Source organism: Dickeya sp. CFBP 2040, from assembly GCF_012273755.1.
Taxonomy (GTDB): domain Bacteria; phylum Pseudomonadota; class Gammaproteobacteria; order Enterobacterales; family Enterobacteriaceae; genus Dickeya; species Dickeya poaceiphila.
On record NZ_JAAVXH010000030.1, the window covers coordinates 57672 to 114663 of the forward strand.

Below are 56992 nucleotides of genomic sequence, written 5' to 3' on the forward strand. Positions count from 1 at the left end.
CCGTCGTCGCCGGAGAAGTACGTAGTCTGGCACAAAAAAGTGCGAACGCCGCCAAAGAGATCAAAACGTTGATTGAAGGCACGGTAGAGAAAATCACCGATGGCTCCCGTCATGCCGATACCGCCAGTCAGGCCATGGAAGAGATCGTCAGCGCGGTCAGCAAGGTCACCGATATCGTGGCGGAAATTTCGATGGCGTCCAACGAACAGCATCAGGGGATCAAGGAAATCAGCGTTGCTATCGAGCAGATGGACCGGGTAACCCAACAGAACGCTGCGCTGGTTGAGCAAGCCGCCACCGCCGCTCAGTCGATGACGGAACAGAGCGAGCAGTTGCGCGATTCCGTCCGCTTCTTCCACCTGGAAGCCCAGCAGCCGTCCGCATTACGCCTTAACTGATCCAACTTACCGGGCCGTCACACGACGGCCCGCTTGCTGTTTACCTCGCACGTCTTACCTCTCACTGCTGGCCCCTCACGTCTTACCTCGCCTTTCCGTTCCCTTCGCAGCAACGTCCCGCTATGGATGAGATTCACGCTTCGTCGGGCAGGGTTTTCAGTGCCTGAGAGAGCGTTTGAGCGGTCTGACGCAGCGGCGTCAACAACGTGTCCTCATCAATTTGGCGCAGCTTGGCCGAAGAAAGCGACAACGAAATAGCGTATTTCACGCGCTGATGCGCATCGAATACTGGCGCTGCCATGCAGGATACACCGACTTCGTGCTCTTCACGATCAAACGCCACCCCACGCTGACGCACATCTTCCAGTTCTCGCGCCATCTGTATCGGATCGGTAATGGTATACGGGGTCAGTTTGCGAATGTGCGGTTGATGATGACTCCAGTAGGAAAAAAATGCGTCTTTGGTGTCGTCTGCCAGAAACAGTTTCCCCATTGCCGAGCTGAACAAGGTCATCTGCTGCCCCAGATAAGCACGCGTGCGCAACATACCGATGGTGGGTTCCAGCTTGTGGATCAGGATACAGTAATCACCGTCACGTCTGGAAAAATTGACGGTTTCCCCGGTAGCGGCGTTCAATGCCTGCAACGGCGGCGCAAGCAGCCGGAGAACCTCTGGCGGTGCCAGCGATGTCTGCCCAACGCGAATAAATTTCGTCGTCAAACGGTAACTGCCCGCCGCTGGCGCCGGAGTGACATACCCACATGCCTGCAACCCTTGCAGCAAGCGATGTACCGTGCTTTTGTTGAGCTGAGCCAGCTCAGCCAGATGCGCCAACGGACAACCATTCGGGTAATTACTTAAAATTTCAAGCAGCAGAAACCCTCGCACCAGGCTTTGATTGCCTATGGGTTTATCATGACCATGCGCCAGCGTTCTCATGCATCATCCCCCTCTGACTGAGCAGTTTCATTTATCGATATCATGATTCGACACGCTATGACATGATGCCACCCCAGCGGTCTGGTGTTATATAAACAGAAAAAAGCCGCAGGGTAACCCATCGTCAGGTCAGCCAGGGATGCCAGGCACTAAAACGCGCGCGAACCTGCGGGTCTGGCTGAGTCGGGTCGCCGCTCACTTCTCCAGCCAGCTTGGCAAGAAAATCCACCAGCCAGGAGGCATTGGCTTCGGCGATGCGTTTGCCTTCAGCCGTATTCATGGTTTCCGGCAGGCGTATCAGTTTAACGCGGAAGTGATCCAGCGTGTAGAGACGATCATCCAGCTCACGCTCGCAGGCAAACATATCCTGCGGATCGAACAACGGACGCCCCATCATGCCCGCTACATAAAACACCCGCGCCAACCCCAGTGCACCGAGCGAATCCAACCGGTCGGCATCCTGCACGATTTTGGCCTCCAGCGTTTGTGCCATAATACCCGCGCTAAAACTGTGTGCTTCGACTGCATGGAACAGCGCCGGATATAACGCGTGGGGAAAATCAGGGAAATCCCGTGACAGAATGCGTACGGCCTCTTCCGCCGCCATGCGGGACGCGTGGCGGCGATCAGGATGATTCTTCGGCACCAGCACAATGTCATGCAGATAAGCGGCGGCAATTATCACCCGCAGATCACCGCCTTCCAGCCGCTGGATATGCCGGGCGCTATTTGCTACACGCACCAAATGATGGTGATCATGTGCGCTATCCACAGAGTCCGCCAGATGACGGGCGACATATTGACTTATTGCCTGTTCAAACGCGAGTAAATCCATGTCTTTCTCCTGCGCCAATTCATATATCCCCGTCATACTTCAAGTTGCAGGTGCGTTGGCTGGTCAAATTCGTTCCCGACGAATTTGTCACTCGGTTACCGCGTTACAAGGCTCATATGAGCCTTGCCCTAACGGGCCAACGCGTTGCGTTGTTCAACGCGCGAGCGCGTTGTCCTGCAACTCGAATTATTTAGGGTATAAATCATCACACAATAACCAAAAACTCATGACAACAACATGACTGATGTACTCAACGCTGATCTTCACTATTGATAATAAGCGGTAAAATTATTCTAAATAAAAAATACTTATTCCCTATTTTGTCAATAAATAAATATTTACTTTCCTGATAACACATTATTATATTTAGCCACTTATACGATGTCGTAACGCTTATTTTTTCATTTTCGTTATGTCATTTTTTTAATTTACAAAACATAACCTGAAGTCTGTCGGGTAATGCAATCAAGGGTATTTATCCCATGAATCCGGTTTTACTCTTTTTTCTCGCCTTAGTGTTTATCGCTGATGGCCTGATGGTGTTCCTGATTCCGGTACTGGTTTATGCTGAAACCCAAAGCCTGGTTTATTCCGGTTTGTCTTACTCAATAGGGTGGCTGCCGCGTATTGTGTTAACCCCGGTGCTGGGTGTGTTGATTGACCGCATGGGCGTCCGCCCTGTCTCCATCGCCTCTGATGCAACCAAGGCGTTCGGCTGCCTGCTGCTTTGTCTGGTGTTGAATTTCGCCGAACAACCGCTGATATTGGCGTTAGCCTGTGGGTTGCTGGGTGCTGGAGTCTCCATCGGCAATGCACAAACCATCACCGCAGTGGAAAAGCTGATCGCCGCCCACAGCCGCGACATTGATAGGGATGCTAATCTGCTCACCCGGCTGGATTTACTCGGCATGGTACTGGGACCGGTGATGGGCATGTTACTATACGAATATGGTTTTCTGACACTATTGTATATCGCCGCCACCCTCTATTTATGCAACGCTTATTATTTTCTCACCTCTCGCCTGTTTTCTTCCACATCGGAACTTTCGCCAAAAAATAAAATCAAGGCACCACACTCAGCTCCGAAAAAACGATTTCCGTTACTCATTATAATCCGCAATCCATTTATTATTCTGATGATCGTGCTGGCAGCAGGAAATAATATGTTTGATGGGCTGGTGGAATCCAGCGGTGCGGCATTGATTAAAAATCAGATGGAACTGCCGGTGAAATATTTCGGTTTCATCGATATCTGCGCCGGTGCGGCGGGATTTCTATCCACGCTGGTTTACGGTGCGGCGCTCAATCGCCTGAGCCGGGAGGCACTGCTGGCGACAGGGCTTGGCCTGATTGTCATCGCTTCGCTGCTACTGACCACCACGCTCGACCAATTAGGAGCATTCCTGACATTTTACGCGCTGGCCATCGTCGGCAAGGTTTTTACCGGCAATATCATGCGCACGCTGCGCCTGACGCTGATCCCCTACGAGCGGCTGGCCAGTACCTCATCACTGATACTAATGTTGAACCAGTCGGTATTGCCGCTGATGGGGGGATTTCTGTTTTTGTCCGAACACTATAGCTGGCCGCTGACCCGGTTTATGTATATCGCTATCGTGCTTTCACTGCTGGCAGGTATCGGGTTGTTGATTGGCCTGCGGCGTAAATCGGCAAACACACCACTGCCTTCACCCCAGCCAGACCATTTGGCGTAACGTATCAACATATGTCCAACGGTATGAATATTTTATAAAAGTGAATCCGATTTCGTTGCTGGTTTTTTTTCATCATCAGCGAATGCCGGGCAAAAAACAGCGGCAAAGCGCGTGTAGTCGGGGCTGTTGTGCCGCTGGATAACGTTAATTCATACAGTCACACTCAGAAATCATCGCACAAAATGCAAAAAATAATGTACGTCTGGTTACGAATCCGTAACCACCAGATCCCCCATCCTTCCATATTATGCACTTAAGATAGTCATGCGTTACTTGCCATGTGCGCTGCCGACAACGGTAGCAATAACAAGGCCGATAGGCGACTTTGCCTTCTTATAACTTTCTTTACAACCATCTGGAGACAATATGCTACGGACAATGTGTCTGGCAGCCTGCCTGATAAGCACCAGTGCGCTGGCCGCGGAAAGCACCGATCTGGCATCACTGGTTAGCCAACGCCTTAGCTACATGAAAGATGTTGCAGGCTACAAAGCGGCTCATCATCTGGCGATTGAGGATCTGCAACAGGAGGACAATGTACTGAAAGCCAGCCGACAGCAGGCAACACAGTACGGGCTGGACGCCGATTCGGTGACACCATTTATTCAGGCACAGATGGATGCCGCCAAGGCAATTCAGTATCGCTATCGCGCCGACTGGCTGGCTGTGCCGGAAAAAAACTGGCAACCACGCTCGCTGGATGAAGTGCGTGCTCAGATAGCCAAACTAAACGGTATGCTGCTCCAGCAACTCGCCGATACGCTGCGCAAGCAGGGCGGCAGCCTGAGCCATCTGAATCACACCGCGTTTATGCACACGGTTATCCAGAAAAACCTCAGCGAGTACGACAAAGCGCGGCTGTTCAACACCCTGAAACAGGCAAAATTACAGCATTAACCGCCCTGGCGGCACGCAGATTCATCGTGCCAGCTTCCTGCAACGATGAAAGCTGCATGGGGTAACCAAGAGCAAGGTGACCCCATGCAGCATCTCCCCTGCGTTGCAGGTGCTGAAGGCGCTATGAACACGGAGAAGGGTCGGCGCATTAGCCAATACCGAACACTGCCACGGTGCTGTTGCAGCACCCGTGTTACTGACGTGCTCCGATAGCCAGCCGATTGAAGGCGCTCATCAGGGCGATGGCAAAGCAAAGATCGGCGATCTCCGCCTCGGTGAAGTGGTCACGCAGCGGTGCAAAGTGCTCGTCCGGCGCATGGGTCTGCGCCACATCCACCAGCGACTCCGTCCACGCCAGCGCGGCCTGCTCACGTGGGTTGTACAACGAACACACCCGCCACCCAGCCAGACTATCTACTTTTTCATTGCTGACGCCTGCGCGCCGCAACCATCCTGCGTGCATGTTTAAACAAAAGGCACAGCCGTTGATTTGCGAAATGCGTAAATAAACCAGTTCGATCAGTTCAAGACCGAGCGTGCTTTTCTCCAGCGCTTTTTTGGTCATCAACAGCCCCTGGTAGGCTTCCGGCGACAGCGTGGCATACGGCAAACGTAATGTACTCATCGTGTTTCTCCACTGTGGATCGGCGCGTTAAAACGTAGGGCTCGCGCCAACAGCCCCTGACGAAAATAGAAACGGTGAGCTAACGCATTGGATAACGCAGAATCCAACACCAGCTGGGCACACTGTTCGCGTGTCGCTTCCTGATACATTGCCTGCATCAGCCGATCGCCAATGCCCTGCCCGCGCACCTCGTCCCGGCATACCAGGTCATCAACGTACAGAAAGCGCCCATACACCAGATTTTCCTGCACCCGGTACCCAGCGAGCCCAAGCGCAACATCGGCCTGCCAGGCGACCAGCAACTGGTAGCCATGCTGTGCCTGCCGTTGCACCTGACGAACAAATTGCTCGCTGTCGGTTAAATGCGGTCGCAAGGTCTGCATCAGACTAAAACACGCCAGTTGTTCCGCCTGACTACTGGCCCATGCCAGATGAATGTCAGCCATCATTTCGATCCTTACGCGATGAAGAGGGTTGCAATGCGGGCTACTGTAAGCCAACAATGCCCCATTCAATAGGGGCAAGAAATGTCGCTTTGATAAGGACATAGTGATGGATTTTCTGACCAGACCGTTTTCGCCAGCGCCGTCCACACCTCTCAATCAACAGCTTTACCAGCGTATTCGGGATGCCATCGCCAGCGGGCAATTACGCCCCGGCGAGCGAGTTCCCTCGGTACGCAGCCTGGCCAGCGAACTGAATCTGGCGCGCGGCACGGTAGAAGCCGCCTATCAGCGGCTGACAAGCGAAGGTTATCTGCTGCCGCGTGGACCAGCCGGCACCATTGTTTCACCTGGGCTGGCAAACCTGACGCCCTCCCATGCGCCCGTCGCTCCGGCGTCATCACGCCCACCGCCAGAACCGGACAGCCCGGCTACTTTGCCTTTTCAGTTGGGACTACCGGCTCTGGATGCTTTTCCACGCACAACCTGGAACCGGCTGGTTGGGCAACGCCTGAGAACGTTGGCTGGTAATGCGCTGGCCTACCCGGACCCACAGGGATACCTGCCGTTACGCCGCGCGATTGCCGCCTATCTCGGCGTCTCTCGTGGTATCGCCTGCTCAGAGCAACAGATTTTTATTACTGCGGGTTACCACTGCTCGCTGGATTTGATCTGTCGGACACTGTTCAAACCCGACGATCTCGGTTGGTATGAAGACCCCGGTTATCCGCTGGCACGCCGTTTTCTGCTGCACGCCGGTATGCAACTGGCCCCGGTATCGGTGGATGAAGACGGTCTCGATGTGGCCGCAGGCGAGCAATACGCGGGGCACGCCCGCTTCGCCGTCGTGACCCCCACCCATCAGAGTCCGCTTGGCGTCGCGCTATCGTTACCACGGCGTCTGGCGTTGCTGGCGTGGGCGGCTCGCCGGGAGGCGTGGGTTATCGAAGATGATTACGACAGTGAATTCCGCTATCACGGTCGGCCCTTGCCTGCGTTAAAAAGTCTGGATAACGACGAACGGGTTATCTATACCGGCACATTCAGTAAGGTGTTTTTCCCCGGCCTCAGGCTGGCTTATCTGGTGGTGCCACAGGCACAGATCCCGGTATTTCAGCAGACGGCGCAAATTCTGCACAGTAACGGGTTCATACTGGCGCAAGCCACCACCGCCGACTTTATGGAGCAGGGGCATTTCGCCCGACATATCAGAAAAATGCGCACACTCTACGCTGAGCGCCGCCGTTACCTGCAAGAGGCGATCACCGCACTGGCAGGTAACCGGGTAAACCTTCATGCCAGCGCAGGCGGAATGCATCTGCTGGCCAGACTAGCGCTGGAAGGCCAGCATGACAGGGATATCGCCGCGCAAGCCATTACCGCTGGGTTGTCGGTGCAAGCGCTCAGCCAGTGGCGGCAACGGGCAAACAGCGCTGGGGGATTACTGCTGGGATTCACCAATCTGGTGAGCGCTGAGCAGGCACATCAACTGACTCAACGCCTCTGCGCGTTGCCGTCGTTTCAGCGCCTGCCCACCATCAGGCAACAACCTGACTAGTCCGTTTTCAGACGCGAAATCCGCTGGCCGCTAACCACGGAGGCCAATGTGGCGAAAGTACCTGCGGCTACCAACGATGCATGGGTGCCTTGCCCGCCGAACAGGTTGAACATCAGCGCCACCAGCGCCGCACCGGTGGTCTGCCCCACCAGTCGGGCGGTGCCCAGCATACCGCTGGCACCGCCGCTGCGATGACGGGGTGCCGCGCTGATGATGGTGTGATTATTCGGCGACTGAAACAACCCGAAACCCACGCCGCACAGCACCATGCGCAGTCCAATGTCCAGATAGCCTGGCGACGTCGGCAACCAGGCCAGCGAGAATAGCCCCAGCGCAAACAACGACAATCCAATGGTGCACAATACCCCGGCATTGATGCGCTCAAGCAAACGCCCTGCAACTGGAGCTACCGCCATGATCGCCAACGGCCAGGGGGTAAGCAGCAAGCCGGTTTCGATTTCATTCATCCCCAGCACGCTCTGGAAATAGAACGGCAGCGACACCATCGCCAGCATCTGCGCACAGAACGAACTGACCGACGTGCCCATCGACAGCGCAAATATCGGAATACGCAGCAGATCCACCGGCAACAACGGATAGGGCTGGTTGAGCTGACGGCGGAAAAAATAGCCCCCCACCAGCAGGGTCAGCAACAATTCGCCCAACACCAGCCAGCCGTTCTGCTGGTGAGCAAAGCCACCCAGCGCGATGAAAAATAGCCCGAAGGTCAGTGCGTTCAGCAGCGCGCCGGAGGCATCAAAGCGCTGCGCCTTCATCCCGTCGTTACGCGGCAAAAAACGCCAACCCAATAGCATCGCAACCATGCCGAACGGCACATTAATCGCAAACAGCCACTGCCACGACGCCACGCCTAAAATCCCTGCGGCAATGGTCGGCCCGGCAGCGGTAGACACCGCCACCACCAGCGAGTTGATCGCCATACCTCGTCCCAATCGGGTTTTAGGGTAGATAAGCCGGATCAACGCGGTGTTGACACTCATCAGCGCAGCAGCTGCCAGCCCCTGCAGAATGCGCGCCAGCGTCAGCGTCGTCAGCGAATCCGACAACGCACAGACAAACGACATCAGCGTAAACAGCACCAACCCGACCAGATAGACCCGGCGGTAGCCCACGATATCCCCCAGCGACGACAGCGACAGCAACGTCATGGTGACCGCCAGTTGATACGCATTGACGATCCAGATAGACGACGCCGGGCTAATGTTAAAATCGGCGGCGATGGTGGGTAACGCCACGTTGGCGATAGCGCCGTCCAGCACCGCCATAGCAATGCCAAACGCAATAGCGAAAATGGCGCCAAGACGCGCCGGCATCGGTAATCCGTCAGCGACGGAATCCGTACCCGAAGAAGTGACTGCTGCGTTCAAAATGATGTCCGAAAATAAAAGGCGTGAAGTGCGCGGCAAGGCCTCCCGCCGCACGTTTTTTGTACCCATCACCCTACTGGGTTTGGCAGGAAGTCGCAATTGATTCACGAAGCAATTTGTGCGTCATCCTGTTGATGAAGCGCATGATTTTTTTGATGCCGCCTGGCATAGTTAGCGCATCGACTAACACGATACGTTAACTTGCAGGAACATGCATGGCCGCCTCCACGCTCTGGACGCGTAACCAATTACTGGTTGCGTTTACCTTGTACAGCCAATTACCGTTCGGCAAGCTCCACTCCCGCAACCCTGAGATTATCCGCTACGCCGGGCTGATTGGCAGAACCCCTTCTGCGCTGGCGATGAAACTGGTAAATATCGCCAGTCTTGACCCGGTAATCACCGATTCTGGGCGTAGCGGATTACGTCAAGCCTCTAAAGCCGACCGGGAGCTGTGGCAAGAACTGGATCGTGACCCGGAAACCTTCGAGCAACAATGCCAACAGGCGATAGCGGCGCTGGCAGCGCCGGATGAAACCCCCTCTCATGCACAGGAAGACAATCCGCCCGACTATTACGGCCACGAACGTCTGGTCACCACCACAGCACGCGTCGGCCAGAAACAGTTTCGCAAGCGGGTGTTAAAAGCCTACGATGAACGCTGCTGTATTACCGGGTTGGAAGAACCGATCTTATTGATCGCCAGCCATATTCGGCCATGGAAAGACATTGCCGAACACCGTTTAGACCCTAGCAACGGGTTGTGTTTGTCTGCGCTGCACGACAAAGCCTTTGACCAAGGCTTGATCGGGTTTAATGATCATCTGGAGTTATTGCTCTCGCCACGCCTCAAAATGCTGAGCAGCGAGATGGTGCAAAACCAGTTTGAGCAATATGAAGGCAAGCCGTTGCGCTTGCCGAAAGAGCAAAATCACGCGCCTAACCTTGCGCATATTCAGCACCATCGTGAGCATCTTTTCGGGAAACATTAACTGCTCGATCTATTAGTCCGCCTAATTACAGATTAAATCTATTCATTGGCCTTATCGCCGGAATGTATCCATTATCCACACCGAGCAACAGGCTGGCGGTATCACCGCACAACTCGTTGTTATTATTTGCATTATTCAATTCACCTGTAATTTCAATTCATCTGTAACTAAAGAGAAATCATGCCGTTACCTGTATTTATTACCGGTTTTATGACCGGTGCCGGTTTGATCGTCGCAATTGGCGCGCAGAATTCATTCGTATTGCGTCAGGGGATGCGCCGGGAGCATGTGTTTTGGGTCAGTTCGGTGTGCTTTTTATGCGATCTGGTACTGATGACGCTCGGCGTGCTGGGTCTGGGGAAAATCATTAACGACAGTAAACCGGCGATCACCGCGCTGACGCTGGCCGGGGCGCTGTTTCTGCTGTGGTATGGTTATAACACGCTGAAAAGCGCCTGGCGCGGCAACAACCAGCTGACGATCACCTCACAGGCGGATGGTTTGCGCCGACGCACGGTGATCAGCGCCAGTCTGGCGGTCAGCCTGCTAAACCCGCATGTTTATCTGGATACGGTGGTGATTATCGGCGGCATTTCCTCCGGCATCGCCCCCGATCTGAAGCTGTGTTATCTGGCCGGGACCGTCAGCGCCTCGCTGCTCTGGTTCTACACCATCGGCTACATGGCCGCCGCCTGTTCGCGTTATTTTGCCAACCCGACCACCTGGCGCGTCATCGACAGCCTGATAGGCTGCTACATGATTTTTATGGCGTTGCAGCTGTGTCGTTTGCTGTATCAGTGATAACGCTATCTGATGCGGACGCGCCGCCGCGCAGCCATTCTATTTCCTTTGTCGGCCAGGCGTGCAGCCGCGCCAGCGCGTCGGCGTAGAGCGGCATGGCATTGGCCGCCCCTTCCCGTTCAACACATACTGCGGCGTAAGCAGACGCAAACAACGCCGCCTCGGCCAGCGCTTCCCCCGCCGCCAGCCGGGCTGCCAGTGCGCCATTGAAGGCATCCCCAGCACCGGTGGTGTCTTTCGGCTGTGCCGGGAAAACCGGGATGCGTGCCAGACTATCGCCAGTGGACAGCAAAGCCCCCTGCATACCCAGCGTGATCACCAGTTTCGCCACCCCTTTATCGTGCAGCACCTCGGCGGCACGTTCGGCACTCTCCCAGTCATTAACGGCAACGCCGGTAAGTTGGGCCGCCTCGGTGCTATTGGGCGTGAGCAAATCGACGTGACGCAAAAACGCATTGCTGACCTTCTGCCACGGTGCCGGGTTGACGATGACGTAGGTGTCCGCCTCACGAGCGGTGTCCATCATGCGTTGGATGGCGCTCAGATTATTCTCCAGTTGCATCAGCAGGATATCAGCCGCCGCCACTGTTGGCCGACAGCGGGCGACTTCAGCAGCGGTGACGGTGAGATTAGCGCCGGGGTAGACTGAAATCATGTTTTCGGCATCATCCCCCGCCACGTAAATCAGTGCGTTGCCGGTCGGCTTTTCCTTGCAGGTAAACAGGGTGATAGCATCAAACCCACTGTGTTCCAGATGGCGACGGGCGTAAGAGCCGAAATCATCCCGCCCAACCTTGCCGATATAGTGCACCCGCGCCCCGGCACGCATCGCCGCCATCGCCTGATTGGCGCCCTTGCCGCCGGGTCCCATCATGCTGTGCTGGGCAATCAGCGACTCGCCAGGCGCCGGAAAGCGCTGCATATGCGAGACGATATCCAGATTGAACGAGCCAAACACGCACACCTTGCCTTTCATACCGGTTCTCCCTCAACGAGGTTCTCATTCCAATAACGTCATCGCGTCATCGTCCCCAATAGCGTTATCTCCCGAAATAACGCTCCGCTGCCAGACAAGCGCCACGGCACCCAGTGTGATCGGTCGCGGCACTGACCACCAGTTTCAACCCGCGTCGGGTTACCGGTGGGCGCAAATGGCGCTCCAGCCGCGACTGAAACTGTTGCAGCGGAAAATCCGCCATTGCCGGCACCCCGCCCCCCAAAATCAGGTATTCCGGGTCCAGAATATTCATTTCTGCCGCAATGGTTTTCGCCAGCCGGTCAATAAACGCGCACAGGTCCGGGTGGTCGCGCTGGGTCGAAAACAGTGTTGCAAGCGGCTGCTCCGGGCAGTGCCGCTGCGCCCACTGGCTCAACCAATGGCCGCTGGTGACGGTTTCCACGCAGCCTTCGTTGCCGCACGGACAGGGGCGCGGATTGTCCGGCCACGGAATGTGCCCCAACTCGCCGGAGCCGCCGTGCTGGCCGTGGTAAAACTGGCCGTTGATCCACAGGCTGTTGCCCAAACCGGTGCCGAGATACACCCCCACCGCGTGCTGCGGCAGACGCTTCAGTTGCAGCAAATCCCACAACATCAGGTGGTTGACGTCTTTATCCATCGCTACCGGCACGCCTATCCGTTCCGCCAGTTGACGCGCCAACGGCTGGTCATCCAACACGGGGATAAACGGCAGCGACACCACCTGCTGGCGGTCATGACTGAGGATACCCGGCAACCCCAGCATCACGCCGCCGATGGCGCAGTCCGCCGTCGCCAGCGCCGGGCGCAACACCTCAGCCAGCGCGCCCAGCGCATCCGGCTCCCGCGCCCAACTGGCGGTCGGCACTTTGTGAAACCCCGACCAGTGGTGTTGTGCATCCATCACCAGCAACCGGGTGCTGGTGCCGCCGATATCCACCCCCAACCAGCCGGTCATCACACAGACTCGCTTAGCGCGCCCTTCGCCTGCGCGATGTGTCCTTGCATCAAATCCCATGCCTGCTCCAGCCGGTCATGCAGGCCGAACAAGCCGGATGTACCGACGATCAGCACCTCAGCACCCGCCGCCAGCAGCGTACCGTAGGTTCGCTGGTTGCAGGAACCGTCCACCTCTATCAGGTACTGGTAGCCGTGCCGGGCTTTCAGGCTGCGCAGTTCCTCGATTTTGCGCACCATTTCCGGAATAAATGGCTGACCGGCGTAACCGGGGTCCACCGTCATCACGGTTATCTTGTCCAGCAGGTGGATGTAGTGATGGATATACGATACCGGCGTCGCCGGGTTAAGCACCACGCCCACCCGGCGATTCAGCGCGCGAATCTGATTAATGACCCGGAACGCGTCACGGTTGATGGTTTCGGCGTGCGGGCAGATAACGTCCGCCCCGGCTTTTGCCACCGCATCGATAAAATCGGTCGGCGCTTCCACCATCAGATGCACGTCGATAGCCACGCGAGTAAATGGCCGAATCTGTTCAATGAAAAACGGCGACAGGGTGATGTTCTTGACGTAGTGCCCGTCCATGATGTCCACGTGCAGAAAATCGGCCCGCGAGTCCAGCACCGCCAGTTGCTGCTTAATCTCCATGAGATTCATACACATCAGCGAGGGGGAAAGTTGAGTACGCATCAGACGTCCTTTTTATCGTTTAACGATGACTGGCGGGCCAGCTGCACGCTGCGGCGCACGGCCCGGTAATGGATGTATTGGTTTTTAAAGAATTTGAGCGACAGCACCACGATCAGCACCGCGCCCCACATCGCCAGACTGAAATGCTGGCTGATGTTCAGCAGGTTGAAACCGGTGGAGAGGATCTGTAACGCCACCAGCGCCAGCACCACGCCGGTGACCCGGCCAAAACCGCCGTTAGGGTCAGCGCCGCCAAGAATGATCGCCAGTACTGTCAGCAGCAGGTAAGAGTCGCCGTAGCCGATGCGTGCCGAGTTAAAACGCGCCATCATCACCAGCCCGGCCAGCACGCACAACAAACTGGAAATGACATACACCAGCACCAACATGCGGTGGGTGTTGATGCCGCTAAACCAGGTGGCGTTGATGTTGCTGCCGCCCATGTAAATGCACTTGCCGGCACGGGTTTTGCCAAGAAATAGCGCCATCGCCGCAGCCGCCAGCAGGAACAGATAGAGCGGTAGCGGCACGCCGAGCAGCGTACCGGAACCGAGTGTGCGCACCACCTCCGGCATACCGCTCACCGCCGCGCCGCGTGTCAGCCAGATACCGATGCCGTTGACCGTCATCATGGTGGCGAGTGTCACCAGAATCGGGTGCGCGCCCACTTTGGTTACCATCAGCCCGGTAATCACCCCAATCAGCACCGCGATCGCCACCGCCCCCAGCACCCCGATGCCCAGCCACAGCAATTGCAGTGCCGTACCGGCGCCGGACGGCAAATAACTCAGCAACACCCAGGCGATAAATAAGCTGGTGAGATTAGCCGTGGCGATGATGCACAGATTCAGGCCGCCGCTCAGGATGGCGACGAACATCGCCAGCGTGAATAGCCCTAATTCCGGCAACTGAAACGCCATGCTCATAAAGGTAGAGCCTGTGAAGAACCGCCCCGGCAGCGCCAGCGTAAAGGCGGCTACCGCGATGGCTATCAGCAGCAGCAGGCCGGGATGCGCACCACCCGCCCGACGGACAGCGATACGTAACCGGGCAATCGAGTTCATGGCGGAATACGCCTGTCGTTCAGGTAAAACTGACATCGGTTTCCTTCCGTTTTTTGTAGTGGGTAACGGTTATCGCCAGCATGATCACCGCGCCGATGACGATGTTCATGAAATAGCTGGAGACGCCAATCAGGTTGAGGCCGTTCTTGAGGATGGCTATCAGAAACACGCCCATCAGCGTGCCGGTGACGGTGCCTTTGCCGCCCATCAGGCTGGCACCGCCGAGCACGGTGGCGGCCAGCACGTCCAGTTCGCCGCCCACCAGCGCATTCGGCACCACTTCGCCGACACGGTAGACCTGCACCAGCCCGCCGACTGCCGCCATCACGCCGAGGTAGCCGTAAGCCAGCAGGTGGATCAACCCGACGCGAATCCCGATGCGCCTTGCCGATTCCTGATCGCCGCCGGTGGCGTATAACTGGCGGCCAAGGTGGGTTTTGTTGAGCAGGACCCAGGTGAACAGCGCGATCACCAGCATCAGCGTCAGCGGCAGGCCGACCTGATAACTCTGGCCGTTGACGGTAAACGGCAGCACGCTGCGCAGCGTCACCCACCATTCCGGCAAGCTGTACAGGCTGTGGCCATTGGTCAGCCACATCAGCAAGCCAAACAGCAGCGATTGCATACTGATGGTGATGATGATCGACACAATACGCAGCGAGTAGATCAACACGGCGTTGATCATGCCGAGCAGCGCACCGCACAGCACCGCCAGCCCGATGCTGACCACCGGATTATCAAGACCAACATTCACGAACAGTGAGGCGATCAGGTATTGTGTTACCGAGGCCACCGCCGCGAACGAAATATCGATGCCGCCGGTCACCAGCACCACGAACAACCCCAGCGCAAAAATACCGGTAACGGCATAGGTATCCGCCAGGTCGAGCAGGTTTTGCCACGTCAGGAACTGGTCGCTGGCAAGGGAGAAAAACACCACGAAACACAGCAGCACCCAGGCCAGCCAGCCCTGGCTCGACTGCGGTTTCAACCAGGATATGTCAGGCATTGATCACCTCCGCCAGTTGCTGCTGCGCGATGTCGTGTGGCCGGTATTCGGCATGGATGGTGCCATCCTGAAAATGCAGTACCCGGTCGCAGTTGTAGTAGACTTCCGGCACTTCGTCGGAAATCAGGATGATGGAAAGCCCCTCACGGGCCAGTTGGTGGATCAACTGATAGATGCTGGCTTTGGCCCCCACATCCACCCCAACGGTGGGCGAGTCGAGGATCAGTATCCTCGGCTGGGTCAGCACCCATTTCGCCAGCACGATCTTTTGCTGGTTGCCGCCAGACAACGTGGAGATCGCCTGTTCCGGGTCCGCCACCCGCACTCCCAGTTGCTGGATCCAGCGCAGAATCAGCGTGTTCTTGCGGTATTCGTCAATCAGATGGAAGCGACTGCGCAGTTGGTCAAGGATGGTCAGCACCATGTTGTCCGCCACCGACTGCTGCTGGATCAACCCCAGCGTCAGCCGGTCTTCCGACACATAACCGATACCGGATTTGATGGCGTCCTCATGGTGACGAAAGCGCACCGGCTTGCTGTCGAGCCAGATTTTTCCGCTGTCGGGCTGGGTCATGCCGAACAGCGACAACGCCAGCTCGGTACGCCCGGAGCCGAGCAACCCACACAGCCCCAGCACTTCGCCCTGATGCAGCCGGAAGCTGACATCGTGGTACTGCCCGGCGCGACTCAGCCTCTCCACCTCCAGCAACACACGATCCGGATTGCTGGTGGGAGCTTTCAATTGATAGTCGAGCGTCAGGCCGGTCATCAGCTCGGTCAGCCGCGCGCCGTCCATCTCGCTGGCAGGCCAGGTGCCGACCTTACGGCCATCACGGATCACCGTTACCCGGTCGGAGATCTCCAGCACTTCATCCAGCCGGTGACTAACGAACACCACGCAGATGTTTTTGTCTTTCAGATAGCGCACGGTGCGCAGCAGTTGGTTGACTTCGGTGCGGGTCAGTGAGGCGGTCGGTTCGTCCATGACAACCAGCCGAGCCTCCGCTACCAGCGCCCGGCAGATCGCCACCTGCTGGCGCTGCGCAATGGACAGCGCCGCCACCGTGGCATCGAGTTGCAGGTCGAACTGCAATTCGTTGATGATGCGCTGCGCGGTGTCGCGCACCCGGCGGGCGCTGTACCAGCCGAACAACCCGTTCAGGTTATGCTCGAAGGCGATGTTTTCCGCCACGCTCAGGTTGGGAAACAACGACAGGTCCTGATAAATCACCTGAACGCCAAAATCACGCGCCTGCCGGGCGGTGAGGCGCGCGAGTGCGTCGCCTTCTCCCAGTCGGATACAGCTGCCGCTATCCGGGGCATGTACCCCGGATATCACCTTGATCAAGGTACTCTTGCCACAGCCGTTGGTGCCAGCCAGACAGTGCACTTCTCCCGCCATCAGCGACAGCGAGATATCGCTCAGCGCCCGGTTGCCGCCGAAGGTTTTCGACAGGTTCTCCAGCGCAATCAGCGTCTGTGGTTCAGCCGCGTTCATCGCTTACAACCCCATCTTGACCAGTTTCGGCAGGTTAGCTTTATCCAGGCTCTCGGTCGTGTTGCCGAGAATGGTGTGGGTCTGGCTATCCACCTTCACTTTGCCCAGGCCATCGATGGTCATGCCGTCGGTAATGGCTTCCTTCTTCTGGATCATATCCGCCAGCCGCACGAACACCTCGCCCGCCGTCATCGGATTCCAGATATAGCCGCCCTTGATAGCGCCACGATTAACCAACGACTGGCCCTGACCGGGGCTAAACGAACCGATAACGCAGATCTGGTCAATCTTGTTGCGCGCCATGACGGCACGACCGGCACCGATGGGGCCCTGCGAACCAAACGCGATAATGCCTTTCAGATCGGGGTATTTAGACATCAGCTCGTTGGTGGTGCGGATAGAGTCATCCAGCGATTCGCCAACGCCGAACTTATCCGCCACCAGTTCCATCTTCGGATAGTGGGTTTTCTGCCACGCCACGGCGGAATCAACCCAGGCGTTGTGTAGCGGCACCGTCAGGCTGCCGACGTAGGCGGCATATTTGCCCTCGCCTTTCATGCAGTCCGCCAGCGCTTTCATGTGGTTCTCACCGTGGGTTTTAGCGTCAACCAGCTCAAAATCCCAGTCAGCGTAATTCTGTCCCGGCGACTCGTGCACCAGCACCTTGATGCCCGCTTCCTGAGCGCGTTTCAGTACCGGCTCCAGTACTTTCGGGTCGTTCGGCACTACGCCGATGATGTCCACCTTCTGGGCGATCAGATCTTCAATTGCGCGTACCTGTAACGCCGGGTCTGCCGAGGTCGGCCCCACCTGCCAGGCATCAATGCCGCGTTTAGCCGCTTCACTCTTGATACCGGCCTCCATCGCGTTAAACCACGGAATGCCGCCGATTTTCACCACCACTCCCATGCGCAGCTTATCAGCGGCGTGTGCAGAAGCAGCAAACAACGTCAGCAAGGTACAGGCGAGTAAGGTCTTTTTCATTATGCTTCTCCGATCGAGTTATTAATTAACTGCATGGCGGACGGACGTTGTGAACAATCGATAATATTGACGCCATTCCATGCCAGTTCCTGTTGAAGCGCTTTATCTTTCAAACTGTCGGTAATCAGAAAATCCACATCGCGGTAATGACAAATACGTGCGAACGATGGATGAGAAAATTTACTGGCGTCCATTAATAAATATTTTCTTTCCGATGCCAGCAGCATTTGTTGTTTTAAATGGGCGCTATTTTCATTGCCCTCACGTAAATAACCGTCATTCCCCAAACTGCTACAGGAAAAGAAAATCTTATTAATTAAAAACTCCTTTAATGGTTGCTCCGCCACCACACCGCTAAAATCTTCATAGCGGTCAGAATATTCTCCACCCAGACAAATAGTGCGAATATTCCCTTTCGGTGCCAGCGTTTGCACCGTGCGCAATGAATTGGTTAATACCGTTAATTCAATATCCGGCAATTGCCGCGCTAAAAACCAGCAGGTGGTGCTGCTGTCGAGCAAAATACAATCGCCGGGGCTGATAAAATCCAGCGCGCGTTTAGCCATTTGCATTTTCTGCGACACATTTTCATTCATGCGCTGACGAAATGTGGCTTCCTGTTCGCTGTGCCCGCTGGTTATATTCGGAACATTTCCCTGGCTGCGTTGCGCAATAATCGCACCGCCGTGACTGCGTAATAACACCCCTTTCTTTTCCAGCAGCGATAAATCCCGCCGGATGGTTTCCTGTGACACCTGGCATAACTTCACCAGTTCTGAAACCAATACACGACCATGTACGGTTAATTGCTCGACAATGCGCTGCTGACGCTCAATCGGCAACATGGCGACCTCCTGTGGGTATAAAGGTAATGGATAGCGGGAACACAAAATGTGCCCTGGGCAAAAGACCGGGGGCGGGAAAATGGCGGGGCTGCATTCAGTGATCCTGGTGGAAAATAAAAATGAAACTTGCATCACCAGAAGAATTAAAGGTGATGAATGTCACAAAAAGTACCGTTTTAACGGCCATTATCGTGCCTTAACATAAGCACACTAATAAATGTATCAATAAATTAACATGACCGAATGTGACCGTTTTTGTGGATTTGACCGGTTTATGGGGAACAACACGCAGAAGGGATAAGCAAGGATACTCAGAAAGCGGAGGAAGCGCTTGCCCCCCCGATAAAAGCCATGAAACTGGCAACGATGCTAAGCGATGCCATTCCACACCGGTGTTGTTGTCACGCACCCAGGATTTGCGGCGGTAAATAGGGAAAAACGGGGGAAGCATGGGGTGTGAGCCGGAACACCATCCTCACCACAGAGAAAGGCGTGAAATGTAATGCACGTTCTTCCTGATTGAAAAGTTCATATTGCGAGCATCATTCCAAAACGAGTCGCAACCTCACTGTAAATCCATACAGCCCATTTCACCTTGTTAACGACTGGCATAGAGTGTGTGTGTGCGGCGGCAACATCCGCAGCCGGGCGTGGAACCCCGAATATCTGGAGCTGAAAAACACGTTGTTTTTCAGTAAGTATCCGTAGCTCAGGCAGGGCAACCAGAAGGTTGGCCGGCCAACAGATCCGGTGTTCCAACCTTGTCTGGGCCACACCTTTAGCCTAGAACCTGAAGGCGTAGCGACATAACCATCTGGCAATGGAAGACTTAATTATGACGGACACCAACGCGACTCCCGCTGACAGCAGCATCACCCTTTTTCGTGACCTGATCGCCAGCCTGCCGTTCTACCAGTTTGATGAGGTTCAGTTGTGTGACCTTGGCGCTATCGCCGCTGAATCCGTTTCTGGTTTATGCCATGGACTCAGTGAACTTGGCGACCGGCTGCAAAATGGCGACGGCATCGAACCCGAACAACGCTACCAGTTGGGCGCCAGTCTAAATGCCGCCGCACACCTCATCCCGGCGTTATTGGAAATCTGTGAACAGACGGAGCGATACACACGGGCGCTACCGCAGGCGAATGAACCGATACCGCTCTACGTGGTTTACACCGCGTGATGTAACGAATCAGGTGCTTAACTACTATCTTATGGCTGTATATAGGCACGTCACGACGGCCTGTTGTGACACCACGTCCTGTCTGGCAGCAAACACGGGTGAGCGTCTTATCGGGAAGCTCACCCTCTCTCTAACGCCACCCGTACCTGACCTATTAACCAGTAAACGTGATGCGTTGCTTTGTTCCCTGCAAACCGGGGACGTTCTCCTGCCTCGCCGGTTGTGCGGGCGTCGTCAATCGCCCGTTTGCTCTGACCATGCAGGTCAAACTTTATCAAACTTCCCGGCATGGTAATCCGCTATCGCTTGCTGGATCTCTTCGCGCGTATTCATCACAAACGGCCCATAAGACACGACAGGCTCGTCTATCGGCTCCGCATACCCAAACAGCAACACCGTCTCATCCGTAGCCTTGATAACAACGGTATCACCATCATCATGCATCTCCACCAGATTCCACTGTGAAACAGGGGTACCTGCGATGCCCACCGCACCACGCACCACATATAAAAACACGTTGTTTCCCTTCGGTGCAGGTAACGTCACCTCAGCATCTGATTGCAGTTGCACGACTGACATAAACACGCCGGTGAGCGACGGAATAGGACCGGTTACACCCTCATACGTGCCTGAGATCAACTGCATATCACCCCGCCCCGATGCCAACGGCACGCGGGGAATGGCATCATGTTGCAAACCGATATATCGGGGTGACGTCATCTTCAGGCGAGAGGGTAAATTCACCCACAGTTGCAAGATCTCCATTGCGCCGCCCTGGCGTTTGAACGCATCCGGCGACAATTCAGAGTGAACCAGTCCGGAACCAGCCGTCATCCACTGAACGCCACCCGCGTTGATGATGCTTTCATGACCACCGCTGTCACGATGTACCAGGCTGCCTTCCAGAATAAAGGTTACGGTTTCAAATCCCCGGTGAGGATGCGGCCCAAAAGGCAATCCCTGATTATTCGGTAAGTACACTTGTGGACCGTGATGGTTCAGAAACAAAAACGGGTCCACCTGTGGTACGCCCGGCCCCGGTACCGGACGGCGGGTTATCAGGTCAGCGATATCATCCCGATACGCGGCATGACAGGTTGATACAGTACGCATAATCCCCTCTTTATATTGAAAATATTATGATGGAAATAAGTCCGATACCTACAACATGGAATAACGAACGTTTTTCGCCGCATTTAGTCAGCCATAACCGCCTGATCACGCCCCTGACGCTTGGCCTGATACAACGCGTTGTCGGCGCGCTGCATCAGGTGGTCGATGCTTTCGCCTGGATTCGACTCCGCTATGCCGCAACTAATGGTCAGGTTAATCACCTGATGCCGATGCGACACCAGCGCAAAGCGGACAGCCTGACGTATCTTCTCGGCGATGTGGTGAGCCTGATGCAGCGAACAGCCTTCCAGCAGCAGCACGAACTCTTCACCACCCCAACGGCAGGCGGCGTCTGTTTTGCGAATCGCCCGCTGCATCAATCGAGCGATTCGCACCAGTACCTGATCGCCAACGTGATGCCCGTACTGGTCATTGATTTTTTTGAAGTGATCCAGATCGATCAGAATAATGGAGAAGGTACGGTGCTGCGTCGATTGTTTAATACGCAAGGTCTGAAAAATGTATTCAAACGCCTGACGGTTTATCAGCCCGGTCAATTTATCGGTCGTTGCCATCAACTCAAGCCGCCGCTGATATGCACCAATAGTCAGCCAGATCATCAACAACATGGTGATGCTGACAGTAATACTAATCCCGGTATTTTTCAGCAGGGTAAGCCACAGCTGTTGGTCGTGCGGCTCGCTGCTCTGCTCCACCATCAACTTCCAACCGAACTCTGGAATAATACGGGTGTTCAGAAAGATATTTTCGTTGTTCAATGAGTACTGATAGTTACCGCCCGGCGACGTCAGGATTTGGGTTGCCAACTGTTGTAATCCCGGCTGCTGATGAATGTTCAGCGCCCGGCGAAACCCCTTGCTGTGAAGCATGACGTCGCCGTTTTCATCGACAAGATAAATGGTGCGGTTGTAGCGCTGTTCGTAATTTTCAATCAACTGGGTGACCCGTTGCACCGGCAGACCGACACCGGTAACGCCAATAAAGTTACCGTTATAATCGAATACCTTGTAGTTGATGAAAATATCCATCCGAGTACGGTTTTCCGGATCGACACCGATTTCAATATCGTATGGTTCGTTATCCTGTGCATTCTTAATATCGAAAAACCACTGATCTTCCGGTGATTGCTCGGAAAGCGTGTGGGTCACCTTTTCCGGATCGTAATAGCGTCGGGTATTATCGGAAACGAAAAAGGAAACCACGGTATTAAAGCGCCGATCAATTTCCCTGAGATAACGGATCATCGCTTGCGGCTCCGTTTCGTTGGACAGCACCCAGTCTTTCACGAAGGTGTCGTGCGCCATCAGCGATGAAATAAAAATAGGATTGAGCAGGTCACGTTGAATTTCGGAATAAACATTATCGCTGGTAAGCGGCAACGAGCTTTCTGAAATCTCGTCGAACAGCGAGTGGCGGGCAACCTGATAACTGCTCCAACTGATCACTAAAAATGCGCTCAGCAACATGCAGGAAAACAGGATAGCCGCCCGTTTTTTGTTCATCCAATAGGTCTGAGAAATGTGAGACAAGGGCAACACCGCATCCTCTCGCTGGCGCCTGCCGACGTATTGCCGGAAAGCATTAATGCAAAATGCCGACATGGTAATGAAGTTAGCCCATAACGCAACTCACCTTATGCTATCCATCACTTTTTCTGATGAAATCCTGCAAATTTCAGCGCAGATTAGGGTGGTGATATTCATCCCCAATGCGTCTGTGCTTAGCGACCAATAATAGTAGATACGCGAATAGTGGATACGCGGCGAACACCTCGCCAGCCCCAAAAAGTTTGAAAACCATAACCTCGCTTAGAGCAGTGTCCACATTAGGTAGCCAGGCGTACTATCAATTCCATCTTTGGGATTCATAAATGGGATTTCTTGCGTCCAGAGCAATTTCAGGCAAAAAAACAAATCCACTTCTGAGATTATACAAGCCGTCAACAAAACCATAACTTATTATAAGAGTTCAAAATGCTTCCTCTAAACGGTTTATACAGGTTGCATGAGCGCATTTCATTAGTACCTGTTGCAGACTTAGCATCTTCCTACGATCTAAGAGCCGGGCAATGTAAAGTTTTAGAGCGTTTCTACTCTATAAAATCAGTGGCAAAATATGTCGGCACACATAAAGAAATGCTTAATGCGGTGGTTCACGAAGTCGTAAAAAAAAACAGTTATCTTAAACAAGAAACAGGATTACTGATTTACGCAAAAACGCAGACACACAATACTTTTTTTGATGACAATTGGTTATCAGATATTACAAAAATGCATGGGATCGGCCACTGGGATTCAATGACTCTGAGCCTGAATCACTGCGCCACGGCATTATCGGCAATACATTTTCTAAAAAAAACAGCAATCAGGAATAAAAAACCACTAATTCTTTTAACCGGCGAGAAGGCTTTTCATAAAGATATTAATAAATTAGATAATGGCCTACTTGCTGAGATACCTCTGGCTTTACTGTTAAATGCGGGTCAGGCGACCTGGAATATCACTGGAAGTATGGTGAGGCATTTACCTGACTTTCATAATAACCACCAGGATAAATCGCCATCCGAACGTCGAGAATACTATTCAACCCTGGAAGACAAGTATGCTGAGTTTTATTTGAAATCTCTGGAAAAATTCAAGTTAAGACTGGATGAAATTGACGCCATCGTGCCAGGAAACCTGGATATACCGCAATTAAAACGTGCTATGGCAAAAATTAATTTTCAGGGACATTTGTTTCTGGAAAACATACCTGAATATGGTCATGCATATTGTTCAGACATACCATTTAATTTAGCTGTACTGCTGAAAGACTTTAATGGCAAGCGTATCCTGTGTGTCTCTATGGGAATGGGGATCACGTTATCAGGAATCTTAATTGAAAAGAGGTAAACAATGGAAAATCTTCTGGTAGCGATAAATAAATCTTTAAATGAAGTCTTGTCTACATCCATCACCGTGACCGAAAATACCGACTTCAATGATGATTTGGATCTCGACTCGGTATTATTCGTGCAGTTTTTGCTGCTGCTCGAAGATCAAATACCGGGATTAATGTTCGAACCTGATCAGATTAATCAGGATGCTTTCACCACCGTCGGAAAACTGATGGCCTGGATCAGCGAGCATCTGGACCTGGAGAGCGCCGATGCATGATGTTCTCTTTAATGACATCTACGCACTCTTTAAAAATCAGTCCCCGAACGAGGCGATACGGAGGTTTCGCCTCAACATGACTGAAAAGAATGTGCAAGAGCCTGCTGTTAAACTGGCTCTTATTGCAGATGTTCAGCAAAACAGCGAAACCGATCCCGTGCTGGAAGCGATGGGACTGTGTATCGAATCAGACTCGACACAAACGTATCAGACTCTCCATCGTCTTTACGGGCCGGTGTCCATTGCCGCCAGGCTTGGCCTGTTATCGAGGATACTGTCCATCAGTTGGCAGCATTTATCTTCGAGGACGAGCTTTGGGGTGAAAACCACCAAACATCAGCTTATCAAGGCCGAATTTGCTGAAATCAGCAATCAAATCGATTTCATGCTCACGCAGTGGGAGTTGCGTATCTCTCAGGATGATTATTCCGGGATAGACGAGGACCACTGGCAAATCAGCTTTCTGACAAACAGAGCTGAAAAGTTGATGGGCGGCCACGGATATCTGCTGGGCAATAGCCACTCGCTCTCGTACTTGTCCGTCATGATTTATAGCCTCTACGGCAAATCCGATGACGAAGAAACCCTGTTTCCCGTTGAACACATTGGTCAACCTGCATGAATACTACGCCAGACATTGCCCTGCCGCAGCGCCAGTCCGTAGGCAGAGACATTTCAGATCTGATCAAGCTTTCATGGCCGATGGTGATTGTGGCCTTCGCGGTCTCTCTTGCTCAAAATATCCAGACCGCGATACTGGGCCACGGAAACGAATCAACATCGTTGTATGTTTTATCTGTAATTCAACCATTTAGCTTTTTATTTCTCTCAATCCTCGAATGCCTGGCGATTTCCAACCAGGTGTTCAGCGCGCGTTCGATGCACCAATGGTCTAAACAAAAACTCCTGCCAGCTACTGCCATTATGGCAACGCTGGGCATGGCGATTGTTGGATTGCTGGCCGGTATCATCTCATTGAGTTCGCCTTTGCTAACGCAGCTTTTGCCGGTAGCCACTCCAGCGTTTTATAGCCAGGTCTTACCGCTTTACTTCGTTTCAATGCTGCCTTTCATCATGCTTGAAATGTGTAACAGCGCGCTCAGGGGCCAAAGCAAGAGTGCCGTCAGCATGATGGTCGTACTGGCTAACATCGCGCTCAATGCCGCCATCTGCTATTACTGCTATCATGTGCAGAATCTGGGCTTCTGGTCGGTGATTATCGCCAACGCACTGTCTGCTTCGCTGCTCACTCCCATCGCGCTTTTACTGGTCCGGCAAACAGGGAAAGGCTGTACCGATCCTCAACCCGGTGCCTTTATCCCCCGCCTCACGGGCCTGCTGCTGAACGTGGGTTTGCCTGTTTTCGCCTCGTTGGTCATTTTGTTTTTTAGCTCGGTGTTGATCATTCCTTTGCTCGGCACGATTGGCGAAGAGTATGTTTCGGCGTATCTCGTCGTGAGCCGCCTCAGAATGCTGATCGTCATTCCGGCTGTTGCCTGCGGTTCAGCGCTGGCCATCATGTTCAACCAAAGGATGTCAACCAACTCGGATAGTGAACTCAAACGCCTGTTGCAGCGTGGCATGGGATTTATCAGCGTACTGTATCTGCTGCTGACCGTTGCGGTTTATTTTCTGGAGTCCCGGCTAGTGGGTATTCTCTCTGGCGATCAACAGATCCAGTACATCAGCACAAGCATGATGATGGTGTTATTACCGGCATTTTTTATCACGCCTTTTGTCGCCTCACTTCAGGCATTGCTTGAACAATTGGATCAGGCCAAAAGAGTTCTCATCCTCACGGTCATTATCGAAGCGGCAACCGTTGTCGCTATGTTAGCCGGATGGAAGCACTTTACTCAGCTGAATACGATTCTTTATCTTATCCTCGCGTTTAATATTATTTATTTTATTGCCTTCGGCAGAGAGTTCATCAGACTGGCAGCTAAAATAGGAGAAAAGAATGTTTTATAGTTTTTTTTATCCTCTACTGTTCGTTTTATGTCTGATTCATCAAAATTATCTCCGTATATTAGTGATTATGCGGTTACGTCCAACTCTGCTGCTTAAAGCAAAAATACGGCCAGCCACACATTACGCAAGAGCATGTCATCTTATTAGTCTGTTTGATCTTTATTCGTTGCATGTAATGTCATCCTGGTTTTCCGCGCTTTATGCCATTCACCTGTTTGAGAAAACACGTGCGCTACCCTATAAGCAAGGTGAATTAATGCTGCTGAGTAGTTGCATACAGGATGAGTTATTGTGGCGTGGCAAAACCGTAACGCTCTTTATTTACCCTCAATCTTCGCCCGATGCTGAAAAAATTCTCCTGCTTCACGGCTGGGATGGCCGCAGTATTATGTTTCGCCAACTAGCGCAGCAGCTTCAAAAGCAGGGATATGCCGTTTTTGCGCCCGATCTTCCCGCACACGGTATCTCAAAGGGTAAAAAGACCTCGTTTTATGATTTAGCACGCTTTGTTCTTCAGATAGCAAAAGACTATGGAAATTTTTCCGTCGTGATGGGCCACTCTACAGGCGGATTAATCAGTTGCATGGCGGCATTACAGGGGATGTCATTTAAAAGTATGGTGCTGATGAGCAGCCCCAGCAGCTATGGAAAAATGGTTGACAGATATGTCGCTATCAATCGGCTTCCAGTGCGAATCGCCGCCTCTATGAAAAAGATTTATCGCTTACGTTATGGCGTTCATCCCGACCATATTGGCCCGGCCCTATATCATGAGATAAAACAACCGGTGTTGATTGTGCATGACGCGCAAGACGTAAGCCTTGGAATGGAACATGCAACCGAGCTGAACGATGCCTTTACTAACAGTCAGCTTGTGACAACACAGGGAAAAGGTCATAACGGCGCTTTACGTGACGCAGAAATATTCAACCATATTTCTGACTTCGTCTCGCGCACGATAAATGAAGACTTCTATTCCTTTAAAAAAAACATCTTCGCAAAAAATCACTAATTAGAATAAATAGAAACAAGAAACATTCATATAATAAAAGCCAGCCAACTCAGCTGCTTCAATTATATAACAAATGCAATCTCAGAGAAATTATTAGAATTAACGTTGTTAAATTCAATCTTCCATAATCAGGACATTGAACGATGAATTTATTACAGTCAAACATAGAAGAATTCATATTATCCTCTCTTCGTAGAATGGGTGTTGAAGCGCCAACACTTGACGCCATTATGGACGGCGCAGAAATGTACGGCCCAACCGGCGTTCTTGATTCTGTTCACCTGGTTGGTTTACTTTCCGATATCGGTGATGTCGTGGAAAGCGCAGACACGTCCAGCGGAAGCTTTTTTGATATTCTCGACAGCGATCTCTTCCTTCAGTTTAAAAATCTTGAAAGCACGAAAACGTTTCTGAGTGAGAGGTTTGGCTATGTCAACTTTTCCGCCTGATAGTGATTTCATCAACCATACGCATATTGAAAACGTATCATACCAACGACTGGCGAATACGATTTCAACGCCCTTTTATGCGTACAGCGCGTCTCAGATTAAGAAAGATTTCAGCGAACTGAAGGCTGCGCTGCCTGCTGGGATTCGTTTCTTTTACTCCCTTAAAGCGAATCCCAATAAAGCCCTGGTTTCATTACTGCATCAGGCTGGCGCGGGAACCGAAGTCTGCTCCTTAGCAGAGTTAAAATCGACGCTCATGCTCGGAGTGAAACCGGAAGAGATCATTTTTGTTGGCCCCGGCAAGCATACCCCCGAACTGACGGCATGTTGCGAAGCGGGTATCAAAGCCGTTGTGGTTGAGTCCATTCAGGAACTGAGTCTGCTGAATGATATCGCCGCGACGCTCAATAAAACGCAAAATATAGCCTTGCGCATTAATCCAGCGTTTAGCGGAGAGAAAGCCCGGCTCGTCATGAGCGGCAAACCTCGCCAGTTTGGTATCGATGAAGAGCAAATTCCTCAGGCCATCGAGCAGGTGAACACACTCGGCAACCTGCGGCTGGTGGGTATCCATATTTATCTCGGCACCCGCATTCTTGAATGGCAGGCCATTGTTCGTAATACACAGAACATCCTCAATCTCGCGCAAGAACTGCAGAAAACCCATGGACTGACGTTCGATTTCGTCGATGTTGGCGGCGGGTTTGGAGTGCGCTATTTCGAGAATGAAAAAAAGCTGGATCTGGAAGCGCTTGGCGCCGCTCTGCAACCTGTCATCCATCAATATCAACAGGCTAACCCCAATACCCATATCATCATCGAACTGGGACGTTACCTGATTGCTCGTGCAGGCATCTTCGTTACCCGCGTGAACTGTCTGAAATCATCGCGTGATGCATGGTTCGCTATCTGCGATGGGGGCGCAAACTGCCACGGTAGCGCCGCTGGCATTAACTCGTTAATACGGCGCAATTTCCCCATGGCACGCCTGGGCACGCCAGGAGCAAGCGAAAAGCAGCGTTATCAGGTCACGGGTCCATTGTGCACACCAACGGATATGTTGGGTGAAAACGTCCTGCTGGATAGGTTACATGCCGGAGATCTTATTGGTATTGGGCACTCAGGCGCGTATGGCGCTAGCGCCTCGCCGGTGAATTTCCTTAGCTTCGGTCATCCCGCAGAACTGCTGATTGAAAACGATAGAGCCGTACTGATCCGCACGCCGGACAATGTCGAAAGCCTGCTGGCTCCTCAGGTTTATGAATCCCTTTCGCTCTGCGATGAGTAAGGTGACACGATGAGTCTGGCTTTCTCAACCTCACAATTGATATGGCAAACCTATGCCCATTCAGTTGACAGGCTTGCCTCTGATGAAAAGCAGAATGAGGCGCTGAGATCCTTTGTGAATGCGCTCTACTGTTCACACGGGCGCGAAGAAACGGCATCAGGTGAACACGTCGATCGGTGGTTCACCTCTGGCGCTCACCCCTTCTTCACCATGCTAAAGCCGCTCCTGATGACGCTGAACGCACAGGCTCCGCTGGCATCACTGGATTTGGTGGTACTGGCGCACTGGACACACGACACCATTATTGGTCACTCCGTGACGAATGCCGTCATGCATGAGGTACAGGCGAACGCTGCATTCGGCATCGCGGTTAGCGACCATGGCATCAGCAGTTCCTGGCTGGCGCTTTCACTGATTGAGGACTATCTGGCAGAGGATGACGAAGAAGATGCCAGGAGCAGCGCACTGCTATTAATTGCCGATCAGAATACATCGCTCCATGAAAGCCGGTATCTGGATACCATTTCAGCACAGCCCTGCGCAGGCGCGGTGCTCTTGAAAAAAGCACCGCGCGGCTCACAGCATGGCGCAAAAAATGAGATCAACTTCAGGGGTTATACAAAAATCCAACCACCCGTAGCGTGGAGCACGTCCTGGCTTGCCACATTGTCGAAGCAATTTTTCGATGCGGCAGACGGTGAATTACCTTTAGTGATTATTACCAGCGCCTTTCTGGCATCCAGGTTCGATGAGCGCAGTTCAGCCAAAAAAATTAATCTACACGTTTGGGATGACTCGCTGCTCTCGGTCGCCCCCTGGGTATTGTTAAAACAATGTGCAGAACCCGCGACGCGCTATTTTTTTCTTCAGGAAGAAAATGAAGCCATCATGGTTGCAGCATTTTTATCAGGCAGCGCATCATGTATATAAACCATATCACCCATTTAATTTCCCCTACGCTGACGCCCATTAGTGAACTCAGTGAGCGGTATAAATGGGGCAACCGAAACGATAAAATATTTAGCCGTTTTCACAAACTGAAATCAGCCAGCCTGTTTCGGGACACGGCGTTGCCGACGCTCTTACAGAACCTGACCAATAAAATCATTCAGGAATGCGAGCCTTCACTACTTGAAAATCTTGATTTTATCGTGTGGGCCCATTCCCTTCATGCCGTCGCACCATTTGACGTAAATTCGGTAATACAGGCACAGTTCAGCCATGTTTTTAATAACAAGAACATTGAATTTTTTTCTGTCACTCAGGCGTCCTGCGCCAGTGGGATGCTGGCGATGAAGTTTATTCAGGCAAAGCTCGACGCAGGAAAATGGCGCAACGGTTTACTCATAACGGGTGAGAAATGTTTTCATAAGACCGTACAGTATGTCGATCAGAATGGATATTTTGGCGAGGGGCTTAGCGCCAGCGTTATCAGTGCGACACCTGCACAAGCTGCGCTCAACGTTAAGGCGCTGGAAATTAAACAGCTCGCAGAATTTGGTACACGTATGCGGGCAACGACACGCGAAAGCGAAAATAAATATGACAGTGAATTTCTCCCCACAATGCATAAAGCGATACACCAAAGCTTGAGTCAGGCAACCTATAAGGCAAGCGAACTGAATTATTTATTACCCTATCATATCAGTCCGGTGACATTTGACCGCCTTGCCGATCGCGTCGGTTTCAGCCGCGATATTATTTATAAAGATAACTTATATACCCTTGGGCATTGTTTTTGTAGCGATGCGTTCATCAATTTGGGTGAGCTTATTTCACAACAAGGAAATAACCTGCAAGGGAAAATCATTCTTAGTCTCGCATCGGGTGTGGCAGGCACATTCGCCACGATGATTATTAAATCAGAAACAGGGGTTACCGAATGAGTATTTCTCATCTGACAAACTGGCTTAGTAAAACAGTCATTTCGCGTCCCGACAATATTGCAATCATTACGACTGACGAGCACGTCACCTGGTCAGAGCTAATGACGCGTGTGCAGAACACTGCGCATTACTTAAAAAGCCAGGGCGTGAAGCGCGGCGATCGCGTTCTGGTCTGGCTTCCGAATAGCATTGATTTTGTGGTCAGCTTCTGGGCGACACAATATTTGCAGGCCGTTTTTGTCCCTGTGAATCCTGACACGCCGCTGGAAAGAGTAATGTGGTTACTCAATAACGCCGAAGCCTTTACTTTAATTACCGAAGCATCCCGCGCAGGCCAGCTTCATGCCGAGCCTGGCCAGACTACGTCCGTAACCGTTATTTATGATAGCGAACCGGAAGATGACAAGCCCTCTGCGGCAACGCTATCACTCAGGCAGATAGCCGCAGCAACGTTTAGCCAAAACGTCTCCGTCACCTCCTCGCTTGACGTTGATCTGGCGTGCTTGATTTACACATCCGGGTCTACCGGAAATCCCAAAGGGGTTATGCTTACGCAGCGTAATATGCTTAGCGCCGCGACATCCGTCAGTACCTACCTGCAACTGGCGGCGGATGACCGTATTTACTGCGCCATTCCCATGAGTTTCGACTACGGACTTTATCAAGCGATCATGGCAACGCGAGTCGGAGCAACGCTGATTCTGGAGCGTGATTTTACCAGGCCGCTGTTCGCCCTGTCGCACGCGGTAAAAAATCAGGCCACGCTGCTGCCTATCGTCCCTTCAATGCTGTCCATTATTGCGCCGCTCGCCAGCCGCTATGATCTGTCGTCAATTCGTAAGATCACCAATACCGCTGCGGCATTACATCCCGCAGACATTGACAAGTTAATGAACCTATTTCCACAGGCGGAAATCTTCTCCATGTACGGGCTGACGGAATGCCATCGTTGTACATGGCTTCCGCCCGCCATGCTCAGGGAAAATAAAGAGAGCGTCGGCTACGCTATCCCCAACACCGAACTGTGGGTGGTTGATGAGCATGGCGTGGCACATACGGCCAACGCCACCGGTGAGTTGGTCATCCGAGGCGCCACGGTAATGAGCGGCTACTGGCGAAATGAAGAACAAACGAAAAAGAAACTACGCCCAGGCCCGCTTCCTGGTGAACAGGTTCTCTATACCGGCGATATCTGCCGTCTGGACAAAAACGGCCTGCTCTACTTCATTTCCCGGCAGGATGACATCCTAAAATCCTGTGGTGAAAAGGTGGCGCCAAAAGAAGTGGAAGGCGTGATTAAACGTTTTCCCGGTGTGTTGCAGGTCGCGGTACTTGGGCTGCCTCACCCGGTTTACGGTGCAGAGATCGTTGCCTGTATTGAAGCACAAGACGCTATCGATCTGCCTGCCCTAAAGGCGTTCTGCAAAACCCATCTCGAAGCTTATAAGTGCCCACATCGTTATGTTGTCAAGGACCAGTTAACGCGCAATCCCAACGGCAAGATCGATAAACATTCGCTGATGGCTTCCCTGACATCACTCACTCAACCCGAAACGATTTAACTTACCGTCAAGGAAACGATTATGTATACCTCCATCATTATCGAAGCCATTGGGCTGGTTTTAGAAACATCCAATGTAAGCGAACTCAATGCGTCAACGCATCTTGAGCGTGATCTGGGCTTTGAAAGCGGCCTGTATATCGAACTGATTATGTACCTTGAAGAGAAAATCGATGGTCTGGTGCTGGACCCGGCGACCTTAGAGCTTAAAAACTTCGAAACCGTCGGCACGCTATCCAGCTATATCGAACGTCAGCTCGTGGATCAGGTGGCATAAATGTCTTCATGGTCTGAACTGATTGCCATTTACCGGCAGTTCCAGAACCACGACGGTAACGCGTGGCAGTGCAGGGGCGATAGTTTTAACTATGTCGCCTTGTTTCACCGCGCCTGCGATATCGCCCTGTTTATCCAGACCCATCAGCAGGAAAGTCACCGGGCGTTCACGCCGGTTTTAGTCTATGGTCACAGATCGTTTGATTTTCTGGCTTCATGGTGGGCGTGCCTGCTGTGCGGTTGTGCGGTTATTCCGGTCGAGGCGGATAATAGCCGCGAACGACTTGATCGGATCGCTAACACTACCGGCGCCAACCTGTTAATCAATACCCACGACACGGCGTTCAGGCTTAAGTATGCGGATGCCGTATCCACCTCCAGCATCCCAACGGCTATCCATCGCGATGATGTGGTTGACACACTCATCCGCCGTACGGAACAAGCGATTGCAGAGCGCAGCTGGCACGGTCTGGCTTACATCATGTTTTCCTCCGGCACTACCGGAGAGCCAAAAGGCATACCCATCACCGTAGACAACCTGGCCGATTTCGTTAGATGGATTGCTACGGATTATCCCCTGAATGGGCCGGTAACCGGTAACGTGCGCTACTGTTTCGATGTTTCCCTGTTTGAGCTGTGGCTTGCCTGGTCGTTTCGCCAGCCGATTTCCATACTCGATTACACGGAGCTGGTTAACACACGCAAGCTGATTGCCCAACATGCCAATATCAAGCTTAGCTGCTGGGTGTCCACCCCTTCCATCGTCAAACTCTATTTGATGGATAAGACGTTCAATCAACAGACACTGCCTTACCTCAATCGCTTTATGTTCTGCGGAGAAACGCTGACCAAAGAGATTGTGGCGTCGTTGTGGGAGCGCTTTCCTGATGCGCAAATCATCAACACCTATGGCCCAACGGAATGCACCGTCGCCGTAACAGCGGTCCGTATCACCCCGCCCATGTTAAAGGACAGTAAGTCCTTACCTATCGGCTCAGCACGCCCTGGAACGGCGGTGTATCTGGAACGAACGGATGATGCCACCGGGTACGGTGAAATTGTGATTAGCGGCACCAGCGTCGGCGCGGGATATCTCAACGCACCACCAGAGCGTGCGGCAAATTTCTCGCTCACCTCAGAAGGCCGCACTTATAGAACCGGCGATATCGGCACCTTTGATGGTCGCTATTTTTACTTTATTGGACGACATGACAAAGAAGTAAAAATTCAGGGCTACCGTATCGATCTCCATGCTATTGAACATTATCTCCTGTCCCGCAGCGGTATCTCAGCGGTCATCGTTGAACCGTATTGCCGCAAAGGCACAGCGGAGTCTGTACAGGTATTTGTCGCCGCAGCCGACGACATCGACTTTTCCTTGCTGGCAGAAGACATGCGGGAGCATTTTCCGACCTGGAGCGTACCACGCTACTGGTATCGGATTGCGGATATCCAGTTAAACAACAATGGCAAGCTTGACCGTCAGGCTGTTAAACAAATCGCATTAGAAAGCGGGTGCAAATATGTTTCTGTCCCAGGTAAAACCTCTGTTTGAAAAGCTGAAAAATCAGGAAGATGCTATCGCTATTATCAATCAGCAAAGCGACTACAGCTACGCGGCGCTGGGGAAACGGGTAGCCGCTATCACCGCATACCTGGTCCCTTTTCGTGGGCAAACGGTGCTGATTCACGGGCATAAACAAATCGATGCGGTAGCGGCTATTTTGGCAAGCATATTGAGCAATTGCTGCTTCACGTTTGTCGATGAGGCCAACCCGGCTTCACGGGTGCAAAAAATCACCTTAATGACTAAAGCGACCGTGATCCTGAATACCAGCGACAAGGCGCTTGACGACCTGGAGGTGAACGCTCAGCTCATGACCGCTGCGTTGCCTGATGGCGATCCCTCGGTGTTGTCTGTGCCCGATACTCTCACGCAGCCCCTGTTTTATATCCTGTCAACCTCCGGCAGTACGGGGGAGCCAAAAGGGGTCCGAATCTCTTATGACAACTTTGCCGCGTTCAACGCCTGGTTTGCCGATGACATCACGCTGAATGCAGCGGGAAGCCATGTCAATCATGCTTGTCTCTCTTTTGATATGGGGATTTTGGATCTCGTTCCTCCGCTGTGCCGGGGCAAAACCGTCCTGATGCTCGACCACAAAAACAATATGTTACCGCGGCAAAATATTAAACTGATGCTGCGCAATGCGCATAAGCCTATTACAAGCTGGTTTTCAACACCCAGTTTCGCCGAACTGATGCTCAAAGACGCGCAGTTCAACGCACAGTCCTTCCCCTCTTTCACCCATTTTTTTATTGGCGGAGAACGGGTATCGCCGTGGCTTATTCAGGCGCTTCAGCAGCGTTTTCCGGACATGACAATTTTTCATGCATATGGCCCGACGGAAACCACCTGCCTTACACACTGCTGGGTTCTGCCAAATCCCGTAGTTACTCATTCCGGGTTGTTGCCTCTCGGACACCCCCGTGGCCTGAATAACGTGTTGATTGTCGATGATGAAGGGCATCCTCTCCCGCCGGGCACGACGGGTGAAGTCAGGCTATACGGCCCTCAGGTATCTCAGGGCTATCTGCCAGACGATCATCCCCGCAACGTCACGTTTGGTTGCGATCATCACGGTAGATATTACGCCACCGGGGATAAAGGCTATATCGACAAGAGCGGTTCCCTTTTTATTTGCGGTCGTGATGACGGGCAAATAAAACTCAACGGCAATCGCATCGAAATTGCTGAAATTGAGATGGCAGCCTGCGACCACGACAATGTTATGCAGTGCTGCCTTGCGGTAAGTGAAGATAGGCATAGTGCGTCAACACCACATCTCTTTGTTCAGCTAGCTGATAATTCACCGGCGCGCTACGACGATTTTCGCCGTCACCTTGCCCAACGCCTGCCGGCAAACATGATCCCCCGGTCGATCATATTTCAGCAGAATTTTCCGATGACGCTACACGCCAAAATCGATAAGAAAGCACTGTTGCAGGAACTGGAAAACCGCGAACGGGTTTAAAGTGCAAGCTCAAGTAAAAAACAAAAACGGCCCTTAAATAAACTCTCTCGGTAAGTCATCGGGTAAAGGCCGACGGGTCGATAACAAGACAATTCAGGATATTTATATGCGCTTCGATCACTCAGGCTATGTTGTCGCAGACAGTGATGCAACGATTAACGCCATTAAACCTTTCTACCCGGAGGTCATCAGATATAAAGAACTGCTTGCCCCCCAGAAGGCGCTGATTACCTTATTATCAACTCAAGATAAATTACATCGCATTGAGCTGGTTGAACCGCTGCCTGATAATATCCTGCTTAATCAAATGCTCATTAAAACCGATAAACAATCCGTTCCTTATCATATTTGTTTTGTCACAGATGATTTTGATAAGCAGTATAAATCGATGAAACAGGCTGGCTGGACAACCCTTACGCGCCCTTTTACCGCGTTCAGCAGCGAACATCGCGCCAGCCATCTTTATCACCCTGCCGTCGGCATTATTGAAATAATGACCAAACCATTATGATGAATACCCATCACGATATTATCCTGCGCGATGCGCTTATTACCGGCGATGATGCCGAGTACATAGCGGAACGCATCAGAGCAACTAACGATCCCGTTCAGTCTCGTATCATGCTTTCCGGGTGGTCTCGCGCTGCACAGCTTAATATGTTGGGCCTGCCCGAACGCTACGCGGCCACGGGCATGGCTGAGGCACGCAGAGATCTCGCCTTATCGGAGCGTCTGAAACTTTACGAAAACATTGGTTATGTCTCTCCCGCGTTGATTTTTCTGGCCCCTGGGCCAGGAATGGCGGCTTATGTCGTCGCGGGCCTGGGAACCGAACGTCAGCAGGACAGCTTTTTTGAGCCTTTTCTCCAGGGGTTACGCTGGTCCTGTTTTGCGATGACGGAACCGACATTAGGCAGCGACGCCAGAGCCATGCAAACCACGGCCACACGCGTTGATGGCGGCTACCTCCTGTCAGGTGAAAAAATGCTGATAGGTAATGGCACTATCGCCGATACCGGCGTGGTTTTCGCGCGCACATCGCAGGGTGCGCTCGGCGTGGATGCATTTATCCTTAATCCAGCAGCCGATGGCGTGCAGCGCCGCCGATTGCAGTTGAACGGCCTTGAGGGAATCAGTCTGGCACATCTGACCTTCAGGGATCTGTTTATCCCTGACGAGCAAGCGCTAGGCCAACATCTGAAGCCAACGCAACGCTTTGCACGTTCTGCTCTCGCCACCTTTGACGCCCTTAGACCTTGCGTCGGCGCCATTGCTCTGGGCGTCGCCCGACGCGCCTTACATGACTGGCAAGCCGATGAGGTGACCACCAGGTACCGTTCATCCGTCCATTTCTCGAAGGCCAGTCTTGAGCTGGATGCGGCCTATCTCAGAGCAGTCCGAGTCTGCCGCCAGCTGGAGGCGCATCAAACCCCGGATTGCACGCCAGGGATGTCAAAAACAGATAGCGTGAGGGTTGCTGAGAGCATCATCAGCAGGCTAATACATGCGATGCCGGCTCAGATAACGCCGCTCCACCATCGACTCTGGCGTGCTTTCCGCGATGTCAAAGCATTTGAATACACTGAAGGCACCCGACACATCCATATGCTTAGCTCCGGCTTTAAACCGTCCAGCGAGGCAGCATGATGCGCCAGTCCGCAGCATTACTCAGCCATCAAAAGCTCAGCATACGCAGTGTAGGAACCCTCATCACTCCCGACAGTCGGCATTTTATACCCTGCCGGGAGAACGAACAGACGGAGTCCTGGTATCACCACTGGCCGGTGTCTCACTGCGGTAATCAATTACACGCCAGCGAAACCGTGGCGCTTTGCCAACACGGTTTAACTCACCACTTGCCGTCTATTTTGGTTTATGACGCACTTTTTCCCGCGGCCAGGGGAGCGACGCCATTACTGCAAAGCCTTTTATGCCACTGCCCCAACTATAGCGAAGCCTGGGGAATCAACAGCGGCGCCTTTTCGCTGAATACCGCCGTCAGGCTGGCCTCGGAGTTCATACGTCCTGGGCACTGTCTGGTTTACGTTCACGATCCGCTGCGCCGACTGTCACCGTCACCGAGTAAACAAGAGATCGTGCTAAATATTCTTACCTTCTCTTCTCAGAATGAACGTTGACCATGGACGAACAGCTAAACACCATCCTGACCTCCCTGACGCGGCCAACGCTCTTTCCTTTGCGAAAAGGCGAAATCGATGAAATAAGCCAGATGACGGATATTCGCTTTCCGGTTAAACAGCGGCAAGGGCGGTTACTCAGTTGCCTTAGTCAATGCCAGACGGCGCCCAAAGCGTTACTGATTCACGGCTGGGGCGGAAACCCTTTAATGCTGAAGCCACAGAGAGATCTGCTCCAGCAGCTGGGATACCGTGTCTTTATGCCTTTCCTTTTGGGACACGACCCGACACACCCACAAGCAAGCTCTATTCCCGAACAGGTACAACTGCTAATGCAATTACAGGAGCGGGAAGGAGAATTTGATATCGTTATCGCTCACTCAGCGGGAGGGGTGATCGCCGCCCTGGCAGCGACGCAAGGATTCATGCTCTCAAATATCATCCTGATCGCCTCTCCTTCTTCTTTTCCTGATCTTCTTGAACATAAGCTCAGGGAGTTTCCGGTCATAAGCGGCCTGCACACCGCGCTTCATCACCGTTATTCAAACGATCTCTCCGCCGGCCCGGAACTGATGTCCAGACAGGTGTTCGCCCGATTGAAGGCGAGCGCTCTGGTCATTCATGGTACGGCGGATCGAAAAATCGACGTGCAGGATGCCCTGTCCCTGCATCGCCAATTACCTGAAAGCGAACTGGTGCTGGTGCACGAGGCTGGTCATCTGGGTGTTCTGAATCATGACACAACGCTTCAGGCCATCAGCGGTTATTTATGCCGTCCGATGTCCCGAATACAGGGAGTGAAACGCTATGCCCGGCCATATTGAATCTCTTACGCTTTATCTGCCTGAAGAGCATAAGCTGCTTAACGAGCTGGCTCCTTCACTCAAACTGACACCCTTAGATGTCAGAATGTTTTCTCGCTTTTACGGTTTAGAGCGTTTTCCGCGCGCGCCCGGCTCGCTGAACGATATGTTTCATCCGCTGTTGAGCAAGTTTGTCGAATGCCATACTTCACAACTGAAAGACATTAAATATGTCGTACATACCCATACATTACCGGCAGTGAAACCGTTTCCCGACTGCGTCAAAGCAATGGTGTCTGATTATGGGTTCTCTGCCGATACGGAGTATTTCTCGCTCACAATGGGGCACTGCTCAACGTCGCTGACCGCCATTGATTTTCTGTCGAGAAAATTAAAACCGGGAGAATATGCCCTGTTGCTTATCGGCGAAAAAGCCTTTCATCCCAAAGTTGAGCTAATTAACGACACGACCATTATGGGCGAGTGCGCCTGCGCAGTGTTGATCTCAAATCCCGTTGGCGCAGGTAATGTTATCGGTAGATTTACCACTCAGGCGGGGGAGTTCAACCGGCAATCAGGACATTTTTATGACAACGGCCCGGTATTTAGCGATCACTACTTTCCCTTTATCTTAAATTCCCTTAAGTCCGCATTTTGCTACTTTGGCATTACCGCAGACACGCTATCCTGGCTAGCGCCTCACAATGTCAATCTCTCATCGTGGAATAAAATTATGGGAGAGTTAGGCATCAGCAAAAATAAAGTCATGCTGGATAATATAAAACTATATGGACATTGTTTTGGAGCCGATCCATTTATTAATCTCGCCACCTTAATAAAGCAGGGTAAAGCACAACCTAATGAGCCGGTATTACTGGCGAGCGTAGGTATGGGCGCGACGTTTTCCTCGTTGTTAATACAGCAGGATGCCCATCATCAAATTTCCGTAATTGCAATTTGAATCAATACTTAATGAACAACTGAGATTAACTTACAGATAACCTTTTTTAATCGTGCTTAATTGTCTCATGGCTGATATCACTTTGTTGTATCCCCAACTAAAAGAATTGGATGAACACCTGCTAGCCATCGGCGACCTGGGTGAAAAAAACCGTGCCGCGGCGCTTACCAGCCTTTCCCACCCGGAACTGATGAGCATCGCCTGCATTGGTATTCCTGCTGAGTTCAATCCCTACCGGTCATCGATCTGGTCCGATATTAGCTATGAGCACCATTTGCAAGTCATCGAATACCTCTGCCGGTCAGATGCCAGCGCCATGATGATGCTGCCAGGCGCGTCTCTCAGTACCCGTGCGATCCTGACACTGGGCACGCACGAGCAACAAGCCCGATTCTTCTCATGCTTTTCTGAACGCCCTGCCTGGACATTCTTTGCCGTCAGCGAGCCGGAAAAAGGCTCCGATGCGACAGACATTCATTGCGAACTGAGTATGCAGCAAGACAGCGGATGCATTAACGGAACAAAAATGTTTATTGGCGGCGCACTGAACGCCAGCGTCGGTATCGTCTTCGCTCGTTATCAGCAGAGTCATCGTCTGGTTATGATATTTCCGGATAATGAACGGCATGGACCACAGCGTGAACTCCTGGCGACGTTCGGCCTTCAGGGGGCCGGGTTGACCCGACTCGTGTTTGACGACTATCCGGTTCTCAGCGACGATATTTTGGGACATCAGCATCGTGGGCTACAACAGGGACTCAACGCGTTGAGCCTCGTTTTTGAACGCCACCGTCCGATGGTGGCGGCGATAGCGCTGGGCACCACGTTCGGCTTGCTGACCAGACTGGAAAACTATGCGTTACCGGAAAAGGCCTTACGGTGGAAAACGCAACAGTGGCGCAAGTATCACGCGCTCTACAAAAATATGTTGTCCGTTGCCGAGGGCTACTCACTCGGAAAACATCAGTACGCACAGACCAGTCAACTTAAGCTTGGCGCCACACGTTTAGTGGAAGAAACCGCACATGCAGTGCCGCTCTGGTTACGACGCGACGACTGGCTATCCGACAGCACGTTACGCAGGAAGTACCGCGACAGCTTCGCGTTCGAATATATGGAAGGCACCACAAATATCCATCTTCTCAACAGCCTTCGTCCCCCTCAGCCAGTGTGAAGATTTCGCCATGATTTATCTCGATCCCAAAGATATTTTCTATCGTTCTTTTGTTTTTACCGAAAAGAACCAGCCGGAATGGGAACAAGAAATTCCGCACTGGCATTCCTATATACAACACTTTTTTCACTCCAACGGCCTTCAATTAACGGCAGAGCAGGAACGCGTTAATGAATGGATAAACAGTCCTGAACGTGCCGCGTTCAGCGATATGATTCTCGCCCTTCTGCCGGAGGTTCAGGCGGTCATTTCTCCTGATCGTATCAGAACCCTTCTTATGGCCCACTGGACACCGGATCTGCATATGGGCACGTCGGTAGTCAATGCGACGATTCACGCCCTGGGCCTTGCGGATTGTCTTGCCCTGGCTATCAGCGATAGAGGTCCAGATGCCGCCATTTTTGCCCTGGATGGACTGAACGACTGCCTGGCAGGGAAGGATGAAGATGGCCTTTTGCTCATCGCTGAGCAAAAAAATCTGATGTACCACTCTCCCCTTCTTGATCAACTTAAGCCGGAAAACAACGCCTGCGTTTGTCTGGTCAACACCCTTCGGCGAGGGCTGCAATATCGGGGATACGTCAGGCACTTGCAGGACAAACTATCCGGCAGCCTGGTGAGAGAGGTGATACGCAAAGCCGAGCTGGACGGTACAAATACCGTTGTTATCGGGCCATCATCCGCGTTGGAGGCAATAAACGGCGAGTTTCAAACGCACCCCACCGAGGCGTCGCTACTCAGTGCCGCTCCCTTTGTCGCGCTCAGCAAGCACTGTCAGCCAGAGAAAAACTATCTGCTGGTCAGTGCGTTTCAGGGAGAGTTCAGCTTCAGCGCTTTCGCAGGAGAGCAAGCACGGTGAACCTTGTGTCCCTGAAAACCTATGTGCCCAAAACGCGCATTCCCCTCGATACCTTAGTGGAGTCCCGCGGCGGAAAATCCTCGGAAGCGAAAATATTTCGCCAGTTGTTCGGTTTTAACCATGCATCGTCACTCGCAGAGGATGAAAGTGCACAAACATGTTTCCTCCAGCTTCTCGGACAAGCCTGTGCGTCGCTCATCGATGGCCCCAAAATCGATGCCGTTATCCTGGTGCAGGGGCTTCCCGCTCGTTCGCCACGCCAACATGTCGATCTGGACGTACTGCGGGCATCTTGCGAAGCTATCTCTGACCAGGCATTACTGTTCAATCTTAACCAACAAAACTGCGCCACCTTGTTCTGGGGGCTGAAGCTCGCTGACAGACTGCTTAGTCGCGGTGAGGTAAAACGGGTCGCATTGCTGGCCGGTGATACGCTCGCGGATTTTGCTTTATCTGAAAGGTATGTTCCCGGCTGCACCCTGATCGGTGACGCCTTTGCCTGCGCCATACTCGACGCGGGATGGGGGGAATGTACGATATCGGACATTCACTGCTGCCATCGTCCTGAGTTCTGGCCCGGTTTAGACGGCACCCAGGATGACATCAGGAAGTTTTATCGAGCCCATGACGAACTGGCTGGCATGGCGCTTAACCTATACACGGCTGATCTGCGCGAACAGGCCTGGCTGCTTCCTCACAATATCAATAAATTAGCCTGGCAAACCTGGGCAAGGCATCCAGCCAATGCCCAGCAGCGTGTTGCAACCGATCTGATAAACGAAACCGGCCACTGCTACACCACAGATCCTCTTCTGCTGCTCGAATCCTATGCTCCAGCTAAAACGGGTTGCCCGGCAATATTGCTTTCCGTTGGGCTGGGGGGATGGGTAGGGTCCGCCACAGTCACCCGATACCGTTGCGAGGATATCAACCATGTCTGCGAATTCTGAGTCTATCCCACGTTATCTTCCCCCCACAGGCTGGCATATCCAGAACGGGTTCCTCCAGATAGCGGAAAATGCGCATCGTCAGTACGGTGATCTTGTCTGGATCGGTCAGGAAGAGGAGCCGATTCTGCTACTTGCCGGTGCCCGGCACGCGCGCCTGCTGATTGAGCAAGAAACCCTGTTTTTAAAAGAGTTTGAATCACTGACCTCGGCCTCTACTGTGGGCCGAATCATCATGGGCCCCTCTCTCACCACATCCAGGGATGGTGATGAGTGGAGAATGGCAAGAAAACTCACGGCTCCGACCGTTAACCCCCGATCTCCGCGATTAAAAGCAGGCTCACAGTGCGCAGCGTACTGGCTCACATCAGCGTTATCTGAGGGCGGGAAAGGTTCGTTACGTGAGTTGTGTCTTAACTGGGCGCTGATGTGCGTTGCCGATGGCTTTTTTGGCACAGGCATCAGTCAGGAGCAGTTGAGCAACATGATCGCGCATTTCAGGCAAATCTATCTTCAGCTTATCGTAGAAGCCCCTGGCATGGACTATGAGCAAATAGTCAAGCATCCCGCATTGGTAGCGTTTCGTAAGGAAGTGGAAGCGATCATCGCGCCACAAATCGATAGCGCAGCCTGCGGAAATGCAACCATGCTACAGCGGCTTTGTCTGGCGCTGGATGTGAATGCCAGACGTGAAGAGCGGGAGCGGGTCATCAGTCTGCTATTAGGGAATCTCGCGGCAAGCGTTGATAATACCGGCATAGCGCTTTTATGGACCCTCACTCATCTCTCTCAACAACAGGATTATCAGCTTCAGATTCAGGAACAAGCCCGTCATGGAAAACGATCCGTTGCGCTAGCGGTGGTAAAAGAATCGCTGAGACTGACCCCGGTTACCGCCTTCTTTGAGCGCACCACGGCTGAGGAAATGGTTATCGATGGCGCATTGATCGCAAAAGGGACGCGGGTGCTGTTCTCACCGTGGCTCATACACCGCAACAAAGCATACTGGGACCAGCCGCTAACCTACAACCCTGAACGCTTTTTATCTGATGCCAAAATCCCACCAGAGCATTACTTTCCCTTTAGCATCGGTAAACGTAACTGCGTCGGCATGACGCTGGCATTAGACCAGTTGACAACAGCCATCATTACTTTTTGCGAACATTTTACTTTTTCACTGGCTCCGGACACACGGCCTGCTGCGCTTAAACCCCTCTTCGAACTGAATGTCACGCCAAGAGGTGATATCCATTTCATCCTGAAGCAAAACAACAAGGTAACACACCATGTCTGCTAAGGCGGAGTTAACCTCAAGCGCCATCCCCAAACTCAGCTTATTCTTTTTTTCAAATGTCAACAAAGGGGCTTCAACGACACAATATCAGCAGCTTATTAGCATGGTGCAGTTGGCAGATGAGCTTAACTTCGATGCTATCTGGACGCCTGAACGCCATTTTAACGCCTTTGGCGGAATGTTCCCGAATCCATCGGTGCTTAGCGCCGCGCTTGCTGCTTCCACGCGCCGCATCTCGATTCGCGCAGGTAGTGTTGTATTACCTTTGCATGACCCGCTCCGCGTGGCTGAGGAATGGGCGCTGGTTGATAATCTCTCCGCAGGAAGAGTGGGCGTTGCCTTCGCCGCGGGCTGGCAACGCAATGACTTTGTCCTGAATGCCGGTAACTATAAAAACAGACAGCAGTGCCTTTTCAGCTCAATAGAAACCGTCCTGTCATTGTGGTCCGGCAATACCGTGGTGCGCGATGAATTATCTCTGCCGGGTAGCCCTGAACCCGTTGAGATCCAGACCTGGCCGGCACCGCTTCAGCACAATATTCCGGTATGGATTACCACTGGCAGTAATCCGCTGTTGTTTGAGGAAGCCGGCAAACGCGGGTTTCATGTACTCACCCATCTGATAAACCAGACATGGGAACAGCTTGAAGCGAATTGCGCCAGCTATCGTCGGGCGCGAGCGGAGGCCGGGCATGATGCAGACGCGGGTAAGATTACCCTGATGATGCACACCCAGGCAGGCAAATCTAAAGCGGACATGCTGCCTGAGCTGCGCCCCGCCTTGAAAAACTATTTATCTGCATTTATGCAGCTTTCCGACAATCTCAGTCAATCTTCCTCTTCCCAACAGAGACAAAATCAAAAGCGACAGGCGTACACCCTTAAATGGGGTGTTGAAAAGTATCTTAACCAGTATGGCTTGTTTGGCTCGGCATCTGAATGTCAGGAAATACTTGTCGCGCTGAAACAACAGGGTATTGATGAGGTTGCTTGCCTGATTGATTTCGGTATGGCGGAAGAGAGCGTCAGGGCCACTATCGATACGCTGGCCACGCTGTTAATTAATTAAGGAAAGAACATGAAAAAGACTGCTGCAAAACTGACTTTACTGGCGCTGATCTTCTGCTCCTCGTCGCAGGCCGCTGAAAAAACAATCAACGTTGATCGCTTCACATCCGTCACCGCACAACAGGGTATCAACCTGACGGTGAAGTGCGCATCGACACCGTCTATGGTCATTTCAGGATCGAAGGAGACCATGAGTAAGCTGCAGGTGTCTAACAAAGACGGTTCGCTACTTTTAAGTAACGAGGCGGCAGAGAATGATCGCTTCGTTTCTCATACTCTGGATATTACCCTCTACACCAGCAACCCGCTGAATGCATTGTCCGGAAAAGCTGGGGTAAAAATTGACGCAGCGGCATGTGCAGTAAGCCCAGAACAACTCTCGGTCAGCGGCAGTATGGGAACGGAGATTCGTGCGGAAGGCAAAACCGATGAACTGCAGTTGGAACTGGCGATGGGCGGCAGTTTTAACCGCAAATCCACCCCTTTTAGCGCTAAATCTGCGACGGTGCGTATGAGCATGGGAGCTGAAGCGTTCCTATGCAACATCCCCAAAATCACAGGCACCCTGGCCGCGGGCGCACGCCTCTCAGTTAGCCCGTCAGCAGGCGTGGATACCGGGGCAGCAAGCACCTTCGCCAGCGACATCTCGACTTCAGGCTGCGCTTAATTTTTTTGGCCGCTACGGGATCCCGTATTACCTCAATAACCCGCCACCGCATGGCGGGTTATTATCCGCCATACCACGCCCCTGCGTACTCCCTCTGAGGCTGAAATCCCCCTGTTCCACCGCCTCCAGCAAATTGCAGATAACGTTAGCTTTGTTATTCAACGGCTGAAAAAAGTGATAGCTAAAATAAAGACAAGCAATACACAAAATCAGTACCATTAATACCTTCAGGGAAAGAGATTGTCCTGGAAAGGACCACAGCAGGATATCAGCAGTGTGCCTCCCAAAGGAGAGAGGCTACATAATCAAATAGCGAATGTCGAAGGTATCGATGAATCTACTCATGGTTTATTTTTAGCTTATCCATTCTGCGGTAGAAAGCGCTGCGGCTCAGCCCCAGGGACTCCGCTGCTTTAATGGCATTGCCTTCGTATTGCTGCAACCGTTTCAAAAGCAACGCTTTCTCCACCTCAGCTAATGTCATCGTGTCTACGCCGTCATCCATCGTCACCGTGCGCACAGGTGTTTCTGAACGCGTCTCGCTCCCCGGCAAACAGAGATCTTCAATTTCGATGCGATCAGCACGACAGAGCAGTATCGCACGCTCAATGAGGTGGCTCATCTCACGAATGTTGCCCGGCCAATGGTAATCATGAAGACCGTTGATAGCCTGTCTGGATAAAACCGGGACCGGTTTGTTGTACTTACGCGCGTAGCGCGCCAGAAAACGTTCGGCAAGGATTTCAATATCTTCTTGCCTGTGACGCAGCGCCGGTAAATGCAGTTGGATAACGTTCAGACGGTATAACAAATCCTGGCGAAAGGAGCCGTTGACCACGGCTTTTTCCAGATCTGCATTGGTCGCTGCAATGATCCTGCAATTGGTTTTTTGCGTTCTCGATGACCCCACGCGCTCAAACTGCCGTTCTTCCAGAACGCGCAGCAATTTAATCTGCTGGGAGAGCGGTAAATTGCCAATCTCATCCAGAAATAACGTTCCTTTGTCGGCCAGTTCGAAACGACCAATACGGTTTTCTCGCGCATCGGTAAAGGCACCTTTAACATGGCCAAACATCTCACTTTCAAACAGATGCTCATTAATACAGCCCATGTTCACTTCTACCATGCTGTTATCTTTGCGCGAAGACAGCTGGTGAATGTGACGTGCCAGGAGGCTTTTCCCCGTTCCGTTTTCACCCAGTATCAGAATACTGGTGTCAGTCCTGGCGACGGCCTCAACCATACTGAGCAGTTGTTTCATGGGGTGAGAGTGAACGACCCATTCGCTGCCCATTTCATCATTACGGGCAAGCTTGAGAAGTTTATTTTCTTCACGCAAACAGTTACCGGAACGTCTTGCACGGCTAAGCTCAATTTGCTGCTGGATAATGCTCAGAATACGTTCATTATCCCAGGGTTTTTGAATGAAATCCGCCGCCCCCGCCCGCATGGCGTTAACAATGATATCGACGCTTCCCCAACCCGTCATGGCGACAACAGGCAGACAGTCATCAAACTTTTTTAGCTCATCCAGTAGCTGCAAACCTTCTTTGCCTGACGTGGTGTCTTTCTGAAAGTTCATATCCATCAGTACCAGATCAAACGGTTTGCTGGCCAGATGCCGCATCAGCTGGTTAGCCTGGGTTTCGACAGTGACGTTATATCCCCCAATACGCAGCAATAACTCAAGGCTACTCAAAATTCCGGCGTCATCATCAACCACCAGAATTCGTTTTTTTTCATCCATAAAAGACCCAGCATGAGAAGCCACGCCGTAATGGCGTGGCTATATGGTTTATTCGTATCGGATAGCATCCGCAGGCGACATGCGCGTAGCGCGTCGGGACGGGAACCAGACCGCAGCGGCGACAACCAGCGTGATCGTCAGTGCGACTCCAGTAAATAACAATATAAATCCTGTCTTTCCATCCCCAAGAATACGTGTCAGTTTCGGCGCAACAAATAAAGCCAGCGGCAGCCCAATGACCAACCCTGCCAGTAATTGCTTTCCGCCTTGCAACATCAGCATTCGCAAAAGCACGCTCTCCGTAGCGCCAATAGCCATGCGAACGCCAATTTCCTGAATACGCTGGTTGATAACGTTACGCATCACGGCGTAAATCCCCGTTGCGGCAAGAATCATGGCAATCAAACCAAAGAGCATAAAGAGACTGGCGATGAAGTGAAGACCTGCGGTGTTACGCGCCAGCCGTTGATCCAGCGTCTGTATTTGGCTGACGGAGAGACTACTGTCAACCTGGCTGACGGCAGCAATAAGCGCTGGTCCAAGAAATGCAGGATTTTTCGCATGTACAACGACGTTCACCGAAGCAGCCGTCTGCTGCTGCAATGAACGATAGATGGTCGCCCTGTCACGTAACGCGCTGAAAGGCCGGCCATGAATAACATTAGGAACAACCCCAATAACGTTATACCAGCGTTGGTTTTCAGCATTACGCAATCGCAGGCGTTTACCAATAACATTTTTTTCGCCAGGCCAGTATTGCTCGGCGAATGACTGGCTAACCACGACTACCGGCTGAGACTGAGCGTCATCGCTATACGAGAACTCACGCCCCTGCACCGTTTTTATCCCCATACCGGCCAGGCTGTCAGGCATCACCTGAACATCATTGACCAAAGGATAAGCCCATTTATCCCGGCTGTTGTTGGTCGAATTGTCTACGTCAACCTGAACAGGAAGCGTAAACTGCCCTGCCGTACTGGTCGTGATCGCCGTGCGTTCTGCGCCAGGAATCGTATTCAGCGCACTTTGTAGTTTCTGATAAAACAGCACCCGGCTTTGTTCATTCGGATATTGCGTGGCATTCAGATTAATTTGCCCGGTCAAATAATCTTGGGTACTTACGCCATAATCTGCACGCGTCGCCTGATAAACCAACACGCCTAACAGCGCGCTGATACACAGAATTGAACAGGACAACCCCACTTCAAACGTCACAAGAATGCGGGATATACGGCCAGCGCTGCGGCTTTGCGCTCCGCGAGTCCCATCCCTGAGCACATCATTAAAGTTGCCGTGGGTGATCTTCCAGGCCGGAAGCGCACTCGTTGTCACGGCGGTTAATGCCACCAGAATCAAGGCCAGTATAACCGTGTTGCCATCCAGGTTCAGGTGCCACCAGAAAGGGATCTTGTTAGGCACGAATCCTGGGAGCAGGCTGTTGGTAATTTCAAGCCCCCAGCCAGCAAGCAGGATGGCGATAATGCCAGAGAGTACGCAGATAAACAGACTCTCCCACATCATTTGCATGACTAATCTTGCTGCCGGCGACCCCAGGGCGACGCGGATAGCTATCTCTTTTGCACGCTCTGTGGTTCGTGCAAGCAGAAGGTTGCCCACATTACAGCAGGCGAGGATCAGCACAAACGCAACGGCGATTAACATGACGATGAAAATAGGCATCGTCTCTTCGCCCATGAAGTTCTCCTGAAAAGTGAGGACCTGGGCTGACAGCCCTTTATTGGTTTCCGGGTAGCGAGCCGCCAGATCTTGCATCACCCCTCTCAGATCATTATTAGCCTCATTCGCAGAAATGCCGGGCTTAAGACGAGCATATACCGAAACCTCAGGTGCATCTTTACGCGTTAAAAATTGTGATGCTTTCAGTTGTGAAGGCAGCCAGAGATCGTGGAAGAATGGAAAGGCGAAATTTTCAGGCATCACGCCGATAATGCGGGTTCTGACGCCGTTAACCATAACGCTTAGCCCTACAATGGAGGCATTCCCGGCGAAATAGTTTTGCCACATGTTATAGCCAATCACGGCAACAGGCTCAGCGCCGGGTTCAGTATCCCCTTGATTGAAGGATCGTCCTTTAATAGGTTGCACACCCGTGTAGGAAAACAGGTCTTCGGTACTGCGTATCGCCATATAAGAAACGGCCTTGTTGCCGTCACTGATGTCCGCGCGTTCCCCCAGGAAGTAACCAACGTTTTCCAACGTGGTATTGCGGGCCTTAATATCCTCATAGTCCAGATAATTGAGGCCAGAATCGCTCAGGCTGGCACCATTTACGATGGCGTTGAGTAACACCATATTCTTGCCGTTCGCATAGGGTAGCGGCGAAAACATAATCGTGTTGATGACCGACACCATATAAAGCGTCAGAGCAAGGCCGCATGACATAATCAAGACAGTCATCGCTGAGAAACCGGGGCTCTTCAGCAAAAGCCTTAACGCATATCGGATATCAAACAGCATCTCAGGCTTCCTTTATCAAAGTTAATTCTCGGTTCAGCAAACCATCCCCGACAATCTGACCATCAGAGAGCACGATGCTCCGCTGCGCCCGCAATGCAGAGCGAGGATCATGCGTCACCATACAGATGGTGGCGCCATCACGATGCAAGCCATCCAATATATCCATCACCGCTTCAGCATTTTGCGAGTCAAGGTTACCAGTAGGTTCATCCGCTAACAGAATAGATGGCGAGCCGACGATAGCACGCGCCACCGCGACACGCTGCTGCTGGCCGCCTGAAAGCTGGGATGGATAGTGGCGTGCGCGATGAGACATATTGACCTTCGCCAGCGCATCATTGACCCGATTTATTCTTTCACTTTTACTGATATCGTTGCGGTAGGTCAGGGGAAGCGCCACATTCTCTTCAATGGTCAAATCGCTGATAAGATTAAATGACTGAAAAATAAAACCAATATCTCGATTACGCACCTGCGCACGCTGCTGCTTGGAAATATTGACAACATTGTGCCCGGCCAACTTGTATATCCCGGATGAAGCAACATCCAGCAGGCCTAAAATCGACAAGAGCGTTGATTTTCCACATCCTGATGGACCAGAGATCGAGACATACTCGCCTTTGGAAATGGTAAAACTGATCTTGCTTAAAGCATGGGTTTCAATTTCATCAGTAAGAAAAATCTTATTAATATCTGTCAGTTCTACCAAAGGTTCCATTGTTCTGGTCTCCATCAAATTACCGTTTATGTTGACGTGTGAGTTTTGCAATTTCATTCCGTTATTTCTATCTTGTCTGCGCCCTGCCATGCGGAACTGTCGCTTAAAATTATTTGATCGCCCGCGCGTAATCCGCTGGTAACCTGAATAAAGTCAGCGGACCCCTGGCCAAAATTCACTTTCATTTTGGTCGCAATCTTATCTTTTTTATCAATTACATAGAGTGTGGAAGGTAAATTGTTTTGCGCATAAGGCGGTCTTTCTACAAACAGCGTCTTTTCTATTTTTGTCACCCCAATCAGACCATCAACGCTCAGGTCTGGGCGGGCTTCCTGAGGCAAAGGCCCGGTGAAGGCAACATCAACTTTTACCGTACCATTGACGACCGCCGGATCAACCCTTGATACCTGCCCTTCGAATTTGCTGCGCCCCGTATTAATAGTAACAGGCTGACCAACCGTTAAATCTCTAGACTGCAGTTCTGGGACTTTTAATTCAGCGTAGAGATCCTTTTCTTTGGCTAAACGCGCGATATTACTGCCAGTGGTGATCCGCTGACCGGCCTGAACCGCAACATCCTGCAAAACCCCATCAATGGGAGACGTCACATTAAGAGATTCCACTTCCTGTTTATATAACGCAACCAGAGAAGCAGATTTATTCAGACGCATTTGGTTTGCTTTAATATCGGCCTCAACACTTTGCTTAAGCGTGGCCAATCGCTTTTCTTCAAATGCAACCTGATGACGATATTGTTCGGTATTAATACGGGTGGTTTCATATTCCAGCATCGGTACTGCCAGAATATATTTTTTCTGAGCTTTTAAGCGGGCTTCTGATGCCAGCAGGCGCGACCCGGCATCCAAAAGAACAGCTTCCTGATTTAACACTTTGTTTTTTAGTTCTGCGTTTTTAGCATCGATTTCAGCGCGTAAAGCATCATACCCCAGTTTATTTTCCTGATATTGTTGTTCAACAGTAGGGTTGCTCATCCTGACTAACAGATCCCCTTTTTTGACCCGCGCCCCTGCCTTATAAATCACTTCCTCAACCCGTGCATCTACACTGGCCGACACCCAGTTGATATCCTGAGGAAGAAGGACGCCATTGCCCCTTACCTCAACAGAAAAATTACCGAATTTCACTTCAGCGACTGAAAGGCTGCTGAGTGGGACTTTATAAGGTGAAAATTTGAAGTTGTAGATCACAGCAAGCGCCACAACCAGCCCCATAACCACAGCAAACGGCTTAGCGTATTTTTTAAAGCGAATTCTGTTTCCTGTTTGTACTAATGAAATATCCATTGTTATTCCCCTTAAGAATGCAGCCAGATCTATGCAGATATTGTGCCAACACACCAATTGAAATAAAAAACAATTAAAATCAATAAATTAACTAAATCACAAATCCAAGATGTTGATCAGCGCAACGTTGTCGATCCCGTTTATGGAATGACGCTGCGTTTCATGCAGCAGCTATCGCGCCAGGCTTTAGTCCTGACAAGGCTTCCCGGCTAAAATCCCATTATTGGGATGATATTCCAACCTTTCAAAATCGCACGTCCCAAAATCGGGAAATCACACATCCCTAATTTGGGATATCGCCAAAATAATCATAAATTTCAATCTGTTAATTTATTAAAAAACATTGGCACAGCGATTGCTAGTTAAATTACAAGACACAGACCGCGTAATTTCATTATCAAAAAATCACCGATAGCATAAGGAGTGTGTATGTTAGAACGTAAATTAACTGACGTAGAAAAAGAGGAGTTCACTAAAAAAATAATGGATGATCTCGAAGAGAGGCATCTGAAAATATATGGAAAGCAGGCCAAAGCTGAGAAAACGCATTGCATTATGAAAGTGATTCACTACATAATCGAGAATATTTCAGAAGACATTTTGTTAGAAGATCTGGAAGAGATATCAGGAAAGACACGCTTTGATATTTGCCGTATTTTCAATCTTTTTTATGGTACTACACCCATAAAATGGTTGTGGAAAGTGAGACTTGCATTAGCTAAAGAATTTATCGACCTGGCTCCCCACTGGTCCTTAACGGAAATCAGTTGCGCATGTGGATTTTCATCTCTACCACATTTTTCGAGAAGCTTCAGCCTCGCGTATAACCAGACGCCGATGAACTTCAAGAAAGATGCACGCACAAAAATAAACAGTGAAAGAAAAAGAAAAAATAAAGAATTCGACATTATGTTTGGTGTCAATAAAAATGTTTTCTCAAAAAATGTACTTATCAACAATCTGCATTTAATATAATTATAAAAGACTCTGTAAACAATTCTTGATAACTGCCACCCATTAAAGGGACCCTGTAAATAATTCTGTGTAATTGCCACCGTATTAAAGGTGATCGCTCAGGCGATCACCGAACTCGATAATAAAACGGCTCATCGCCAGTCGCCAGTTCTGGATCGGCATACTCCATTTTTTCAAGGCCGACTGTATCGCCAGATAAATCACTTTCCGTACCGAATCATCTGTCGGGAATACTTTGCGTTTCTTTATCGACTGGCGAATCACACTGTTCAGCGATTCGATGGCATTGGTGGTGTAGATAGCCTTGCGGATATCCGGCGGGTAGCCAAAGAATGTATTGAGATTTTCCCAGTGCGCACGCCAGCTTTTGCTGATTTGGGGGTATTTCTCATCCCAGATGTCGGAGAACTTGTCCAGCGCCATCAACGCTGCTTCCTCGGTTGGGGCCTGATACACCGCTTTCAGCCCGCTGGTGACACCCTTGTAATCCTTCCACGAGACGTATTTCAGGCTGTTGCGCACTATGTGGATGATGCACAGCTGGATATGTGTCTGCGGATAGACGCTGTTAATGGCCTCCGGGAAGCCCTTCAGACCGTCCACGCAGGCAATCAGGATATCCTGAAGCCCCCGGTTTTTCAGCTCTGTGAGTACGCTCAACCAGAACTTCGCGCCCTCATTTTCGGCCAGCCACATACCCAGCAGCTCTTTCTGGCCTTCTGTGTTGATGCCCAGTGCGAGAAACACCGCTTTGTTAATGACGCTGCCACTGTGACGAACCTTCACCACAATACAATCAAGGTAAACAATGGGATACAGCGAATTTAGTGGACGATTTTGCCATTCTGTCACCTGTTCTTTAACCGCATCGGTGACTTTAGATATCAGCGTGGGCGACACATCCGCATCGTACATCTCTTTGAATGTAGAAACGATTTCCCGCGTGGTCATGCCTTTGGCGTACAGGGACAAAATCTGGCTGTCCATCTGCGTGATACGCGTCTGATTTTTCTTTATCAGTTGCGGCTCGAAGGTGTTTTCGCGGTCACGTGGCGTGCTCAGTTCAATCTCACCGTCGTCGCATAACACGGTTTTAGACGAGTAACCATTTCGGGTATTAGAGCCTGATTTAGGGGCATTTTTTTCGTGCCCGAGATGCTCAGTCAGTTCTGCATTGAGCGCGGTTTCGACGGTTAACTTCGTCAGCATACGGGAAAACGCATTGAGGTCGGCTTCGGAGGATAGTTGCATATTTTGTGTACGCCCCGGCTCGCAGGGCGTTACGGGAAGACTATCAGGCAGGAGCTTGTCCTGATCACCCAGCCGCCAACTTCCCAAAATCAAACGCACTCACCGCCTTCTCCCGGTTCGCATCGAGGAAATCCGCCCACCATTGCAGCATCAGTTTGCGTTCGTCCAGGTGCTCGGCTTTGTGGATGTAGGCCGCTCGTACCGAGTTACGCTCCATATGGCTCATCTGGCGTTCTACTGCGTCACGCGGCCATAAGCCCGACTCGATAAGCGAGCTACAGGCCATCGTTCTGAAACCGTGGCCGCAGACTTCAACCTTGGTGTCATACCCCATCACTCGCAGCGCTTTGTTCACCGTGTTCTCACTCATGGGTTTACGCGGGTCGTGGTCGCCAATAAAGATAAGCTCATGGTCGCCGCTAAATTGCTGGATTTGCTTCAACGTCGCCAGCGCCTGCCGGGAAAGCGGCACCAGGTGCGGAGTGCGCATTTTTGAGCCGCGATGAGAGTGTTTTACACCGTCGATGGGTTCGCGTTCCGGGGGAATCGTCCACATGGCGGTATCAAAATCTATCTCTGACCAGCGTGCAAAGCGCAGTTCGCTGGAGCGGATAAAAATCAATAACGTCAGTTCGACCGCCAGACGGGTTAATGGCCTGCCGGTGTAGTTATCGATACGCCGGAGCAGTTCGGGCGTGCGCTTAAGATCCAGTGCCGGGCGATGCTGCCGATTGCTGGACGCCACCGCCCCTGCCATTTCCTGCGCCGGGTTGTAGTCGATTAATCCGCTTTGCACGGCGTAGCGCATTATCGCGGTTGTGCGTTGCTGGAGCCGTGAGGCGACTTCAAGGCGGCCTGACTGCTCCACCGCCTTGATAGGCGCTAGCAGGTCACGGGTTTTAAGCTCGGCGATGTTGCGTTTGCCTATTGCCGGGAAAAGGTTATCTTCCAGACTTTTCAGCACTCGATGGCTGTGCTCCTGCGACCATTTTTTATTGGTGGCGTGCCATTCTATTGCCACCTCTTTAAAGGTTAACGCTTCGCTTTGTTCAACCTTATCGGATTTCTTTTTGTCGCCGGGGTCAGTGCCGTTTGCCAATAACTTCCGCGCTTCATCACGGCGTGCTCTGGCATCAGCCAGAGAGACATCAGGATAAACCCCCAGTGCCAGCATCTTCTGTTTGCCGCCAAAACGGTACTGTAAGCGCCAATACTTTGAGCCATTGGGATGAACCAGCAGATGCATACCATTGCCATCGGTCAGCTTGTATTGCTTATCCGAAGGCTTGGCTGTTCTGACTTTGATATCAGTGAGCGCCATACTTATCCCCTCCCCGTTGGTACAAGCATTATCGAACCGAAAATACCATCATCTGTACCAACAACTGTTGGTAGATGTACATGGATGTCGGTTGACCCTGAGAGAATGAATATAGCGGGAAAGGCGGGTAAATACTGGATTTCAGGCATAAAAAAAGACGTCGGTTGACGTCTATTTATATACTGTTGGGAAGGCCGGACACGCAAAATGATGTAATTAATTGAATAATAAAATTTAATACTCACCAATCTAATTTAGGTGCCCCCTTTTATGCCCCCACCTCATTTTTAGCCCATGTTTTCAATGAGCTATATCACGTCATTTTATCAATAAGATTAATTCTTATCCGTTCCGGTTCGATTCCGGGCAACAGATCCTAACCCAACCCAGCGATGACGAAAATGTTGTTCATGAATGGCGTGTGGCTATTTGCTGTACCGTTCACTATACTGGATGTATAGCTATTCGCTACACAGAGAGGTCACGATGCGAACAGAGACAAAAGAAATGCCGATTAATATTCGTGCAAAAGCATCACAGCGGGAGCTGATTGATGTCGCTGCTAAATTGCTGTCGAAATCAAGAACAGAGTTTATCCTTGATGCTGCCTGCCGTGAGGCTGAAGATGTGTTGTTGGATCAACGGCTGTTTCTGGTCAATGATGAACAATATGATGCTTTCATTCAGGTGCTGGAATCGCCTGTCACAGATAATCCGCGTGTGAATGCATTACTGAACAGGAAATCTCCGTGGGAATAACGGCACCGGAATTATTGCTGCCTCAACATGCAGTTGTGGATTTTCATTGTTCAGAGCCGTCATTGAATGAATGGCTGAAACGCAAGGCGTTAAAAAATCAGACGCTGGGCGCTTCACGCACCTTCGTGGTGTGTGAAGCCGGTACACAGCGTGTGGTGGGGTTCTATGCCCTCGCGTCGGGTAGCATCCAACGTCAGGTTGCGCCGGGCGCATTCCGGCGCAATATGCCTGACCCCATTCCTGTTCTGGTACTTGGCCGATTAGCCGTTGATGAACGTTATCAACGTATGGGGATCGGTGCCGGGCTTCTGAAAGATGCGGTACTCCGCTCCCGCAATGTAGCGCAGCAGGTAGGCAACAAAGCGTTATTGGTACATGCGTTATCTGATGAGGCAAAAGCGTTCTACCAATACTGGGGTTTTGTCCCGTCAGAAATACAGGAACACACCTTATTATTATCGTTATGGTAATAAATTTTTATCAAAATAAAGAGGATTTATGTAACGCCTTAATCACTGATAAAGAAGAGAGTAACATGCTAAAAATGACAAATAGCCAGGCTGGCGAGCAAACATTTAAGCATGCTGATTTAAAATAAATGGCGTCATTTCCCATCACTATTAGTCGAAAGCCAATTAATTAACGTTATTAGTCGCGACCAGATCTTATGGTCTGCCAATCATGATAGCGTCTGGCACCGCACCCGCCCCTTTTTGGGAGGGGACGGGCGCTCCGTGGCACTATGAAGATGGATTTTCCTTCGTGTCGTAAAACGACAGGATCATTTCTGCCAAATCATCTTCTACCGTATAAAAATAACAGGCAGGAACATGCAGCACAGCAGCCAGTCGGCGCGCCAGCTCAAAATCCGGCGTGTGAATGCCACTCTAATCTTAACCCAGTGACAGCTTAAGCTGCATCCCGCAAGCAGCGGCATAACGTTGTAAGGTTGAGATACTG

General features: G+C 51.7%; 57 protein-coding genes and 1 pseudogene (2 of these 58 only partly in view). 34 read left to right on the plus strand and 24 right to left on the minus strand.

The features are described from left to right. Positions 1-398, plus strand: the 3' end of a protein-coding gene (locus Dpoa2040_RS04435; RefSeq protein WP_168640435.1) for a methyl-accepting chemotaxis protein. The gene continues 1195 nt to the left of window position 1, outside the view; the window shows 398 of its 1593 coding nt (coding positions 1196-1593); its start codon lies beyond the left edge, outside the window; it ends in the stop codon at positions 396-398. A gap of 133 nt (positions 399-531) precedes the next feature. On the opposite strand, the gene Dpoa2040_RS04440 is transcribed toward Dpoa2040_RS04435, so the two are convergent. Then, positions 532-1338, minus strand: a complete 807-nt coding sequence (locus Dpoa2040_RS04440) for an IclR family transcriptional regulator (RefSeq protein ID WP_168640436.1) — start codon at positions 1336-1338, stop codon at positions 532-534. 124 nt (positions 1339-1462) lie between these two features. After that, the gene (locus Dpoa2040_RS04445) at positions 1463-2173 is read right to left on the minus strand and encodes an HD domain-containing protein (protein ID WP_168640437.1); all 711 of its coding nucleotides are present in this window, start codon (positions 2171-2173) and stop codon (positions 1463-1465) included. Between the two features lie 482 nt (positions 2174-2655). Here Dpoa2040_RS04445 and Dpoa2040_RS04450 point away from each other — a divergent pair, with 482 nt between their 5' ends. Continuing rightward, positions 2656-3888: an MFS transporter gene (locus tag Dpoa2040_RS04450; protein ID WP_168640438.1), complete on the plus strand. Its 1233-nt coding sequence runs from the start codon at positions 2656-2658 to the stop codon at positions 3886-3888. Positions 3889-4254: 366 nt separating this feature from the next. Next, on the plus strand, positions 4255-4785 hold the full coding sequence (locus Dpoa2040_RS04455) for a chorismate mutase (protein WP_042868269.1): 531 nt from the start codon (positions 4255-4257) through the stop codon (positions 4783-4785). A 193-nt stretch (positions 4786-4978) separates the two neighbouring features. On the opposite strand, the gene Dpoa2040_RS04460 is transcribed toward Dpoa2040_RS04455, so the two are convergent. Together Dpoa2040_RS04460 and Dpoa2040_RS04465 are read right to left on the minus strand one after the other, a co-directional pair. After that, a complete protein-coding gene (locus Dpoa2040_RS04460) occupies positions 4979-5410 on the minus strand; it encodes a carboxymuconolactone decarboxylase family protein (protein WP_168640439.1) in 432 nt (143 codons plus the stop codon). Then, on the minus strand, positions 5407-5856 hold the full coding sequence (locus Dpoa2040_RS04465; protein ID WP_168640475.1) for a GNAT family N-acetyltransferase: 450 nt from the start codon (positions 5854-5856) through the stop codon (positions 5407-5409). The genes Dpoa2040_RS04460 and Dpoa2040_RS04465 overlap by 4 nt, the downstream gene beginning before the upstream one ends. A 106-nt stretch (positions 5857-5962) precedes the next feature. Here Dpoa2040_RS04465 and Dpoa2040_RS04470 point away from each other — a divergent pair, with 106 nt between their 5' ends. After that, complete coding sequence (locus Dpoa2040_RS04470; protein WP_050569375.1) at positions 5963-7411, plus strand: PLP-dependent aminotransferase family protein; 1449 nt, start codon at positions 5963-5965, stop codon at positions 7409-7411. Here Dpoa2040_RS04470 and Dpoa2040_RS04475 read toward each other — a convergent pair. Continuing rightward, positions 7408-8745 (minus strand): MFS transporter, encoded by a 1338-nt coding sequence (locus Dpoa2040_RS04475; protein ID WP_246867245.1) that lies wholly within the window; start codon positions 8743-8745, stop codon positions 7408-7410. The genes Dpoa2040_RS04470 and Dpoa2040_RS04475 overlap by 4 nt on opposite strands. Positions 8746-9014: 269 nt before the next feature. Between Dpoa2040_RS04475 and Dpoa2040_RS04480 the strand changes: the two genes are divergently transcribed. Beyond that, a complete protein-coding gene (locus Dpoa2040_RS04480) occupies positions 9015-9791 on the plus strand; it encodes an HNH endonuclease (protein WP_168640441.1) in 777 nt (258 codons plus the stop codon). A 180-nt stretch (positions 9792-9971) separates the two neighbouring features. Further along, the gene (locus Dpoa2040_RS04485) at positions 9972-10592 is read left to right on the plus strand and encodes a LysE/ArgO family amino acid transporter (RefSeq protein WP_146411612.1); all 621 of its coding nucleotides are present in this window, start codon (positions 9972-9974) and stop codon (positions 10590-10592) included. Here Dpoa2040_RS04485 and Dpoa2040_RS04490 read toward each other — a convergent pair. The 8 genes from Dpoa2040_RS04490 to Dpoa2040_RS04525 form a co-directional block, all read right to left on the minus strand. Further along, complete coding sequence (locus tag Dpoa2040_RS04490) at positions 10555-11568, minus strand: ribokinase (protein WP_168640442.1); 1014 nt, start codon at positions 11566-11568, stop codon at positions 10555-10557. The two genes, Dpoa2040_RS04485 and Dpoa2040_RS04490, sit on opposite strands and share 38 nt — an antisense overlap. 64 nt (positions 11569-11632) lie before the next feature. Beyond that, positions 11633-12526, minus strand: a complete 894-nt coding sequence (gene alsK / locus Dpoa2040_RS04495) for an allose kinase (RefSeq protein WP_168640476.1) — start codon at positions 12524-12526, stop codon at positions 11633-11635. Further along, entirely contained in the window at positions 12526-13218 is a 693-nt protein-coding gene (gene alsE, locus Dpoa2040_RS04500; protein ID WP_042868249.1) for a D-allulose 6-phosphate 3-epimerase, read from the minus strand. Before alsE ends, alsK begins: the two co-directional genes overlap by 1 nt. Beyond that, positions 13218-14282, minus strand: coding sequence for an ABC transporter permease (locus tag Dpoa2040_RS04505; RefSeq protein ID WP_168640477.1), 1065 nt, complete (start codon positions 14280-14282; stop codon positions 13218-13220). The genes alsE and Dpoa2040_RS04505 overlap by 1 nt, the downstream gene beginning before the upstream one ends. A 19-nt stretch (positions 14283-14301) precedes the next feature. Continuing rightward, positions 14302-15291 carry an ABC transporter permease gene (locus Dpoa2040_RS04510; protein ID WP_168640443.1) on the minus strand — a complete coding sequence of 330 codons (990 nt, stop codon included), beginning with the start codon at positions 15289-15291 and terminating at the stop codon, positions 14302-14304. Then, the gene (locus Dpoa2040_RS04515) at positions 15284-16789 is read right to left on the minus strand and encodes a sugar ABC transporter ATP-binding protein (protein WP_168640444.1); all 1506 of its coding nucleotides are present in this window, start codon (positions 16787-16789) and stop codon (positions 15284-15286) included. The genes Dpoa2040_RS04510 and Dpoa2040_RS04515 overlap by 8 nt, the downstream gene beginning before the upstream one ends. Before the next feature lie 3 nt (positions 16790-16792). Beyond that, positions 16793-17773 (minus strand): substrate-binding domain-containing protein, encoded by a 981-nt coding sequence (locus Dpoa2040_RS04520; RefSeq protein WP_168640445.1) that lies wholly within the window; start codon positions 17771-17773, stop codon positions 16793-16795. Next, positions 17773-18618 (minus strand): DeoR/GlpR family DNA-binding transcription regulator, encoded by an 846-nt coding sequence (locus tag Dpoa2040_RS04525; protein WP_168640446.1) that lies wholly within the window; start codon positions 18616-18618, stop codon positions 17773-17775. Before Dpoa2040_RS04525 ends, Dpoa2040_RS04520 begins: the two co-directional genes overlap by 1 nt. An 835-nt stretch (positions 18619-19453) precedes the next feature. On the opposite strand from Dpoa2040_RS04525, the gene Dpoa2040_RS04530 reads away from it, so the two are divergent. After that, positions 19454-19801: a hypothetical protein gene (locus Dpoa2040_RS04530; protein WP_042868238.1), complete on the plus strand. Its 348-nt coding sequence runs from the start codon at positions 19454-19456 to the stop codon at positions 19799-19801. A gap of 264 nt (positions 19802-20065) precedes the next feature. On the opposite strand, the gene Dpoa2040_RS04535 is transcribed toward Dpoa2040_RS04530, so the two are convergent. Next, positions 20066-20914, minus strand: a complete 849-nt coding sequence (locus tag Dpoa2040_RS04535) for a pirin family protein (RefSeq protein WP_168640447.1) — start codon at positions 20912-20914, stop codon at positions 20066-20068. An 83-nt stretch (positions 20915-20997) separates the two neighbouring features. Next, a complete protein-coding gene (locus Dpoa2040_RS04540) occupies positions 20998-22437 on the minus strand; it encodes a sensor domain-containing diguanylate cyclase (protein WP_168640478.1) in 1440 nt (479 codons plus the stop codon). Positions 22438-22908: 471 nt separating this feature from the next. Between Dpoa2040_RS04540 and Dpoa2040_RS04545 the strand changes: the two genes are divergently transcribed. The 24 genes from Dpoa2040_RS04545 (at position 22909) to Dpoa2040_RS04660 (ending at position 45479) form a co-directional block, all read left to right on the plus strand. Beyond that, entirely contained in the window at positions 22909-23826 is a 918-nt protein-coding gene (locus tag Dpoa2040_RS04545) for a 3-oxoacyl-[acyl-carrier-protein] synthase III C-terminal domain-containing protein (RefSeq protein WP_168640448.1), read from the plus strand. Positions 23827-23829: 3 nt separating this feature from the next. Further along, the gene (locus Dpoa2040_RS04550) at positions 23830-24090 is read left to right on the plus strand and encodes a phosphopantetheine-binding protein (RefSeq protein ID WP_168640449.1); all 261 of its coding nucleotides are present in this window, start codon (positions 23830-23832) and stop codon (positions 24088-24090) included. Continuing rightward, positions 24083-24712: a hypothetical protein gene (locus tag Dpoa2040_RS04555; protein ID WP_042868229.1), complete on the plus strand. Its 630-nt coding sequence runs from the start codon at positions 24083-24085 to the stop codon at positions 24710-24712. Before Dpoa2040_RS04550 ends, Dpoa2040_RS04555 begins: the two co-directional genes overlap by 8 nt. Continuing rightward, a complete protein-coding gene (locus Dpoa2040_RS04560) occupies positions 24709-26061 on the plus strand; it encodes an MATE family efflux transporter (protein ID WP_168640450.1) in 1353 nt (450 codons plus the stop codon). The genes Dpoa2040_RS04555 and Dpoa2040_RS04560 overlap by 4 nt, the downstream gene beginning before the upstream one ends. Beyond that, positions 26051-27073 carry an alpha/beta fold hydrolase gene (locus Dpoa2040_RS04565; RefSeq protein ID WP_042868225.1) on the plus strand — a complete coding sequence of 341 codons (1023 nt, stop codon included), beginning with the start codon at positions 26051-26053 and terminating at the stop codon, positions 27071-27073. The genes Dpoa2040_RS04560 and Dpoa2040_RS04565 overlap by 11 nt, the downstream gene beginning before the upstream one ends. A gap of 143 nt (positions 27074-27216) precedes the next feature. After that, positions 27217-27522: a hypothetical protein gene (locus tag Dpoa2040_RS04570; RefSeq protein ID WP_168640451.1), complete on the plus strand. Its 306-nt coding sequence runs from the start codon at positions 27217-27219 to the stop codon at positions 27520-27522. Further along, positions 27503-28810 (plus strand): type III PLP-dependent enzyme, encoded by a 1308-nt coding sequence (locus Dpoa2040_RS04575; protein WP_168640452.1) that lies wholly within the window; start codon positions 27503-27505, stop codon positions 28808-28810. The genes Dpoa2040_RS04570 and Dpoa2040_RS04575 overlap by 20 nt, the downstream gene beginning before the upstream one ends. A 9-nt stretch (positions 28811-28819) precedes the next feature. Beyond that, positions 28820-29740, plus strand: coding sequence for a hypothetical protein (locus Dpoa2040_RS04580; RefSeq protein WP_168640453.1), 921 nt, complete (start codon positions 28820-28822; stop codon positions 29738-29740). After that, complete coding sequence (locus Dpoa2040_RS04585; RefSeq protein WP_168640454.1) at positions 29731-30696, plus strand: 3-oxoacyl-ACP synthase; 966 nt, start codon at positions 29731-29733, stop codon at positions 30694-30696. The genes Dpoa2040_RS04580 and Dpoa2040_RS04585 overlap by 10 nt, the downstream gene beginning before the upstream one ends. Beyond that, positions 30693-32258 (plus strand): class I adenylate-forming enzyme family protein, encoded by a 1566-nt coding sequence (locus Dpoa2040_RS04590; protein WP_210423826.1) that lies wholly within the window; start codon positions 30693-30695, stop codon positions 32256-32258. Before Dpoa2040_RS04585 ends, Dpoa2040_RS04590 begins: the two co-directional genes overlap by 4 nt. Before the next feature lie 21 nt (positions 32259-32279). Beyond that, entirely contained in the window at positions 32280-32534 is a 255-nt protein-coding gene (locus Dpoa2040_RS04595) for a phosphopantetheine-binding protein (protein WP_042868213.1), read from the plus strand. Continuing rightward, complete coding sequence (locus Dpoa2040_RS04600) at positions 32535-34088, plus strand: AMP-binding protein (RefSeq protein WP_168640455.1); 1554 nt, start codon at positions 32535-32537, stop codon at positions 34086-34088. It abuts the gene before it with no gap. Then, a complete protein-coding gene (locus Dpoa2040_RS04605) occupies positions 34057-35568 on the plus strand; it encodes an AMP-binding protein (protein WP_168640456.1) in 1512 nt (503 codons plus the stop codon). Before Dpoa2040_RS04600 ends, Dpoa2040_RS04605 begins: the two co-directional genes overlap by 32 nt. Before the next feature lie 106 nt (positions 35569-35674). Then, positions 35675-36079, plus strand: coding sequence for a VOC family protein (locus Dpoa2040_RS04610; protein WP_042868203.1), 405 nt, complete (start codon positions 35675-35677; stop codon positions 36077-36079). Beyond that, positions 36076-37215 (plus strand): acyl-CoA dehydrogenase family protein, encoded by a 1140-nt coding sequence (locus tag Dpoa2040_RS04615; protein WP_168640457.1) that lies wholly within the window; start codon positions 36076-36078, stop codon positions 37213-37215. Before Dpoa2040_RS04610 ends, Dpoa2040_RS04615 begins: the two co-directional genes overlap by 4 nt. Then, the gene (locus Dpoa2040_RS04620) at positions 37212-37706 is read left to right on the plus strand and encodes a hypothetical protein (protein ID WP_168640458.1); all 495 of its coding nucleotides are present in this window, start codon (positions 37212-37214) and stop codon (positions 37704-37706) included. The genes Dpoa2040_RS04615 and Dpoa2040_RS04620 overlap by 4 nt, the downstream gene beginning before the upstream one ends. A 2-nt stretch (positions 37707-37708) precedes the next feature. Beyond that, positions 37709-38530, plus strand: a complete 822-nt coding sequence (locus Dpoa2040_RS04625; protein ID WP_168640459.1) for an alpha/beta fold hydrolase — start codon at positions 37709-37711, stop codon at positions 38528-38530. Further along, positions 38514-39470 carry a 3-oxoacyl-[acyl-carrier-protein] synthase III C-terminal domain-containing protein gene (locus tag Dpoa2040_RS04630; RefSeq protein WP_071604271.1) on the plus strand — a complete coding sequence of 319 codons (957 nt, stop codon included), beginning with the start codon at positions 38514-38516 and terminating at the stop codon, positions 39468-39470. The genes Dpoa2040_RS04625 and Dpoa2040_RS04630 overlap by 17 nt, the downstream gene beginning before the upstream one ends. 67 nt (positions 39471-39537) lie before the next feature. Then, positions 39538-40644: an acyl-CoA dehydrogenase family protein gene (locus Dpoa2040_RS04635; protein WP_168640460.1), complete on the plus strand. Its 1107-nt coding sequence runs from the start codon at positions 39538-39540 to the stop codon at positions 40642-40644. Between the two features lie 10 nt (positions 40645-40654). Then, a complete protein-coding gene (locus Dpoa2040_RS04640; RefSeq protein WP_168640461.1) occupies positions 40655-41503 on the plus strand; it encodes a hypothetical protein in 849 nt (282 codons plus the stop codon). 5 nt (positions 41504-41508) lie between these two features. Continuing rightward, positions 41509-42453 carry a 3-oxoacyl-ACP synthase gene (locus Dpoa2040_RS04645; protein ID WP_371810577.1) on the plus strand — a complete coding sequence of 315 codons (945 nt, stop codon included), beginning with the start codon at positions 41509-41511 and terminating at the stop codon, positions 42451-42453. Further along, positions 42437-43747 carry a cytochrome P450 gene (locus tag Dpoa2040_RS04650; RefSeq protein ID WP_042868195.1) on the plus strand — a complete coding sequence of 437 codons (1311 nt, stop codon included), beginning with the start codon at positions 42437-42439 and terminating at the stop codon, positions 43745-43747. The genes Dpoa2040_RS04645 and Dpoa2040_RS04650 overlap by 17 nt, the downstream gene beginning before the upstream one ends. Further along, positions 43737-44813 (plus strand): MupA/Atu3671 family FMN-dependent luciferase-like monooxygenase, encoded by a 1077-nt coding sequence (locus Dpoa2040_RS04655; protein WP_168640463.1) that lies wholly within the window; start codon positions 43737-43739, stop codon positions 44811-44813. Before Dpoa2040_RS04650 ends, Dpoa2040_RS04655 begins: the two co-directional genes overlap by 11 nt. A gap of 9 nt (positions 44814-44822) precedes the next feature. Then, complete coding sequence (locus tag Dpoa2040_RS04660; protein ID WP_042868191.1) at positions 44823-45479, plus strand: GIN domain-containing protein; 657 nt, start codon at positions 44823-44825, stop codon at positions 45477-45479. A 27-nt stretch (positions 45480-45506) separates the two neighbouring features. On the opposite strand, the gene Dpoa2040_RS18250 is transcribed toward Dpoa2040_RS04660, so the two are convergent. The 5 genes from Dpoa2040_RS18250 to Dpoa2040_RS04680 form a co-directional block, all read right to left on the minus strand. Next, on the minus strand, positions 45507-45698 hold the full coding sequence (locus Dpoa2040_RS18250) for a hypothetical protein (protein ID WP_210423827.1): 192 nt from the start codon (positions 45696-45698) through the stop codon (positions 45507-45509). 118 nt (positions 45699-45816) lie between these two features. Further along, complete coding sequence (locus tag Dpoa2040_RS04665) at positions 45817-47226, minus strand: sigma-54 dependent transcriptional regulator (RefSeq protein ID WP_168640464.1); 1410 nt, start codon at positions 47224-47226, stop codon at positions 45817-45819. A gap of 48 nt (positions 47227-47274) precedes the next feature. After that, entirely contained in the window at positions 47275-49704 is a 2430-nt protein-coding gene (locus Dpoa2040_RS04670) for an ABC transporter permease (RefSeq protein ID WP_168640465.1), read from the minus strand. A 1-nt stretch (position 49705) separates the two neighbouring features. Beyond that, a complete protein-coding gene (locus tag Dpoa2040_RS04675; RefSeq protein WP_042868187.1) occupies positions 49706-50422 on the minus strand; it encodes an ABC transporter ATP-binding protein in 717 nt (238 codons plus the stop codon). 53 nt (positions 50423-50475) lie between these two features. Next, on the minus strand, positions 50476-51726 hold the full coding sequence (locus Dpoa2040_RS04680) for an efflux RND transporter periplasmic adaptor subunit (protein WP_168640466.1): 1251 nt from the start codon (positions 51724-51726) through the stop codon (positions 50476-50478). A 429-nt stretch (positions 51727-52155) separates the two neighbouring features. Here Dpoa2040_RS04680 and Dpoa2040_RS04685 point away from each other — a divergent pair, with 429 nt between their 5' ends. Then, positions 52156-52701: an AraC family transcriptional regulator gene (locus Dpoa2040_RS04685; RefSeq protein ID WP_042868185.1), complete on the plus strand. Its 546-nt coding sequence runs from the start codon at positions 52156-52158 to the stop codon at positions 52699-52701. 84 nt (positions 52702-52785) lie between these two features. On the opposite strand, the gene Dpoa2040_RS04690 is transcribed toward Dpoa2040_RS04685, so the two are convergent. Then, entirely contained in the window at positions 52786-53952 is a 1167-nt protein-coding gene (locus Dpoa2040_RS04690) for an IS256 family transposase (protein ID WP_168640467.1), read from the minus strand. Positions 53953-54016: 64 nt separating this feature from the next. Further along, positions 54017-55273 carry an integrase arm-type DNA-binding domain-containing protein gene (locus Dpoa2040_RS04695; RefSeq protein WP_168640468.1) on the minus strand — a complete coding sequence of 419 codons (1257 nt, stop codon included), beginning with the start codon at positions 55271-55273 and terminating at the stop codon, positions 54017-54019. A gap of 486 nt (positions 55274-55759) precedes the next feature. Between Dpoa2040_RS04695 and Dpoa2040_RS04700 the strand changes: the two genes are divergently transcribed. Beyond that, on the plus strand, positions 55760-56032 hold the full coding sequence (locus tag Dpoa2040_RS04700) for a DUF1778 domain-containing protein (RefSeq protein ID WP_019843650.1): 273 nt from the start codon (positions 55760-55762) through the stop codon (positions 56030-56032). Beyond that, on the plus strand, positions 56023-56502 hold the full coding sequence (locus Dpoa2040_RS04705; protein ID WP_013316117.1) for a GNAT family N-acetyltransferase: 480 nt from the start codon (positions 56023-56025) through the stop codon (positions 56500-56502). The genes Dpoa2040_RS04700 and Dpoa2040_RS04705 overlap by 10 nt, the downstream gene beginning before the upstream one ends. A gap of 270 nt (positions 56503-56772) precedes the next feature. On the opposite strand, the pseudogene Dpoa2040_RS18340 reads toward Dpoa2040_RS04705, so the two are convergent. Beyond that, a pseudogene (locus tag Dpoa2040_RS18340) lies at positions 56773-56916 on the minus strand (transcriptional regulator); the annotation flags it as partial. Between the two features lie 9 nt (positions 56917-56925). Further along, positions 56926-56992 carry the 3' end of a helix-turn-helix domain-containing protein gene (locus tag Dpoa2040_RS04710; protein ID WP_168640469.1) on the minus strand. It continues 218 nt past the right edge of the window, so only the last 67 of its 285 coding nucleotides appear in the window; its start codon lies beyond the right edge, outside the window — the gene reads right to left on this strand; its stop codon occupies positions 56926-56928.

Coding starts and splice junctions, on each gene's coding strand:
- Dpoa2040_RS04440 (WP_168640436.1), bottom strand. CDS start 1,338: ATGAGAACGCTGGCGCATGGTCATGATAAACCCATAGGCAATCAAAGC.
- Dpoa2040_RS04575 (WP_168640452.1), top strand. CDS start 27,503: ATGTCAACTTTTCCGCCTGATAGTGATTTCATCAACCATACGCATATT.
- Dpoa2040_RS04615 (WP_168640457.1), top strand. CDS start 36,076: ATGATGAATACCCATCACGATATTATCCTGCGCGATGCGCTTATTACC.
- Dpoa2040_RS04550 (WP_168640449.1), top strand. CDS start 23,830: ATGGAAAATCTTCTGGTAGCGATAAATAAATCTTTAAATGAAGTCTTG.
- Dpoa2040_RS04670 (WP_168640465.1), bottom strand. CDS start 49,704: ATGCTGTTTGATATCCGATATGCGTTAAGGCTTTTGCTGAAGAGCCCC.
- Dpoa2040_RS04680 (WP_168640466.1), bottom strand. CDS start 51,726: ATGGATATTTCATTAGTACAAACAGGAAACAGAATTCGCTTTAAAAAA.
- alsE (WP_042868249.1), bottom strand. CDS start 13,218: ATGCGTACTCAACTTTCCCCCTCGCTGATGTGTATGAATCTCATGGAG.
- Dpoa2040_RS04580 (WP_168640453.1), top strand. CDS start 28,820: ATGAGTCTGGCTTTCTCAACCTCACAATTGATATGGCAAACCTATGCC.
- Dpoa2040_RS04445 (WP_168640437.1), bottom strand. CDS start 2,173: ATGGATTTACTCGCGTTTGAACAGGCAATAAGTCAATATGTCGCCCGT.
- Dpoa2040_RS04450 (WP_168640438.1), top strand. CDS start 2,656: ATGAATCCGGTTTTACTCTTTTTTCTCGCCTTAGTGTTTATCGCTGAT.
- Dpoa2040_RS04565 (WP_042868225.1), top strand. CDS start 26,051: ATGTTTTATAGTTTTTTTTATCCTCTACTGTTCGTTTTATGTCTGATT.
- Dpoa2040_RS04590 (WP_210423826.1), top strand. CDS start 30,693: ATGAGTATTTCTCATCTGACAAACTGGCTTAGTAAAACAGTCATTTCG.
- Dpoa2040_RS04695 (WP_168640468.1), bottom strand. CDS start 55,273: ATGGCGCTCACTGATATCAAAGTCAGAACAGCCAAGCCTTCGGATAAG.
- Dpoa2040_RS04585 (WP_168640454.1), top strand. CDS start 29,731: ATGTATATAAACCATATCACCCATTTAATTTCCCCTACGCTGACGCCC.
- Dpoa2040_RS04655 (WP_168640463.1), top strand. CDS start 43,737: ATGTCTGCTAAGGCGGAGTTAACCTCAAGCGCCATCCCCAAACTCAGC.
- Dpoa2040_RS04525 (WP_168640446.1), bottom strand. CDS start 18,618: ATGTTGCCGATTGAGCGTCAGCAGCGCATTGTCGAGCAATTAACCGTA.
- Dpoa2040_RS04485 (WP_146411612.1), top strand. CDS start 9,972: ATGCCGTTACCTGTATTTATTACCGGTTTTATGACCGGTGCCGGTTTG.
- Dpoa2040_RS04675 (WP_042868187.1), bottom strand. CDS start 50,422: ATGGAACCTTTGGTAGAACTGACAGATATTAATAAGATTTTTCTTACT.
- Dpoa2040_RS04610 (WP_042868203.1), top strand. CDS start 35,675: ATGCGCTTCGATCACTCAGGCTATGTTGTCGCAGACAGTGATGCAACG.
- Dpoa2040_RS04665 (WP_168640464.1), bottom strand. CDS start 47,226: ATGGATGAAAAAAAACGAATTCTGGTGGTTGATGATGACGCCGGAATT.
- Dpoa2040_RS04635 (WP_168640460.1), top strand. CDS start 39,538: ATGGCTGATATCACTTTGTTGTATCCCCAACTAAAAGAATTGGATGAA.
- Dpoa2040_RS04480 (WP_168640441.1), top strand. CDS start 9,015: ATGGCCGCCTCCACGCTCTGGACGCGTAACCAATTACTGGTTGCGTTT.
- Dpoa2040_RS04660 (WP_042868191.1), top strand. CDS start 44,823: ATGAAAAAGACTGCTGCAAAACTGACTTTACTGGCGCTGATCTTCTGC.
- Dpoa2040_RS04490 (WP_168640442.1), bottom strand. CDS start 11,568: ATGAAAGGCAAGGTGTGCGTGTTTGGCTCGTTCAATCTGGATATCGTC.
- Dpoa2040_RS04630 (WP_071604271.1), top strand. CDS start 38,514: ATGCCCGGCCATATTGAATCTCTTACGCTTTATCTGCCTGAAGAGCAT.
- Dpoa2040_RS04465 (WP_168640475.1), bottom strand. CDS start 5,856: ATGGCTGACATTCATCTGGCATGGGCCAGTAGTCAGGCGGAACAACTG.
- Dpoa2040_RS04595 (WP_042868213.1), top strand. CDS start 32,280: ATGTATACCTCCATCATTATCGAAGCCATTGGGCTGGTTTTAGAAACA.
- Dpoa2040_RS04650 (WP_042868195.1), top strand. CDS start 42,437: ATGTCTGCGAATTCTGAGTCTATCCCACGTTATCTTCCCCCCACAGGC.
- Dpoa2040_RS04470 (WP_050569375.1), top strand. CDS start 5,963: ATGGATTTTCTGACCAGACCGTTTTCGCCAGCGCCGTCCACACCTCTC.
- Dpoa2040_RS04685 (WP_042868185.1), top strand. CDS start 52,156: ATGTTAGAACGTAAATTAACTGACGTAGAAAAAGAGGAGTTCACTAAA.
- Dpoa2040_RS04690 (WP_168640467.1), bottom strand. CDS start 53,952: ATGCAACTATCCTCCGAAGCCGACCTCAATGCGTTTTCCCGTATGCTG.
- Dpoa2040_RS04510 (WP_168640443.1), bottom strand. CDS start 15,291: ATGCCTGACATATCCTGGTTGAAACCGCAGTCGAGCCAGGGCTGGCTG.
- Dpoa2040_RS18250 (WP_210423827.1), bottom strand. CDS start 45,698: ATGGTACTGATTTTGTGTATTGCTTGTCTTTATTTTAGCTATCACTTT.
- Dpoa2040_RS04505 (WP_168640477.1), bottom strand. CDS start 14,282: ATGAACTCGATTGCCCGGTTACGTATCGCTGTCCGTCGGGCGGGTGGT.
- Dpoa2040_RS04555 (WP_042868229.1), top strand. CDS start 24,083: ATGCATGATGTTCTCTTTAATGACATCTACGCACTCTTTAAAAATCAG.
- alsK (WP_168640476.1), bottom strand. CDS start 12,526: ATGACCGGCTGGTTGGGGGTGGATATCGGCGGCACCAGCACCCGGTTG.
- Dpoa2040_RS04620 (WP_168640458.1), top strand. CDS start 37,212: ATGATGCGCCAGTCCGCAGCATTACTCAGCCATCAAAAGCTCAGCATA.
- Dpoa2040_RS04640 (WP_168640461.1), top strand. CDS start 40,655: ATGATTTATCTCGATCCCAAAGATATTTTCTATCGTTCTTTTGTTTTT.
- Dpoa2040_RS04625 (WP_168640459.1), top strand. CDS start 37,709: ATGGACGAACAGCTAAACACCATCCTGACCTCCCTGACGCGGCCAACG.
- Dpoa2040_RS04570 (WP_168640451.1), top strand. CDS start 27,217: ATGAATTTATTACAGTCAAACATAGAAGAATTCATATTATCCTCTCTT.
- Dpoa2040_RS04460 (WP_168640439.1), bottom strand. CDS start 5,410: ATGAGTACATTACGTTTGCCGTATGCCACGCTGTCGCCGGAAGCCTAC.
- Dpoa2040_RS04535 (WP_168640447.1), bottom strand. CDS start 20,914: ATGCGTACTGTATCAACCTGTCATGCCGCGTATCGGGATGATATCGCT.
- Dpoa2040_RS04605 (WP_168640456.1), top strand. CDS start 34,057: ATGTTTCTGTCCCAGGTAAAACCTCTGTTTGAAAAGCTGAAAAATCAG.
- Dpoa2040_RS04475 (WP_246867245.1), bottom strand. CDS start 8,745: ATGCCGGCGCGTCTTGGCGCCATTTTCGCTATTGCGTTTGGCATTGCT.
- Dpoa2040_RS04600 (WP_168640455.1), top strand. CDS start 32,535: ATGTCTTCATGGTCTGAACTGATTGCCATTTACCGGCAGTTCCAGAAC.
- Dpoa2040_RS04545 (WP_168640448.1), top strand. CDS start 22,909: ATGCTTCCTCTAAACGGTTTATACAGGTTGCATGAGCGCATTTCATTA.
- Dpoa2040_RS04560 (WP_168640450.1), top strand. CDS start 24,709: ATGAATACTACGCCAGACATTGCCCTGCCGCAGCGCCAGTCCGTAGGC.
- Dpoa2040_RS04540 (WP_168640478.1), bottom strand. CDS start 22,437: ATGAACAAAAAACGGGCGGCTATCCTGTTTTCCTGCATGTTGCTGAGC.
- Dpoa2040_RS04530 (WP_042868238.1), top strand. CDS start 19,454: ATGACGGACACCAACGCGACTCCCGCTGACAGCAGCATCACCCTTTTT.
- Dpoa2040_RS04700 (WP_019843650.1), top strand. CDS start 55,760: ATGCGAACAGAGACAAAAGAAATGCCGATTAATATTCGTGCAAAAGCA.
- Dpoa2040_RS04520 (WP_168640445.1), bottom strand. CDS start 17,773: ATGAAAAAGACCTTACTCGCCTGTACCTTGCTGACGTTGTTTGCTGCT.
- Dpoa2040_RS04455 (WP_042868269.1), top strand. CDS start 4,255: ATGCTACGGACAATGTGTCTGGCAGCCTGCCTGATAAGCACCAGTGCG.
- Dpoa2040_RS04515 (WP_168640444.1), bottom strand. CDS start 16,789: ATGAACGCGGCTGAACCACAGACGCTGATTGCGCTGGAGAACCTGTCG.